The organism is Streptomyces sp. NPDC004134 (genome assembly GCF_042874195.1).
Taxonomy (GTDB): domain Bacteria; phylum Actinomycetota; class Actinomycetes; order Streptomycetales; family Streptomycetaceae; genus Streptomyces.
The window spans coordinates 1-56,632 of the sequence record NZ_JBIAMS010000023.1 but is presented as its reverse complement, the minus strand read 5'-3'; the positions used below and the strand labels follow the sequence as shown (position 1 = coordinate 56,632).

Here is a 56,632-nt window from a genome sequence, read left to right as displayed (position 1 = left end):
TTCGGCCATCTGGGATCTCCCGGCTCAGTCTTCGCTGCCGCGGTCGAGGCGTACGAACGCGGCCGAGAAGACGGCGAGCACCAGCATCAGGACGACCCCGAGGGCCGCGGCGCTGCCGTAGTTGTTGAAGGTGAAGGCGTACTGGTAGATGAGCTGGACGACGGTGAGCGTCGAGTTCTCCGGGCCGGCGCCGCCGGTGAGCAGGAACGGCTCCACGAAGACCTGCATCGTGGCGATGATCTGCATCAGCAGCATCAGCGAGAGGATGAGCCGGGTCTGCGGGATGGTGACGTGCCAGATCTTGCGGAAGAGCCCGGCGCCGTCCAGCTCCGCGGCCTCGTACAGCTCGCCCGGGATGCCCTGCAGCGCGGCCAGGTAGATCAGCGTGGCGGCGCCCATGTTCATCCAGGTGGCGGCGATGACGACGGAGATCATCGCGGTGTCGCCCGACTGCAGCCAGTCCTGCGCGGGCAGGCCGAAGGTCTCCAGGATGCGGTTGAAGAGCCCGTAGCCCGGGTCGTAGAAGTACTTGAAGAGCAGCACGGAGGCGACCGGCGGCAGCATCACCGGCAGGTACACCAGGACCCGCAGGTACGCGCGGCCGTGGCGGAACTCGTTCAGCACGATCGCGACCGCGAACGGCACGGCGAAGCCGAGGAGCAGCGCGAGTCCGGTGAAGGCGAAGGTGTTGCGCCACGCCTGCCAGAAGGCCGGGTCGTCGAAGATGTAGCTGAGGTTCGACCAGCCCGCCCAGACGGTCTCGCCGTCCTCGTTCTTCTGGAAGGCCAGGATGAACTCCCTGACCATCGGATACCAGGAGAAGAGCGTGAAGCAGAGCACGGCGCCGATGAGGAAGCCGTGCGCGGTCAGGTTGCGGCGCAGCGCGCGGCCGAAGTCCTCGCGGCCCGCGCGCCGCCGGCCGGCGGGCCGCCCCTCGGCGGGGGCGGCCGGCCGGGAGAGGGTGGGCGCCGCCATGGCTACTGGTTCGCGAGGACCTGGTTGACCTGGTCCTCGGCGGTGTCGAGCAGCCCGGCGGGGTCGGCGTCCTCGTTGGTGAGCACGCCCGACATCACCGTGTCGAGGACCTTGTAGATCTCCTGGGCCTTGGGCGGCTCGGCGCGGCCGGGGACCGGGTTGTCGCGGAACGGCTGGAAGTTCTCGACCGGCATGGTGGAGTGCTCGGCGCGCAGCTCGTCGTCCTGCTGCTTGCTGCCGCCCTTCCAGAAGTCCGGCTGGGGCAGCCCGACGGGCAGCTCGTCGGCCTTCGTACGCGCCCAGTCGAACTGGCCCTTGCCGGGGGTGAGGAACTTGAAGTTCAGCCAGGCGATGGCGGCCTTGATCTGGTCGGGCGAGCTGCCCTTCTTGATCAGGTAGTCGTTGCCGCCGAAGAGGGTCGCCTCGCCGCCGGGCATCGGGCCCATGCCGAAGTCGGCGTAGTCACCGCCCAGTTGCTGGACCATGTACGTGATGTCGTCGGGCGCGGCGAGGAACATGCCGAGCTTGCCCGACGCCATCTGCTTCTGCAGGTCGCCCCACTTGAGCAACTGGGTCTTGCCCATGCTGTCGTCCTCCCAGCGCATCGCGTGGAGGTTCTCGGCGTACTCGCGGCCGGTGTCGTCGTTGAACGCGGCCTTGGTGCCGTCCTCCGAGACGATGTCGCCGCCGAGGCCGTACATCGAGGCGGTGAAGTGCCAGCCGCCGTTGTTGCCCGCGCTGTACTCGCCGAAGCCGCTGATGCCGCCGCCGAGGCCGGATATCGCCTTGGCGGCGGTACGGACCTCGTCCCAGGACGTCGGCGGGTCGTCGGGGTCGAGGCCGGCCTCCTCGAAGAGCTTCCGGTTGATCAGCAGGCCCATGGTGTAGTTGCTGGTCGGCAGCCCGTAGAGCTTGCCGTCCTGCTTGAGCACGTCGAGGACCTGCGGGTCGATGTCCGCGAGCGCCGGGACCGTCTTCTCGTTGACGTACGCGGTGATGTCGGCGGCGCCGTCGTTGTCCAGCACCTGCTGCAGGTCGGTGAAGTACGTGTAGAAGGCGTCCGGCTGGGACTTGGCCTTGAGCATCGCCGTGAACCGCGGGGGCTCCAGGCAGGGGTCGGTCTGCTTCCCCTCGATCGTGACGTTCGGATACTCCTCGTTGAACGCCGCTACGTCCTCTTTCCACTCCTTCAGCTCGGCCTTCTCGGCCGCCGGGGGCATGCAGTCGATCGTGAGGGTGACCTTGGTCTCCGGGTCCAGCGGGGCGGCGGCGTCGGCCGGATCGGCCGCGTCGTCCCCGCCGCCCTCGTCGGAGCTGGAGGTGCCGCAGGCGGCGACGAGCGCCAGGGCGGCGCTGACGGCGAGGGCGGCGCTGGTACGGCGGAACCCGGTTTGTCTCATCTCGGTGACCCCTCTGGGCAGGAGCGGGAAGCCACGGCTGCACGCTGCCGTGGCGCGCACACTCAACCACCGTCGACAGGTCTTCGCAATATGTCGCGCGGGAGTTGCAAGAATAAGACTGGAAAATGAAGATCCCTCACCGAGCGGGGCCGGTGGAGCCGCGCACCACCAACTCCGGCTCGAACAGCAGCTCGTCCGCCGCCACCGGGGCGCCGCCGATCTGCGCCGACAGCAGCTCCACCGCCGCCCGGCCCATCGACTCGATCGGCTGCCGCACCGTCGTCAGCGGCGGCGACGTGCAGTTCATGAACGCCGAGTCGTCGTACCCCACCACCGACACGTCCCCCGGCACGTCCAGGCCGCGCCGCCGCACCGCCCTGATCACCCCGAGCGCGAGCGGGTCGCTGGCGCACACGAAGCCCGTGACGCCGTCCTCCAGCATCCGCGTCGCGGCCGCCTGCCCGCTCTCCAGCGAGTACTGCGCCCGCGCCACCCGCGACTCCGGCAGCTCCAGGCCGGTCTGCCGCGCCAGCTCCTCTGCGGCCGCGAGCTTGCGGGTCGAGGGCACGTGGTCCCCGGGGCCCAGCAGCATGCCGATGCGGCGGTGCCCGAGAGACGCCAGGTGGCGCCACGCCTGTTCCACGGCGACCGCGTCGTCGCAGGAGACGCGCGGGAAGCCCAGGTCCTCGATGGCGGCGTTGATCAGCACCACCGGGATGCGCCGCTCGGCCAGCCTGCGGTAGTGCTCGTGCGGCGCGGCGGACTGCGCGTACTGGCCGCCGGCGAACACCACGCCGGAGACCTGCTGTTGCAGCAGCAGGTCGACGTACGCGGCCTCGGAGACGCCGTTCTTGGTCTGGGTGCAGAGCACCGGGGTGAGGCCGAGCTGGGCCAGCGCGCCGCCGACCACCTCGCCGAGCGCGGGGAAGATCGGGTTCTGCAGCTCGGGCAGGACCAGGCCGACCAGCCGGGCGCGCTCGCCGCGCAGTTGGGTGGGCCGTTCGTAGCCGAGCACGTCGAGGGCCGACAGTACGGCCTGCCGGGTCGCCTCCGACACCCCGGGCTTTCCGTTCAGCACGCGGCTGACGGTGGCCTCGGAGACCCCCACCTTCTTGGCAACCTCAGCAAGTCGTCGAGTCATGCACGCAAGATTAGCGCAAGAAACGCAAGCTGCTTGCGGTCGGGGTGGGGTCGATCGCTTCCGCCCACGTCAGCGGCACGGCGGGGGTGTGGGCGTACGCGGCGGGCGGCGGCGGGTCCGCGGAACCCCCCGGGGCGCGCGGGGCGTCCGGGGTGCGGGGGGATCACCGGGACGGACGGGCCCCGCGGGACGGGGCGTTGAAGAACGGTTAGGCTCACCTTCGTGAGTACGTGCGCGACCGCCTCCGGAGAGCTGGCCGAACCGCTCGCCGGGACCGCGGCCGTCGCCGCGACCTGGCTGCTCGTCGAGCAGACCGGGCCGTGGGGGAAAGAGGCGCTGACCCAGAGCCACCTCGATCCCGAGATCGGCCGCGCGCTGGAGGAGCGTGCGGAGGGCACCGGCGTACGGGTCGCGCTCATCCGCCGCCCGGGCAGGCATGCCGACGTCCGCGGCTCCGTCGGGGCCGGCCGCCCGCCCGGCCGCCGCGTTCTCGCCGCCCACACCGCCCCCGGGGGCACCTGGATCCGGGCGACCGACGTCCGCGACCCCGCGGACCTCGTCGGCCTCGACTTCGCCGCGCTTGGCCGCGGCGAGCACGTCGGCTTCGACGCCGCCCTCGGCGCCGGCCCGTACCGCGGTGAACCGCCGGTCTTCGTCTGCACCAACGGGCGGCGCGACCGCTGCTGCGCGCTGCTCGGCCGCCCGCTCGCGGCCGACCTGCACGCCGCGGGGGGCACCGCGACCTGGGAGATCACCCACATCGGCGGCCACCGCTTCTCGCCCACGCTGCTCCTGCTGCCGCACGGGTACGCCTACGGCCGCATGACGCCGCACGCCGTCAAGGAGGTCGTCGAGTCGCTGGCCTCGGGGCTGGTCGTGCCGGAGGGTTGCCGCGGGCGCTCGACGTGGGAGCGGCAGGGGCAGGCGGCGGAGCTGGCGGTGCGGCGGCTGGCGGGTGCGTACGGGGCGGACGATCTGAGCGTGGTGCGTACGGAGGTCGTACGTGCGGGCGCCGTGCGTGCGGGCGCCGTGCGAGCGGAGAGTGACGGCGGGGACGGCTGGCTGGTGACCGTCGCGCACCGCGACGGACGCGCCTGGGACGTGCCCGTGGCGCCGCGCGCCGCTGCGGTGGCCACCCCGGCGAGCTGCGGCGTTACACCGGTGACGCAGACGCGGATGGCCGCGGGGCCGCCGAGGCTGCACTGAGCCCACCGCCGGTCCGCCACCGCATCGGATGACTACTCTGCGTAGTCGTATGTGGCTACCCTAGGGCGGGTGTGCGGGGGAGGGTGGGGCGCGCGAGGGCGGGGGGCGGGTGCACGCGGGCGTGGGTGTGCGCGACCTGGGTGTACGTGACGTGGGTGCACGTGACGTGGCAGCTATGCGGGGGCCGGGGCTCGCGAGGGGCGGGTGTGGGGTGACGGGCGGGGATGTGCGTCCGGGGGAGTGCCCGTAGCGTCCCGGTCGGTTACGGTTCGCCCTCATGGGCGCACCATCGACCGCACGCCGCGGCCGGCCCCGCGGCTCCGGCCGGCGGCTCGGCTGGCCGCGCCGTGTCTCCTCCCAGATCCTGCTCATGCAGCTCGCCCTTGCCACGGGCGTCACCATCCTCGCCGCCGCGCTGTTCCTCGCGCCGTACAGCGACGAGCTGGACCGGCAGGTGATGCGCCGCGCCATGGCCATCGCGCAGAGCACCGCCGTCGAACCCGGCCTCGCCGAGGCGCTGCTGACCACCCCCGCGGAACCGGACGGACCCGTGCAGCGCCGCGCCGAGCGGATCCGCAGGGCCACCGGCGCCGAGTACGTCGTCGTGCTGGACAACAGGGGCGTGCGCTGGTCCCACACCCAGCCCGAGCGCGTCGGCCACCGGGTCTCCACCGACCCCTCCGCCGCGCTCGCCGGCGAGGAGTGGATGGGCATCGACACCGGCACCATGGGGCGGAGCGCCCGCGGCAAGGTGCCGCTCTACGACCGCGAGGGGCGGATCGTCGGCGCGGTCTCGGTCGGCATCCCGTACGAGGGCGTACGCGACCGGGTCATCGCGGCGGTCCCCGGCGTGCTGGCGTACGCGGGGGGCGCGCTGGCCGTCGGCGCGCTCGTCGCCTTCGCGCACTCCCGCCGGCTCCAGCGCCGCACCCGCGACCTCGCGTTCTCCGACATAGCCGCGCTCCTCGACGAGCGCGAGGCGATGCTGCACGGCATCCGCGAGGGCGTCGTCGCGCTCGACGGCGCCGGCCGGCTGCGGCTGGTCAACGACGAGGCCGCCCGGCTCCTCGGCATCGACCCCGAGCACACCGGCCGGCCCCTCGACGACGTGCTGCGCCCGGGCCGTACCGCCGACGTGCTCGCCGGCCGGGTCGCCGGCTCCGACCTGCTGACCGTCAGCGACGGCCGGGTGCTCGTCGCCAACCGCATGCCGACCGCCGACGGCGGTGCCGTCGCCACCCTGCGCGACCGCACGGAGCTGGAGCAGCTCGGCCGCGAACTCGACTCCACCCGCGGCCTCATCGACGCCCTGCGCGCCCAGGACCACGAGCACGCCAACCACCTGCACACCCTCCTCGGGCTGCTGGAGCTGGGCATGACCGAGGAGGCCACCGAGTACATCGCCGAGGCCGCCGGCGGCCACCGCGCCACCGCGGAGCAGGTCACCGGCCGGATCCGCGACCCGCTGCTGGCCGCCCTGCTCGTCGGCAAGGCGACCGTCGCCGCGGAGCGGGGCGTGCCGCTGGTGCTGACGGGGGAACTGCCCGACCGGGCCGTCGACCCGCGCGGTCTGGTCACCGTCGTCGGCAACCTCGTCGACAACGCCCTGGACGCGGCGGTGGGTTCGCCGGCCCCGCTGGTCGAGGTCGACCTGCGGGCGGACGGCGAGACCGTACGGCTGCGGGTCGCCGACTCCGGGCCCGGTGTGCCGGCGGAGCGGCGCGAGCTGGTCTTCGCCGACGGCTGGACGACGAAGGAGCCGCCCGCGCACGGCAAGCGGGGCCTCGGGCTCGCGCTGGTGCGGCGGCTCGCGGAGCGGCACGGCGGCCACGCGGAGGTCGGCGAGCGGCCGGGCGGGGGCGCGGAGTTCACCGTCGTGCTCCCCGAGGCGCTGGCGCCGGTGGCCGGGAGCGTCCCCGGCAGCCGGCTGCCGGCCCCGTAGCCGAAGGGTCCGCCGCTACGCGGCCCCCGCCCCGGTCAGCGCCCGGACCTCCGTCTTCGCGTGCCGTACGGGATCGGCGGGCTCCGCGGACGTCACCGTGCCCAGCCAGCCCGCGAAGAAGCCCAGCGGCACGGAGACCAGACCCGGGTTCTGCAGCGGGAAGACGTGGAAGTCCACGCTCGGGAAGAGGGCGTCGGGGCTGCCCGAGACCACCGGCGAGAAGACCACCAGCAGCACCGCGGGGCCGAGCCCGCCGTACACCGCCCACAGCGCGCCGCGCGCGGTGAACCCGCGCCAGAACAGCGCGTAGAGCAGCACCGGCAGGTTCGCCGAGGCCGCCACCGCGAAGGCGAGCCCCACCAGGAACGCCACGTTCAGGTCCCGGGCCAGCAGCCCGAGGCCGATGGCGAGCGCACCGGTGACCGCCGCGGCCACCCGCGCCACGGCGACCTCGCCGGCGCCGGCGGACGCGCCGTCCGCGCCCCGTGGTGTACGGCCCGCGCGGCGGCGCGCGCGGGAGCGGCGCACCGTCGCGTACAGGTCGTGCGCCACCGACGCCGACGACGCCAGCGTGATCCCCGCGACCACCGCCAGGATCGTCGCGAACGCCACCGCCGCCACCACCGCGAAGAGAACCGTTCCGCCGGTGGAGGCCGCGCCGCCGCCGAGGTCGAGCGCCAGCAGCGGCACCGCCGTGTTGCCCGACGGGTCGTCCGCGCGCACCGCGTCGCCGCCGACGAGCGCCGCGGCGCCGAAGCCGAGCACGATCGTCATCAGGTAGAAGCCGCCGATCAGCCCGATCGACCAGACCACCGAGCGGCGCGCGGAGGTGGCCGTCGGCACGGTGTAGAAGCGGGCCAGGATGTGCGGCAGCCCCGCGGTGCCGAGGACCAGCGCGATGCCGAGGCTGAGGAAGTCCAGCCGGTCGGCGAGCCCGCCGCCGTAAGCCAGTCCCGGCGCGAGGAAGTCGGAGCCGTGGCCGCTGCGCCCGGCCGCGGCCTCCAGCAGCGCGCCGGGGTCGCCGTGGAAGCGCAGCAGCACCAGCACGGTGAGGGTGAGCGCCCCGGCGAGCAGCAGCACGGCCTTGACGATCTGGATCCAGGTCGTCGCGCGCATCCCGCCGAGCACGACGTACGTGACCATCAGCGCACCGACGCCCGCGACCGCCGCGGTGCGCGCGCCGGGGCCGGTGTGGCCGCCGGCCAGCAGCGCCACCAGGCTGCCCGCGCCGACCATCTGCGCGACGAGGTAGAGCACCGAGACCGTGACCGACGAGATGCCGACGGCGAACCGCACCCGCGGCCGGCGCAGCCGGGAGGCGACGACGTCGGCGAGGGTGAACCGGCCGCAGTTGCGGACGAGTTCCGCGACGAGCAGCAGCACGACGAGCCAGGCGACGAGGAAGCCGACGGAGTACAGCACCCCGTCGTAGCCGTAGAGCGCGATGAGGCCGGAGATGCCGAGGAAGGAGGCGGCCGACATGTAGTCCCCGGAGATGGCGAAACCGTTCTCCATGGGGGTGAAGAGCCGGCCGCCGGCGTAGAACTCCTCCGCTGAGCCGCGCCGCCGCCGGCCCGCCCACAGCGTGATGGCCAGCGTCAGCGTCACGAACGCGCAGAACAGCAGCAGCGCGAGCTTCTGGTGTTCCCCGGTCACCGGCCCGGCTCCTGCTCCGGCGCGGGGGCGGGGGTGGGGGCACCGTCCTGGCGGCGGGTCCGCATGGCGATGTCCCAGCGCAGGTCGAGCGCGGCGGGGTCGCGGCGCAGCCGGGCGTGCCTGGCGTACGCCCAGGTGAGCAGGAACGTCGTCGCGAACTGGCCGAGTCCGGCGAGCAGCGCGACGTTCAGCGGTCCCGCGACCCGGCGGCCCATCAGCTCGGGCGCGACGGTGGCGGCGACGACGTAGGCCAGGTACCAGGCGAGGAACGCGAGCGCGGCCGGCACGACGAAGCGCCGGTAACGGCTGCGTACACGCTGGAACTCGGGGGTGGCGTGGACGGCGAGGTACACGGCGTCGTCCGCTTCGCCGTCGCCGTCGCCGTCGCCGTCGCCGTCGCCGTCCCGCGCACCGGAGCCGGCGCGCTCCGCGGCCGGGGAAGGCGGCGGCGGGGCGGGTGCGGGCTCCGGCTCCCAGCCGTCCCAGCCCCAGCCGGGGGCCGGGGCGGCGGGCACGTAGAGCTGCTCGCGCCGGTCGGTCGGCGCGGTCCTGGTGGGCCAGGGCGACGCGTCCGGCCAGGGCTGTACGTCCGGGCAGGGCTGCACGTCCGGCCAGGGCTGGGCCTCCGGCCAGGGCGACAAGTCGGAACGGCCGGACCAGTCCGGCCGTTCCGACCACGGATCGCGGGGCGGGGCTGGCGGGGCCCCCTCGGGCCCCTGGGGGTTGTTCACCGGAGTGCTCTCCTCGCTCGGCGGGGTTGCCGACTGCCCAGAATGAGCAACGCGGGAAGATCACAGACGGGGCATTCCCGGCCCTTCACACCTTCAGGTGAAGGACCCTGGCAATCTCCTCTTCCTGGGCGTTCCCTCCCGTACACACGACGGCGACGCGCTGCCCGGTGAACGAGTCCGGGTGCGTGTACAGCGCCGCGAGCGCCGCGGCGCCCGCGCCCTCCGCCAGCGTGTGCGCGTCGCGCAGCAGGCTGCGCTGGGCGAGGGCGATCGCGTCGTCGTCGACGAGGAGGAAGTCGGCGAGCCCGGCGCGCATCAGCGCCTGCGGCAGCGCGAAGCCGGTGCCGGTGGCCAGCCCCTCGACCCGGGTGCGGTTGGGGTGTTCGACGAGGCGGCCGGCGCGCCAGGACTCGTACGCCGCCGGGGAGGCCGCCGACTGCACGGCCACCACCCGGCAGCCAGGGGCGACGGCCGCGGCCACCAGGCTCGCGGCGGCGGCGCCGCTGCCGCCGCCGACCGGGACGATCACCGTGTCCAGGTCCGGCGCCTGCTCGAACAGCTCCAGGTACGCGGTGGCCACGCCGGCGACGATCTCCGGCTCGTCCGCGGCGCTGACCAGCCGGGCGCCCCGCTCGGCGGCCAACCGCGCGGCGTACGGGCGGGCTTCGTCGAACGTCGCGCCGTGCTGGATCAGCTCGGCGCCCAGCGCGGTGACGGCGCGCACCTTGCCGGGGTTGGCGCGCTCCGGCATCACGATCGTGCACGGCGCGCCGTGCCGGGCGGCGGCGTAGGCGAGCGACTGGGCGTGGTTGCCGGTGGAGTAGCCGACGATGCCGCGGGCGCGCTCCTCCGCGGTCATCGAGGCGAGCAGGGTGAGGCCGCCGCGTACCTTGAACGCGCCTGTCGGCTGGGTGTTCTCGTGCTTGACGAACAGCGCCGCGGCCGGCCCGCGGTCCAGTGCGGCGTACGACCACAGCGGGGTGGGCGGCAGCACGTCGCGGACCAGCCGGCGGGCGAGCAGGGCGTCGGTGACGGTCGGAGTCCTCATGGCCCCACGCTTGCAGCCGCCGGGCCCCGGGTCCAGCACGAGGATCGGGCCGTACCGCAGAAGACCGCAGAAGACCGCCCAAGACGGCCGGGAAGCGCGGGATACCGCCGAAGACCGGCCCCGGCCCCGGCCCCGCGCCCGCCCACCACGGAACCGTGGACTACACCGGCCCCGCCACCGCCGTCACCTGCTTCGCCAGCGGCGTCCCCGAGCCGTCCCGGCGCGGGTCCGGCTCCGGCAGCTCCACCGGGCCGCCCGTACGCCCCGCCGCGCGGGCCGGCACCGGCCCCGCCCAGGCGAACGTCAGGCCGTCCTCGCCCTTCAGGAACCGCTGGCAGCGCACGCCGCCCGTCGCCCGCCCCTTCCGCGGGAACTGGTCGAACGGCGTCAGCTTCGCCGTCTGCACCCACGCACCGTCCAGCGCCCCCGTGGAGCCCGCGACCGTCAGCACCGCCGCGTCGGCCGCCGGGTCGACCACGTGGAACGCGACGACCTTCGCGCCGTCGGCCAGCTTCACCCCCGCCATGCCGCCCGCAGGACGGCCCTGCGGCCGCACCTGCCCCGCGGGATAGCGCAGCAACTGCGCGTCGCTGGTGACGAACACGAGGTCCTCCTCGCCCGTGCGCAGCTCCGCCGCGCCGACGATCCGGTCGCCGTCCTTGAGCGTGACGACCTCCAACTCCTCCTTGTTCGCCGGGTAGTCCGGCACCACCCGCTTCACCACGCCCTGCTCCGTGCCCAGCGCCAGGCCGGGCGAGGACTCGTCGAGCGTGGTGAGGCAGACGACCTTCTCGCCGTCCTGAAGCGTGAGGAACTCCGAGACCGCCGCGCCGCCGGCCAGGCTCGGCCGGGCCGCGGTCTCCGGCAGCACCGGCAGGTCGATCACCGACACCCGTAGCAGCCGCCCCTCCGAGGTCACCGCCCCGATGTGCGCCCGCGACGTCGTCGGCACGGCGGAGACGATCACGTCGTGCTTGACGCGCTTCGCCGGCGCCGGCTCGCCGAAGGGATCGCCGTTGGCGGTACGGGCGAGCAGCCCCGTGGACGACATCAGCACCCGGCACGGGTCGTCGGACATCTCCAGCGGCACCGCCGCGGCCGGCTCCCCGCCGGCCTCCAGCAGCACCGTGCGGCGCTCGCTGCCGTACTTCTTCGCCACCGAGGACAGCTCCCCGGACACCAGCTTGCGCAGCTCCGCGTCCGACTCCAGGATCCGCGTCAGCTCCTCGATCTCCGCCGTCAGCCGGTCCCGCTCGGCCTCCAGCTCCAGCCGGTCGAACTTCGTCAGCCGGCGCAGCGGGGTGTCCAGGATGTACTGCGTCTGGATCTCGGAGAGCGAGAAGTGGCGGATCAGCCGCTCCTTGGCCTGCGCGGCGTTCTCGCTGGCCCGGATGATGCGGATGACCTCGTCGATGTCGAGCAGTGCGACGAGCAGGCCCTCCACCAGGTGCAGCCGGTCGCGGCGCTTGGTGCGCCGGAACTCGCTGCGCCGCCGCACCACCGTGAAGCGGTGGTCGAGGAAGACCTCCAGCAGCTCCTTCAGGCCCAGCGTGAGCGGCTGGCCGTCGACGAGCGCCACGTTGTTGATGCCGAAGGTCTCCTCCATCGGCGTGAGCTTGTACAACTGCTCCAGCACGGCCTCGGGGTGGAAGCCGTTCTTGATCTCGAAGACCAGCCGCAGCCCGTGCTCGCGGTCGGTGAGGTCCTTCAGGTCGGCGATGCCCTGCAGCCGCTTCGCCCCGATGAGGTCCTTGACCTTGGCGCGGATCTTCTCCGGGCCCACGGTGAAGGGCAGCTCGGTGACGACGATGCCCTTGCGGCGCGCGGAGACCTGCTCCACCGTCGCGGTGGCGCGGATCTTGAAGCTGCCGCGGCCCGTCTCGTACGCGTCCCGGATGCCGTCGAGGCCGACGACCCGGCCGCCGGTGGGCAGATCGGGCCCCGGCACGTACCGCATCAGGGTCTCCAGGTCGGCGCCCGGGTGCCGGATCAGGTGCCGCGCGGCGGCGATGACCTCGCCCAGGTTGTGCGGCGGCATGTTGGTCGCCATCCCGACCGCGATCCCCGAGGCGCCGTTCACCAGCAGGTTCGGGAAGGCGGACGGCAGGGCGAGGGGCTCCTGCTCGCTGCCGTCGTAGTTGGGGGCGAAGTCGACGGTGTCCTCGTCGATCGACTCGACCATCAGCGTCGCGGCGGGCGCGGGGCGGCACTCGGTGTAGCGCATGGCCGCGGGCGGGTCGTCGTTGCCGAGGGAGCCGAAGTTGCCGTGGCCGTCGACCAGCGGCAGCCGCATCGAGAACGGCTGCGCCAGGCGCACCAGCGCGTCGTAGATGGCGGAGTCGCCGTGCGGGTGCAGCCGGCCCATCACCTCGCCGACGACGCGCGCACACTTCACGTACGACCGCTCTGGGCGCAGGCCCATCTCGTTCATCTGGTGCAGGATGCGGCGGTGTACGGGCTTCAGGCCGTCGCGGGCGTCGGGGAGCGCGCGGGAGTAGATGACCGAGTACGCGTACTCGAGGAAGGAGCCCTGCATCTCGTCCACGACGTCGACGTCGAGGATCCGCTCTTCGAACTCCTCTGGCGGCGGGGCACTGCTTCTGCGGCGGGCCATCTCGGCTGCTGCTCCTCATCGGCTCGTTCACGGGCGGTCGGCGTGCGCCCCCATTGTGGACCCACGCGCCGACATCGCCGACCACGACCCGGCGCACAGCCCCCGGCATACAGTGGGGGCGCGACACCGGACGTCCGGTGTCCCGCGAACAGCAGCGATCGAAGGGACTCCATGCCCATGGGTCAGACGGCCACCCCGCAGGCCAACTCAGGCGGACTGACACTGGAAGAACACCGCTTGGACAACGGGCTGCGGGTCATCCTCTCCGAGGACCATCTCACGCCCGTCGCCTCGGTGTGCATCTGGTACGACGTGGGCTCGCGCCACGAGGTGGCAGGACGCACCGGCCTCGCCCACCTCTTCGAGCACCTGATGTTCCAGGGCTCCGCGCAGGTCTCCGGCAACGGGCACTTCGAACTGGTGCAGTCCGCCGGCGGCTCGCTCAACGGCACCACCAGCTTCGAGCGCACCAACTACTTCGAGACCATGCCGGCCCACCAGCTCGAACTGGCCCTGTGGCTGGAGGCCGACCGGATGGGCTCGCTGCTCACCGCGCTCACCCAGGAGAGCCTGGACAACCAGCGCGACGTGGTGAAGAACGAGCGCCGGCAGCGGTACGACAACGTGCCGTACGGCACGGCGTTCGAGAAGCTCGCCGCGATGACGTACCCCGACGGGCACCCGTACCACCACACGCCGATCGGCTCGATGGCCGACCTGGACGCCACCTCGCTCGCGGACTGCCAGGAGTTCTTCCGCACGTACTACGCGCCGGGCAACGCGGTGCTCTCCGTCGTCGGCGACATCGACCCGGCGCAGACGCTGGCCTGGGTGGAGAGGTACTTCGGCTCCATCCCTGCGCACGACGGCAAGCAGCCCCCGCGCGACGGCTCGCTGCCCGACACCCTCGGCGGCGCGCAGCGCGTGCCGCTCGCCGAAGAGGTGCCGTCGCGGGCGCTGATGGCCTCGTACCGGCTGCCCGAGGACGGCACCCGCGAGGCCGACGCCGCGGACCTGGCCCTGACCGTGCTCGGCGGCGGCGAGTCGTCCCGCCTCTACAACCGCCTGGTGCGCCGCGACCGGCTCGCCGTCGCGGCCGGGTTCGGCATGCTGCGGCTCGCCGGCGCGCCGTCGCTCGGCTGGCTGGACGTCAAGGCGTCCGGCGGCGTCGAGGTGCCCGCCATCGAGACCGCCGTCGACGAGGAGCTGGCGCGGTTCGCGGAACAGGGGCCGACGCCCGAGGAGATGGAGCGGGCGCAGGCGCAGTTGGAGCGCGAGTGGCTGGACCGGCTCGCGACCGTCGGCGGCCGGGCGGACGAGTTCTGCCGCTACGCCGTGCTCTTCGGCGACCCGAAGCTCGCGCTCGGCGCGGTCGAGCGGATCCTCGGCGTCACCGCCGAGGAGGTGCAGGCCGTCGCCAAGGCGCGGCTCATCCCGGAGAACCGCGCGGCCCTCGTGTACGAGCCCACCGCCCCCGCCGCCGACGAGAACGACGGTGCCGCGGGCGCCGAGGAAGACGAGGTTCAGGCGTGACCGCCGAGACGACCAGCACGATGACCTTCCACCCCCGCCCGCAGGGCGGCGAGGCGCGGCCCTGGGCCTTCCCGGCCCCCGACCGCACCACCCTCGCCAACGGGCTGACGGTGCTCACCTGCCACCGGCCGGGACAGCAGGTCGTCGCCGTCGAGGTGTGCCTCGCCGCGCCGCTGGACGCCGAGCCCGCCGGTCTCGACGGCGTCGCCATGATCATGGCGCGGGCCTTCTCCGAGGGCACCGACACCCACACCGCCGAGGAGTTCGCCGCCGAGCTGGAGCGCTCCGGCGCCACCATCGATGCGCACGCCGACCACCCGGGCGTCCGCGTCTCGCTGGAGGTCCCCGCCTCCCGGCTGCGCCGCGGCCTCGGCCTGCTCGCCGACGCGCTGCGCGCGCCCGCCTTCCCGGACGACGAGATCGAGCGGCTGGTCGCCAACCGGCTGGACGAGATCCCGCACGAGCTGGCCAACCCCGGCCGGCGCGCCGCGATGGCGCTGTACGCGGAGCTGTTCGACGCCGGCGACCGGCTCTCCCGCCCCCGCTGGGGCACGGAGGAGTCCGTCGCGCGCGTCGACGCCGCGTCCGTACGGGCCTTCTACGACGCCCACGTCCGGCCCGCCACCGCGACCGTCGTGGTCGTCGGCGACCTGACCGGCGCCGACGTCGACGACGCGCTGGCCGGCACCCTCGGCGCCTGGACCGGCACCCCCGCCGAGGCCCGCCCGCTGCCGCCGGTGGCCGCGGACGACACCGGCCGGGTCGTCATCGTCGACCGGCCGGGCGCGGTGCAGACGCAGATGCTCGTCGGCCGGGTCGGCGCCGACCGGCACGACGCGGTCTGGCCCGCCCAGATCCTCGGCACGTACTGCCTGGGCGGCACCCTCACCTCGCGCCTGGACGTCGTGCTGCGCGAGGAGAAGGGCTACACCTACGGCGTCCGCGCCTCCGCCCAGTCGCTGCGCTCGCCGGCCGACGGCACCGGCGCCGCGCTGCTGGCCATCGGCGGCTCCGTGGAGACCGACGTGACCGGCCCCGCGCTGGCGGACACCTGGCAGGTGCTGCGCTCGCTGGCCGACGGGCTGACCGACGCGGAGCGGGACGCGGCCGCGGACTTCCTCGTCGGCGTGGCCCCGCTGCGGTACGAGACGTCCGCTGCCGTCGCCGGCACGCTGGCCGACCAGGTCGAGCAGCAGCTCCCGGACGACTACCAGGCCCGGCAGTACGCCAGGCTCGCCGACACCGGCACGGTGGAGGCGACGGCGGCGGTGCTGAGCGCGTTCCCCACGGACCGGCTCGTCACCGTGCTCGTCGGCGACGCGGAGAAGATCGCCGAGCCGGTGCGGGAGCTGGGCATCGGTGAGGTCAGGGTCGTGTCCGGCTGATTGCCGGCTTTTACCGCGGACCGCGGTGAACGGCCCGTAGCAGACCGGAAAGAGCCCGGCGGTGACGCCGGGCTCTTTCGCGTTCCTGCCGCAATTCGCATACCGCTGCCATACTGTTCACCCGGCGGCGCTAAGGGGCGTGGATGATGCGGTGTGCGCGGTGAACGGCGGTATTTCACAGGCGGTGTGCTCGGCGATCCGCGACGACATCGTCTCGGGATTCTTCGCCCAGGGCGCCCGGCTCGCCGAGGAGCACCTCGCGCGCCGGTACGGCGTCTCGCGGGTGCCCGTCCGCGAGGCGCTGCGGACGCTGGAGTCGGAGGGCTTCGTCACCACGAAGCGGCACGCAGGCGCCTGCGTCGCCGAGCCCACCGCGCAGGACGCCGCGGACGTGCTGGAGATACGCGCGCTGCTGGAGCCGCTGGGCGCCGCCCGCGCGGCGCAGCGGCGCACGGAGGCCCATCTCAAGGTGCTGCACGGGCTGGTGAGGCTGGGCAGGGAGCGGGCGCAGCGCGGGCATGTCGCCGAGCTTCCGTCGCTGAGCACGTGGTTCCACGAGACGCTGGCGCAGGCCACCGGCAGCCGGAACCTCACCGCGCTGCTGGTGCAGGTGCGCCGGAAGGTGGCCTGGCTCTACGGGGCCTCGCCCGCGGTCCGGACGGTGGAGGCGTGGGACGAGCACGGGGCGATCGCCGACGCCGTGGCGCGCGGGGACGCCGAGCGGGCGCGGAGCCTGGCCACGGTGCACGTGGAGCGTTCGGCGGGGGCGTACGAATTGCGCAGAACCGTGCGCGTGAGTTCCCGGAAACATGCCGTAAACACGGGAAGCGATCAGCCGTAACAATGACGTGCCCGCGGAAATCGTCGGGGGCAGCGGAATATGCGGGACACGGGAATTCGGGCGGCGGTAACCGGCCAATTCAGTCCCGCGGGGTGCGCGGATTTGCGCGTACGGGCGTCAGACGGTTTCCGGCAGTTCGTCCAGGCCCTCCCGGACCAGCTTCGCCAGCCGGTCGAGCGCGCGGTCCGAGGCGTCGTCCTCGGAGGCGAGGACGATCTCGTCGCCGCCCTTCGCGCCCAGGCCCAGCACGGCCAGCATGGAGGCGGCGTTGACGGCGTTCCCGTCGGCGGCCTTCGCGATCGTCACCGGGATGCCGGCGGCGGTGGCCGCCCGCACGAAGATGGACGCGGGACGGGCGTGCAGCCCCTCGGCCCAGCCGACGGTGACGCGGCGCTCAACCATGGTGTTGCCCTTCCCTCGTTCTAGTTGTCTAGACCATCCTTGCACGCGCGCCGAGCCGGCCTGACCGCGGCCGGACCGCGGCCGGCCTGTGCTTACGTCCCGGAGCGCGGCCTGCGCCGCCCGCCCCGCCCGCCCGCGGTGCCCGGCACGCCCCGCGGTCACCTCAGACTGCCCTGCCGCGCCCGCTCCCGCCAGCGTGCGCGGACCGTAACCTGGGCCCCATGGCCACTCCGTCGGCACACGAGTACCCCACCCACTGGGAAGCCGACGTCGTGCTGCGCGACGGCGGCACCGCACAGGTCAGGCCGATCGTCCCGGACGACGCCGACCGGCTCGTCGCGTTCTTCGACCGGGTCTCCGACGAGTCCAAGTACCTGCGCTTCTTCGCCCCCCACCCCCGGCTGTCCGCCCGGGACGTCCACCGCTTCACCCACCACGACTACGTCGACAGGGTGGGCCTGGCGGCCGTCGTCGGCGACGCCTTCATCGCCACCGTGCGCTACGACCGCATCGAACCCGCCGCGGACGGCGCCGCGCAGGCCGAAGTCGCCTTCCTGGTCCAGGACGACCAGCAGGGCCGCGGCGTCGCCTCCGTCCTGCTGGAGCACATCGCCGCGTGCGCCCGCGAGCGCGGCGTACGCCGCTTCGTCGCCGACGTGCTCCCCGCCAACAGCCGCATGATGAAGGTGTTCACGGACGCCGGCTACACCCAGAAGCGCAGCTTCGAGGACGGCGTCGTGCGGCTGGAGTTCGAGCTGGAGCCCACCGAGCGCTCGCTCGCCGTCATGCACGCCCGCGAGCAGCGCGCCGAGGCCCGCTCCGTCCAGCGGCTGCTCGCCCCGCGCTCCGTCGCCGTGATCGGCGTCGGCCGCCGCCCCGGCGGCGTCGGCCGCACCGTCCTCGCCAACCTCCTCGCCGCCGGCTTCACCGGCCGCCTCTACGCCGTCAACCACGCCTATCCGGAAGGCCAGGACCGGCTCCTGCCCGAGGACGTCCCCGCCCGCCGCTCCGTACGGGACATCGACGAGCCCGTCGACCTCGCCGTCGTCGCCGTGCCCGCCGCCCGCGTCCCCGGCGTCGTCGACGACTGCGGGGAACAGGGCGTCCAGGGACTCGTGGTGCTCTCCTCCGGCTACGCCGAGGCCGGCGCCGCCGGGCGCGCGCGCCAGCGCGACCTCGTCCGGCAGGCCCGCGGCCACGGCATGCGGGTCATCGGCCCGAACGCCTTCGGGGTCCTCAACACCGCCCCGCCCGTACGCCTGAACGCCACCCTGGCCCCCGAGCCCGCGGGCAGCGGCCGCGTCGGGGTCTTCACCCAGTCCGGCGCCATCGGCATCGCGCTGCTGTCCGGGCTGCACCGGCGGCCGGGCGCGGTGCTCACCGGGGTGTCCACGTTCGTCTCCGCGGGCAACCGCGCCGACGTCTCCGGCAACGACCTGCTGCAGTACTGGCACGACGACGGCGCCACCGACGTCGTCCTCATGTACCTCGAATCCCTCGGCAACCCGCGCAAGTTCACCCGCCTCGCCCGCCGCACGGCCGCCGTCAAGCCGGTCGTGGTCGTCAAGGGCGCCAGGCACAGCGCCAGTACGCCGCCGGGACACGCCGTGCCCGGCACGTCGGTGCCCGCCGAGACCGTCGGCGCGCTGCTGCGCCAGGCCGGCGTCGTCGCCGTCGACACCGTCACCGAACTCGTCGACACCGGGCTGCTGCTCGCCGCCCAGCCGCTGCCCGCCGGGCCGCGGGTCGCGATCGTCGGCAACTCCGACTCCCTCGGCCTCCTCGCGTACGACGCCTGCCGCGCCGCCGGACTGCGCCCGCTGCCCCCGCACGACCTGACCGCCGCCGCGGCGCCCGGGGACTTCCGGGCCGCGGTCGCCGGTGCGCTGGCCGACGAGGGCTGCGACGCGGTGCTGGTGACGGCCATCCCCTGGGGCATCCCCGGGCCCCTGGGGCCCAGGGGACGGGTCGCCGACCCCGACGTGCCCGCGCTCGCCGCGGTGCCGGGGCCGCAGGACGCCGGGGCGCTCGCGGACGCGCTGCGCGCGGCGGCGGCCGGGGCGACGAAGCCGGTGGCCGTCGTCCACCTGGAGATCGAGGGCCTGCCCGGCGCCCTGGCGGCCCCGCCGGACGGCATCCCGACGTACCCGGCGGGGGAGCGGGCCGCGCGGGCGCTGGCGCAGGCGGTGCGGTACGCCCAGTGGCGCCGGCGGGCGGCGGACCCGGGGCGGGTGCCGGAGTACGACGACCTGGACCCGGCCGGGGCGGCCGCGGACATCGCCGGGCTGCTGGGGGAGCGGGGGCGGGCCGCCGGGGACGAGGGCGGGGTCCCCCCGGACTGGGCGCCGGACGCTGCCCGGCGGGAGTCTGCCGCCGGTGCGGGGCGGGCCGCGGCCGGTACGGCGGGGCGGTCGGGTGCGGCGGAGGCCGGAGCGGGCGGCACCGTCACGGGCGGCGGGCAGGCGGGTGCCGCCGGCGAGGCGGCGGCCCGTACGCCCGGGTACGCCTCCGCGGCCTCCGCGGCGCCCCCGGCCGACGTGGAGGGTGTGCCCGTCGACGTCCCCGAGCGGGCCGCCGCGCGCGTGCTCGGCCGCTACGGGATCAACGTGCTGCCGGCGCTGCCCGCCCCCGACCCGGACGCCGCCGCGGCCGCCGCCGCCCGGCTCGGCTACCCCGTGGCGCTCAAGACCACCGCCGTCCACCTGCGGCACCGCCCCGACCTCGGCGGCGTACGCCTCGACCTCGCCGGCGAGGACCAGTTGCGCCTCGCCCACGCCGAGCTGACCGGCACCCTCGGCGCCGCCGCCGAGGTGCAGCCCGTGGTGCAGGCCATGGCCCCGCGCGGCGTCGACACCGTGGTACGGGCCACCGTCGACCCCGGCGTCGGCGCGGTGCTCTCCTTCGGCCTGGCCGGCGCCCCCTCCGAACTGCTCGGCGACCTCGCGCACCGGCTCGTGCCCGCCACCGACCGCGACGCCGCCGAGCTGATCCGCGCCATCCGCGGCGCCCCGCTGCTCTTCGGCTGGCGCGGCGCCCAGCCCGTGGACACCGCGGCGCTGGAGGAACTGCTGCTGCGGCTGTCGATCTTCGTCGACGAACACCCCGAGGTGGTCTCCGCCGAGTTGTCCCCCGTCGTGGTGGCCCCGCGGGGTGTCAGCGTGCTCTCCGCCGCCCTGCGGCTGGCCCCGCCGCCGCCCCGCATCGACCTCGGCGCCCGCCGCATGCCGCGCTACTGACCCGCGGCACCCTGGCGCCGGGCGGACCCGGGCGGGGCACCGGCCGGCGTCCGGCGCCCCGACCGGCCCGGATGCCGGCCCGCGCCCGCGCGGCGGCCGGTGCGCGCGCCAACCCGGGTGCCCCGTCGGCCCCCCGAGCCTCGCGACAGCGGACCGGGGCGGCCCTTCCGGGCCGTAGGATGGGCGCATGGCTAAGACCGGGACCGCGACCAAGGGGCTGCGCGCGGCGATCGAGCGCAGCGGCTACTACCCCGCCCTCGTGGCGGAGGCGGTGGAGGCCGCCGTCGGCGGGGAGCCCGTGTCCGCGTACCTGGTCCACCAGGAGACGACGTTCGACGCCAACGAGGTCCGGCGGCACGTCACCGTGCTCGTGCTCACCGACAGCCGCTTCATCGTCAGCCACACCGACGAGCAGGCCGCGGACACCACCTCCCCGACGCCGTACGCCACCACCTCCACCGAGTCCGTCAAGCTCGCCCGGATCTCCTCCGTCGTCCTCAGCCGCGTCGTCGGCAACCCCGAGGCGTACACCCCGGGCACCCTGCCCCGCGAGGTCGTCCTGACCGTCGGCTGGGGCGCCGTCAGCCGCCTCGACATGGAGCCGGCCACCTGCGGCGACCCCAACTGCGACGCCGACCACGGCTACACCGGCTCGGCCACCGCCGACGACCTGAGCCTGCGCGTCAGCGAGGCCGGCGACGGTCCCGAGACCGTACGGCAGGCCCTGACCTTCGCCCAGGCGCTCTCCGAGGCCACCGCCGCCGGCCCCGAAGCCTGATGGCCGCCACGGGGGGGACACCGGGCAGCGGCACGCAGGACGGTACGCCACCGGGCGCCGGTGACTGGCCCGCGCCGCTCGACCCGGCCGCCGCGCCCGCCCCCCGTTACGGCACCCGCTCGCTGGCCGACCTGCTGCCCAGTGCCGCCGCGGGACTCGGCGTCCCCGGCTTCGCCCCGGCCCTCGCCGGGGTCGAACCGGCCGACCGCGTCTGCGTGTTCCTCATCGACGGCCTGGGCTGGGAGCAGTTGCTCGCCCATCCCGAGGACGCCCCGTTCCTGCACGGCCTCGCCACCGGCGAGCCGCTGACCGCCGGCTTCCCCGCCACCACCGCCACCTCCCTCGCCTCCGTCGGCACCGGGCTGCCGCCCGGCGCCCACGGCCTGCCGGGCTACACGGTGCGCGACCCGGAGACCGGCGAGCTGATGAACCAGTTGCGCTGGCACCCTTGGACGGCGCCGCGCGCGTGGCAGCCGTACCCCACGGTCTTCCAACTGGCCCACGACGCCGGCGTGCACACCGCGCAGGTCTCCTCGCCCGTGTTCGAGACCACTCCGCTGACGACGATCGCGCTCAGCGGCGGCACCTTCCACGGCCGGCTGTCGGGGGAGGAGCGGATGGACGTCGCCGCGGAGCAGCTCGCCGCCGCGGACCGCACGCTTGTCTACACGTACTACAGCGAGGTCGACGGCAACGGCCACCGGCACGGCGTCGACTCCGACGCCTGGCGCGGCCAGCTCGGCTACGCCGACCGCCTCGCCCGCCGGCTCGCCGAGCAACTGCCGCCGCGCGCGGCGCTCTACGTCACCGCCGACCACGGCATGGTCGACATCCCCTTCACCGCCGACGCCCGCTTCGACGTCGACGAGGACTGGGAGCTGCGCGCCGGCGTGCGCCTCCTCGGCGGCGAGGGCCGCGCGCGGCACGTGTACGCCGCCCCGGGCGCCGCCGCCGACGTGCTCACCGTCTGGCGCGAGGTGCTGGGCGAGCGCGCCTGGGTGGCGAGCCGCGAAGAGGCCGTCGCGCTGGGGTGGTTCGGGCCGAAGGTCGACGAGCGGGTACGGGACCGGCTCGGGGACGTCATCGTCGCCGCGGCCGACGACATCGCGATCGTCGCCACCCGCACCGAGCCGAAGGAGTCGGCGCTCGCCGGCATGCACGGCTCGCTGACCCCGGCGGAGCAGTTGGTCCCACTGCTGACCGTACGCTCCTGACCCGCGCCGCCGGCCGCGGCCGGGCAAACCGGCGGCGCCGTACGGCTAGTGCGGCGTGCGCACCAGCGTGAACCGCGCGCCCTCGACGTCCGCGACCTCCGCCATCCGCCCCGCGGCCGTCTCGTGCGGCTCGCGCACCAGCCGCCCGCCCAGCTCCACCGCCCGCCCCACGGACGCGTCCACGTCGGTGACTTCGAAGTGCGTCGTCCAGCGCGGCCCCGTCTCGCGCAGCGTCTCCTCGCCGGCGGCGCAGACCGACGCCACGGGCCGGTCCTGGACGTAGAGCGTCGCGGTGTCGCCCTCCGAACGCACGTCGTAGCCGAAGACCAGCTCGTAGAACTTCGCGACCATCGTCGGCTCGGCCACCAGCAGGTCGTTCCAGACCGGCGTGCCGGGCCGCGCCCGCCGCTCCACCTCCGGGGGCTGCCGCGGCTGCCACACCCCGAACACCGCGCCCGCCGGGTCGGAGCAGATCGCCTTGCGGCCGGCCGCGTCGGCGTCGAGCGGGCCCACCCCCACCGTCCCGCCGCAGCAGCGCACCAGCTCGGTGGCGGCGTCGGCGTCGTCGGTCGCGAGGTACGGGGTCCAGGCCACCGGCAGCCTGCGCTCCGGCGCCATCGCGCCGATCCCGGCGACCTGGCCGCCGTCGAGGTGCGCCAGCCGGTACGCGCCGAGCGTGCGCGGGCCCTCCTCGAAGGCCCAGCCGAACAGGCCCCGGTAGAACTCCTCGGTCGTGTCCAGCCCGTGCACCATCAGGCTCACCCAGCACGGTGTGCCCGGCGCGCTGAGGATCGCTCCCTCGGACATGGCAGCCCTCTCTGACCATCGGAAGGTGGCGGTGGGTGACGTTCCGGTGACGCCTCTGCAGATATTTCCATCACCCGTGCCGCAGTGCGCCCCCTCTGCGCCGATCGATCTGAAGAATTGTCCGTCTCGCCAGGAGATGTTCGCTTTCGGGCAGGGCGGGGGCGGGGCGGGAGACGCGGCGCGACTCTGCGCCAGGATGGCCTCCATGGATGCCATCATCTCCGGAACCGATCTCGCGAGCGACCTGGCGGGCCCGCGGCCGCCGGCCGTGCTCGACGTCCGCTACACGCTCGGCGGCCCGCCCGGCCGCCCCGCGTACGACGCGGGGCACATCCCGGGTGCCGTCTACGTCGACCTGGACGCCGAGCTGGCCGCCCCGCCGGGACCCGCCGGCCGCCATCCGCTCCCCGGCTTCGACGTCTTCGGCGCGGCCATGCGGCGCGCGGGCGTCTCCCGGGACCGGCCCGTGGTCGTGTACGACGGCGGGCAGGGCTGGTCGGCCGCGCGCTGCTGGTGGCTGCTGCGCTACACCGGCCACCCCGACGTCCGCGTCCTCGACGGCGGCCTCGCCGCCTGGCCCGGCGAACTCTCCCGGGAGACGCCCGCGGACGGCGCGGGGGACTTCACGCCGGAGCCGGGCGCGCTGCCGGTGCTCACCGCGGCGGAGGCCGGCGTACTCGCCCGCCGCGGCGTGCTGTTCGACGCCCGCGCGGGGGAGCGGTACCGCGGCGAGACGGAGCCCATCGACCCGGTCGCGGGCCACATCCCCGGCGCGGTCTCGGCGCCGACGACGGAGAACCTGGACGCCGACCGGACCTTCCTGCCCGCGGCGGAGCTGGCGGCGCGCTTCCGGGCGCTCGGCGCCGCGCCGGGCACGGAGGTCGGGGTCTACTGCGGCTCGGGGGTGTCCGCCGCCCAGGAGGTGCTGGCCCTGGCGATCGCGGGCATCCCCGCGGCGCTGTACCCGGGTTCGTGGTCGGAGTGGGTGGCGGACCCGGCGCGGCCGGTGGCGACGGGCGCGGAGCCGGGCTGACGCAGGCGGGTGGCGCCGCCCGCGTACCCGAGCAACGCCGGGGCGGGCGGCGTCCCTTGCGAGGGCGCGACGGAAGGCGAGGGCGCGGCCCGCGGGGCGAACCCCTGCGAACCGCGCCCGGCCGTACGACTACTCCGGCTTCTTGCGCCTGCTTCCGAACACGATCTCGTCCCAGCTCGGCACCGCGGCCCGCCGGCCGGGCCGCACGCCGTCGGCCTCTGCCTGCCGGTCGGTCTGCCCGGTCAGCCGCTCCCGGTGCGCCGAGACGCTCCGCGGCATCAGCACGTCCGCGTACGCGGAACCCGCGCTCGCCGCGGGCGCCGGAGGCTCCTCCTCCACCGCGGGCGGCTCGGGCTCCTCCTCGGGCGGCCCCGGCACGGGACCCGGCTTGGTCGCGGAACCCGCCGAACCCGCCGTGGCGGCGGGCCCGTCGGCGGCGGCCGCGGGCGCGGACTGGTCCGGCACCACCAGGTCGCCCCGGAAGCTCGGCACCGCCTCCAGCAGGCTGGTCAGCGAGTCGCGGTCCTCACCGGCGCCGTCCCGGTCCCCGCGCCCGTCGGACGGCCGCTCCGGACTCCGGGGCAGCCGCGCGATCTTGGGCACGAACGGCAGGCTCGGCTCGGGCGAGGCATCGGTCTCGCCGATCAGCGCGCGCGCCTCGTCGTCGACGGGCTGCACGAGCCGCCGCGGCGGGTCGTACGTCCAGCCGGCGCTGTGCGGCTCACCCGCGACGCGGTAGACGAGCAGCACCTCCCAGGTGCCGTCGTCCCGGCGCCAGGAGTCCCACCGCGCGGAATCCTTCTCCGCACCGCGCATCATCAGCCGCTCGGCGACCGCCTCGCCCAGCGCGGGCCCTGCGCTCTCGCCGGGCCGCCGCAGGGGCGTCTTGCGGGCGCGCTCGGCCATGAACGCCCGCTCCGCGAGCACGGGGCCCTCGAAGCGGCGGACGCGGTCGACGGGGATCCCGGCGAGCGCGGCGACCTCCTCCGCGGACGCTCCGGCTCGTATCCGGGCCTGGATGTCCCGCGGGCGCAGATGGTTCTCGACCTCGATCTCGATCTGGCCGAGCCGCGCACGGTCGTTGCGCACCGCGGCGCGCAGACGCTCGTCAATCGGAAGGGTGTACTCCGTACTGTCCGCAGCCTTCAGCACCAGCCGTGTGCCGTCGTTACTGACCGCCACGACACGCAGTTCGGGCATGGGAACCTCCCGGTGGTGCCTGCCGACGTTCGGTGCGTCGCTGCTCTTCCCGCTAGTCGAGTGTGGCCTGCCCGGGTGCAGCCTGCCACAACATTGCTGAGTTGCCCGGCGTGTCGGGTCTTGGAACCCGATGCGCCGTTATGACACGGTTACGCATTTGCAACGCAGCGGCCGTGATCGCCGCCGTCGGACGGACACCGGAGCACTGGCTCGCCCACAGTACTCCATTCGAGCCATGCGGGTGGACCGGCGCGCCACCGAACGCGGAACGGTGCACGGCAGTTGAGTCTGCCTGTTGCGCCCCGGTTCGATCAAGAGGTGCGTTGCATCACAGAATCCCCGGAATCGGAACTAACGGGTCCGTCCGCGCGCTCGTCCATGAGGGCAGGAGGCCATCGGAGCGATCTTGGGATGGAGATGCAAGGCACGGCGGACAGGACGGCGGACGACGAGCGCGGGGAGAAGCGCAAGGGGAAGATCGAACTCAGCGGCGCCCAGGTCGCGGGCGGTGCGTCGGCCACGATGGTGGCCGCGTTCCTCGCCTCCAGCATGGGCGTGTACGGCACGATCATCGGCGCCGGCGTCGTCAGCGTGGGCGCCACCGCGGGCGGCGCGCTCTTCCAGCACGTCTTCCGGCGTACGGGCCAGCAGTTGAAGGACGCGGCGGTCGCGGCGCCGAAGGCGCTGCACAAGCAGACGGCGCCGCTGCACACGCCCGTACGCAACCGGGCCGACGACGAGACGCGCCTGCTCAGGACCGTGGAGCCGGCGGCCGGGGACGAGACGCGACTCCTCCCGGGCGCGCCCGCCGCGGCGGACGACGCGACGCAACTGCTGCCCGTCGCACGCCCCGCGGCCGACGACGCGACCCAACTCCTGCCCGCCGCCCGCCCGGAGCCCGGCGATCCCGCCGCCGTGCCCGGCGCACCCGCCCCCACCGGCGGTTTCGGCGCCGCCCGCACCCACGGCACGCGCGCCCGCGGCTGGCGGCGCCCCGCGCTGATCGCCGCCGGGACGTTCGCCGCCGTGATGATCGTGGTCTTCGGCATCGAGAAGCTCACCGGCGGACCGCTCTCCAACGCCTGGGGCGACGACCGCACCGGCACGTCTTTCAGCCCCGGCGAACGAAAGTCCGACTCCCCGCCGGCGCCGGAAGAGGAAGGCCGCACCACCGACGGCACCCACGAGCCCGGCACCGGGGAGACCGACGGCACCGGCGGCACCCCGGGCACCGGCTCCGCCGAACCCGGCGACGGCGGCACCGGCTCCCCGGACGAGGGCACCGGCGAACACACGAACCCCGGCGGCACGCCCACCCCGCGGCCCGGCGGCGGCGACCCCTCCGCGCCCGGCACCACCGACGGCGGCACGCCCCCGGCCCCCACGCCCACCCCGACGGCGCCTGGCACCGGCGAGGAACCCGCGGAGCCCGGCACGGGGGAGACCCCGGCGACCCCGCAGCCGGACGGCGCCACGGCACCGGGGGCGGCGCAGTAGCCGCCCCCGGGCGGGCGCTCAGTCCCCCAACACCCGCCGCACGTAGTCGTTCCCGAACACCCGGCCGGGGTCCAGCCGGTCCCGTACCGCGGTGAACTCCCCGAACCGCGGGTACACGCCCGCCAGATACTCCGCGTCCCGGCTGTGCAGCTTCCCCCAGTGCGGCCGCCCGCCGTGCGCCGTCATGATCCGCTCCACCGCCGTGAAGTACGCCTGGTGCGGTGTCCCCCGGTACAGGTGCACCGCGACGTAGGCCGTGTCCCGCCCCGACGCCGTTGACAGCGGGATGTCGTCCGCGGGCGCGACCCGTACCTCCACCGGGAAGCTGATCCGCAGCCCCGACCGGTCGACCATCGCCTTCAGCTCCCGGATCGCGGCGACGGCCGCCGCCCGCGGCAGCGCGTACTCCATCTCCACGAACCGCACCCGCCGCGGGCTGGTGAAGACCTTGTACGGGATGTCCGTGTACGTCCGCGCCGACAGCGCGCGGCTGGAGACCGCCGCGATGCCCGGAATGGCCGCGGGCACCGCCCGGCCCACCGCGCAGGCCGCCCGGAAGACGCCGTTGGAGAGCAGCTCGTCGTCGATCCACCCGCCGATCCGGCCGAGCGGCTCGGCAGGACCCTCGCTGCGGTTGTTGCGCTTGGTGTTGCAGCGGCCGGTGTGCGGGAACCAGTAGAACTCGAAGTGCTCGTTCTCCTCGGCCAGTTCGCCGAAGGACGCGAGGACGTCCGTGAGCGCCATCGGCTCCTCCCGCGCGGTGAGCAGGAAGACCGGCTCCACCGCGAAGGTCAGCGAGGTGACGACGCCCAGCGCGCCGATGCCTAGCCGGGCGGCGGCGAAGACCGCCGCGTCCCCGCCGGTGTCGGCCGCCGTGTACGTACGCGCCCGGCCGTCGGCCGTCACCAGTTCCAGCGCCGTGATCTGGGCGGCCAGCGAGGCGGAGGAGCGGCCGGTGCCGTGGGTCCCGGTGGCGGTGGCGCCGGACACGGTCTGCGCCATGATGTCGCCCATGTTGGTCAGCGAGAGGCCGGCGGCGGCGAGGGCGTGGTTGAGCTGGTGCAGCGGGGTGCCCGCGGCGACGGTGACGGTGCCGGCCTCACGGTCGATCTCGTGGATGCCGACCAGCCGCTCCGGGCGGATCATGAGCCCGCCGGTGGCCGCGGCGGCGGTGAAGGAGTGGCCCGTACCGACGGCCTTGACCTTCAGTCCCTCCTCGGCGGCGGCCCGTACGGCGTCGGCGACCTCGGCGGTGGTGGCGGGGCTGACGGTGCGCGCGGGGCGGGCGGCGACGGTGCCCGCCCAGTTGCGCCAGGCGCCCGCGGCGCCGGCGCTCCTCACCCGATGCATCCGCCGTCCACCCCCTGAACGGGCCGGTCCCACGGCCCTCGTCACCGGCTCTCGGCCCCCAGTTGGACAGGGATGATACTCGCGCGTACGGACGGTCCCGACGCCGGTGCCCGGCTCGGGCCCGGGGCCGGCTCATGGCAGGATCGAAGACATGCCAGACGTGCCGTCCCCCCAGCCGTACGACGCCCTTCTGCTGCTGTCCTTCGGCGGCCCCGAGGGCCCGGACGATGTCGTTCCGTTCCTGGCGAACGTGACCCGGGGACGCGGCATCCCGCGCGAGCGGCTGGAGGAGGTGGGCAAGCACTACTACCTCTTCGACGGCGTGAGCCCCATCAACGGCCAGAACCGCGTGCTGCTCGAAGCCCTGCGCAAGGACTTCGCCGAGGTGGGCCTCGACCTCCCGGTCTACTGGGGCAACCGCAACTGGGCCCCGTACCTCACCGACACCCTGCGGGAGATGACGGAGGCCGGGCACCGGCGGGTGCTGGCGCTGGTCACCAGCGCCTACGCCTCGTACTCGGGCTGCCGGCAGTACCGCGAGAACCTGGCCGAGTCGCTGGCCGAGCTGACCGCGGAGGGCCTGGAGCCGCCCCGCGTCGACAAGCTGCGGCACTACTTCAACGCCCCCGGCTTCGTCCGCGACATGGTCGTCGGCGTGCAGGACGCGCTGGCGCGGCTGCCCGAGGACGTCCGCGACGGCGCCCACCTGGCGTTCACCACCCACTCCATCCCCACCGCCGCGGCCGACACCTCGGGCCCCCCGGAGGACCACGGCGACGGCGGCGCGTACGTGGCGCAGCACAGGGACGTCGCCAAGCTGGTCGCGGACACCGTGGCCGTGCTCACCGGGGTGCAGCGGCCCTGGCGGCTCGTCTACCAGTCGCGCAGCGGTGCCCCGCACATCCCGTGGCTGGAGCCGGACGTCTGCGACCACCTGGAGGAGCTGCACGCCGCCGGGGCGCCCGCGGTCGTGATGGTGCCGATCGGCTTCGTCTCGGACCACATGGAGGTCCTGTACGACCTCGACACCGAGGCCGCGGCGAAGGCGGCCGAGCTGGGCCTGCCCGCCGTGCGGTCCGCGACCGTCGGGGCGCAGCCGGCGTTCGTCGAGACGCTGCGCAAGCTGATCCTGGAGCGGGCCTCGGCCGAGCGCGGGGAGCCGGTCGAGCGGCTCGCGCTGGGCGGGCTGGGGCCGAGCCACGACGTCTGCCCGGCGGGCTGCTGCCCGGCCCGCAACCCCCGGCCCGCGACCGCGGGCGCCGACTGACGCCACCGCGGGCGCCGCCGGACCGGCCGGCCACCTGCGCCCGGCAGCCGTCCTCCAGCCGCCCGCGGCACCCACCCCCGCACCCGAGGAGCACCGTGACCGACGAGCCCCGCCCCGAGCCCGCCGCCGCACCCCACGACGAGCTGCTGGCCCTGGCGCTGGAGGCCGCGCGCCGCGCGGGCGAGCTGCTGCGCGACCGCCGGCCCGCCGACCTCGGCGTGGCCGCGACGAAGTCCAGCGCCATCGACGTCGTCACCGAGATGGACTTCGCCGCCGAGAAGCTGATCACCGGCTTCCTGACCGAGCACAGGCCCGCCGACGGGATCCTCGGCGAGGAGGGCGCGAGCCGGCCCGGCACCAGCGGGGTGCGCTGGGTCGTCGACCCGATCGACGGCACCGTGAACTACCTCTACGGCCGTCCCGACTGGTCGGTGAGCATCGCCGCCGAGTACGCGGGCGAGGCCGTCGCCGGCGTCGTGGCGGCGCCGATGCGCGGCGAGACGTACCACGCCGTACGCGGCGGCGGCGCCTTCGTCAACGGCGCACCGGCGCACTGCCGACCCACCCCGCCGATGGACCAGGCGCTGGTCTCCACCGGCTTCAACTACGTCCTCGACGTCCGCGCCCACCAGGCCGAGGTGGCCCGCCGGCTCATACCCCGGGTGCGCGACATCCGCCGCGGCGGCTCGGCGGCGATCGACCTGTGTGACGTGGCCTGCGGCCGGCTCGACGGCTACTACGAGCGCGGCCTGAACCCGTGGGACCTGGCCGCCGGCGACCTCATCGCCCGCGAGGGCGGCGCGCTGACCGGCTCCCGGCCCGGCGGGCGGCCCGACGGGGACCTGACCGTAGCCGCGGTGCCGGGGCTCTTCGAGCCGCTTCAGCGGCTGCTGGACGAGCTGGGCGCCTGGCACGACTGACCCCCCGGCCCCGCCGCCGCACCGCCCTCTCAGGCCGTTCTACGGGCCCTCGCGCCGGTCCCGCGGCCCGCACCCCGGCCGCTCCGCGCGTACGCCCCGCCGGAGCCCCGCCACCTTCCCGCCCGTACCCCGCAACGCCCGCGCCACCGCGCCGACGCCTCCCGGACACCTGCGGACAATGCGGCGCCCCGGCACCGTCGGGGTGCCGGGGCGGTGTGGGCGTCGGGCGGGTCAGACTCCGGAGCCGGCGCCGACCTCGACGCCGTGGTCGGCGGCGAGCCGGCGCAGATCGTCCAGCTCCTCCTGCTCGACCTCGACACCGAACTCGTCGCCTTCCTCGCGGGCGCGGTCCAGCTCGTTCTCGGCCTTCTTGATGCGCTGCAGAATGCCAGCGGTGAAAGCGTCCATTGTGTGCGCCCCCTCGTCGTCGGGTCGAGGCACTTGGGGGTGTGCCGACGGTTCAGATCACGGAGACCGTCCTTCCGGCTACAGCCTGTGTGCCGTGCCGGGAATGGAGGCTGGGAAACGTGATCGGCGGGTGTGGAATCGTCCTCCCCGCAGTACCGGGGGTGGAAACATCGGATCCGCAGAATCTTTGGGTGCCCGGCTGCTTACCACCGGTTTACGCCCATTGCAGGCAGGATGGAGCTGGTCATCAGCACCGTTCCGTGCCCCCACGCACCACGTAGAGAGGACCCAGCCGTGCGCGTACTCGTCGTCGAGGACGAGCAACTGCTCGCCGACGCGGTGGCCACCGGCCTGCGCCGGGAGGCGATGGCCGTGGACGTCGTCTACGACGGCGCGGCCGCCATCGACCGCATCGAGCTCAACGACTACGACGTGGTCGTGCTCGACCGCGACCTGCCGCTGGTCCACGGCGACGACGTGTGCAGCAAGGTCGTCGAGCTGGGGCTGCCCACCCGCGTGCTGATGCTGACCGCGGCGGGCGATGTCCGCGACCGCGTCGAGGGTCTGGAGCTGGGCGCGGACGACTACCTGCCCAAGCCGTTCGCCTTCAGCGAACTCACGGCGCGCGTGCGCGCCCTCGGCCGCCGCAGCACCCAGGCGCTGCCCCCGGTGCTGGAGCGGTCCGGGATCAAGCTCGACCCGGGCCGCCGGGAGGTCTACCGGGACGGGCGGCTCGTGCAGCTCGCGCCGAAGGAGTTCGCGGTGCTGGAGGTGCTGATGCGGGCCGAGGGCGGCGTGGTCTCCGCGGAGCAGTTGCTGGAGAAGGCGTGGGACGAGAACACCGACCCGTTCACCAACGTCGTACGCGTCACCGTCATGACGCTGCGCCGCAAGCTCGGCGAGCCCCCCGTGATCATCACGGTGCCCGGCTCGGGCTACCGGATCTGACGCCCCCGACGCACCCCCACGCACCCGACGGATGGCCTCATGGACGACAACAGACGCTCCGCGTCGGACGAGCTGCCCGCCGGCACCCCGCCCAAGCCCACCTGGGATCCCCGGGAGGGCGCGGCGCCGTACTGGCTGCGCCCGACCATCCGGATACGCCTCACGCTGATCTACGGCGGCATGTTCCTGATGGCCGGCATGGTGCTGCTGGCCATCATCTATCTGCTGGCCGCCACCGCCCTGGACAGCTTCGCCACCCCCTTCAAGCTGCTGGAGAGCAGCGGCACCGTGCAGGTGGCCAGCGGGCCCTGTCCCGAGGTCTCGGACGCCAAGACGTACGACCAGTTCAACGGGATCCTGGAGGCGTGCATCGAGCGGCGCCGCCAGCTCGCCCTCGACTCCCTGCTGCGCAAGTCGCTCCTCGCGCTGCTGGGCATGACGGTCCTGGCCTTCGCCTTCGGCTACGTCGTCGCCGGCCGGGTGCTCTCGCCGCTCGGCCGGATCACCCGCACCGCGCGCAGCGTGGCCGGCTCCGACCTGCACAAGCGGATCGAGCTCGACGGGCCCGACGACGAGCTGAAGGAGCTGGCGGACACCTTCGACGACATGCTCGACAGACTCGACCGGGCGTTCAACGCCCAGCAGCGCTTCGTCGCCAACGCCTCGCACGAGCTGCGCACGCCGCTGGCGATCAACCGCACCCTGCTGGAGGTCCAGCTCTCCGACCCCCAGGCGTCGCCGGAGCTGCAGCAGCTCGGCAAGACCCTGCTGGCCACCAACGAGCGCAGCGAGCTGCTGGTGGAGGGCCTGCTGCTGCTCGCCCGCAGCGAGAACGAGATCGTCGACAGGAAGCCCGTCGACCTCGCCGAGGTGGCCTCCCAGGCGCTGGACCAGACCCGCGGCGAGGCGCAGGGCAAGGGGGTCGAGCTGCGCGGGGTGCGCAAGCCCGCGTACGTCCAGGGCAACGGGGTGCTGCTGGAGCGGGTGGGGCTGAACCTGGTGCAGAACGCCGTGCGGTACAACGTCCCCGAGGGGGGCTGGGTCGAGGTGGGGACGGAGGCACAGCCCGGCGTCGCCGTGCTGACGGTCGCCAACACCGGACCGGTCGTCCCGGCGTACGAGGTGGACAACCTTTTCGAGCCGTTCCGGCGTCTTCGCACGGAGCGTACGGGCAGTGACAAGGGGGTAGGACTGGGGCTGTCCATTGTGAGATCCGTCATTCGCGCGCACGGCGGGACGGTGACCGCACAGCCGCGCGAAGGCGGGGGCCTGGTGATTCGCGTCGCCTTGCCCATGCAGACTGTGTGATACGTCACATTCCGTACATCCCGGTCGTGTGCGCTGCGTCATCGCCGCATTCCGGGAAAAGCCCGTAAGATCCGCGTTTCCGCAGGATGCGGTCACGGGAAGTACACGGGGTGGCGTGCACGAGAAGGGCCCGGGACCGCGTATGGTCCCTTTCGCCATCCGGCCGCGATCACCCCTGCGGGGGGCGGCTGGGTGTCGATTGCGTAACAGACCTTGATGTGAGGCAAAATCTCCGCTTCGGGTCGGGCACAAGACCGGCCTCTCATGCGTTACGTGCGCTGGAGACTCACTGACCACCCGGAGGGGGAGAGCGAAGAATGGCAACGGACTACGACACCCCACGCAAGACAGACGACGACGTCAACGAAGACAGCATCGAAGAGCTGAAGGCGCGGCGCAGCGACAAGTCGGCCGCCGCCGTCGACGTCGACGAATTCGAGCAGAACGAGGGGCTGGAGCTGCCCGGTGCGGACCTCTCCAACGAGGAGCTGTCCGTGCGGGTCCTGCCCCGCCAGGAGGACGAGTTCACCTGCATGAGCTGCTTCCTGGTGCACCACCGCAGCCAGTTGGCCGCCGAGAAGAACGGCCAGCCGATCTGCCGCGACTGCGCGGCCTGAGGCCGGCCGTGGCCCCCACGGCCGGCTCCGGTCCCGCCGGACCGAAGACCGGGATCCTGCAGCGGACGCGCCCCGACCGGCGCGTCCGGGCGGCGCTGGAGCGGGTGGCGGACGCCATCGTGCAGACGGCGCCGCGCGTCCCGGTCCGCGATCTGGCGACCCTGCGCCGGCAGTTCCCCGGGCTGGGCCCGGAGGAGATCGCCGACCGGCTGATCGCCGGTGCGGTGAAGGGGAGCGCCACGGTCGGCGCGGGCATCGGAGCGGCGGCGATGATGCCCGCGCCGCCAGCCATGCCCGCCGAGCTCGCCGCCGAGATCGTGGCGGTGGCCTCGATAGAGCTGAAGCTGATCGCCGAGCTGCACGAGGTGTACGGGGTACGGGCGGCAGGCCCGGCGCGGCAGCGGGCCATGGCGTACCTCGGCGCCTGGACCGACGAGCGCGGCATCGACGCCGCGTCGGTACTCAAGGGCAGCGTCAGCTTCGACGCCGTACTCGGCGGCCCCATGCGCCGCCGGCTGCGGCAGCAGATCCTCAAGCGCACCGTGCGGAACCTGCCGAGCCTCGCCCCGTTCCTCATGGGCGCGGCCGCCGGTGCGCTGATGAACCGCAGGGACACTAGCAAGCTCGCCGAGCGCATCCGCGACGACCTGCGCACCCGCCAGGTCCCGTGGGACCCGCTCCCGCCCGCGGGCGGGGAGCTTGCGGCGCCCGGGGACCCCGGCGGCCGTACCGGCGCCGGGGGCACGGGCACGGGACTGCCGAAGGGCGACCCGCCGGCGCTGCCGCCGGCCGGGCGCTGAGGCGCGCGCCCGCGTCCCCTCAGCCCGCGTCCCGCCTCAGCCCGCGTCCCGCCTCAGCCCGCGGCGGACCGCAGCGCCGCGACCAGCCGCTCCGGCTGCCGCGTCGACAGGTAGAGATACGGCGTCGGGTCCTCCGGATCCGTGACCTCCACCCGCACCGCCGTCGGGATGTACCCCCGCAGCAGCATGTACGCGCGCGTGTCCGCCTTGTGCGTACGCCAGGCCCGGGCCTCCTCCGCGTCCAGCGCCTGCGCCTCGCCCAGTGCCGTCAGCGGGACCCGGGCGTCGTCGGTGACGAGCTTCCCGGCGACGATGCGGATCCGCGCCGAGCCGTACGAGCTGACGCCGACCGCCGCCAGCGCCGTCCCGCCGGCGAGCCCGGCAAGCAGCGGCAGGGTCCCGAAGGGCGTCAGCACCAGCGCCAGGCACACCCCCGTGCCCACCGCCAGAGCCCACCAGGACCGCGGTGCGCTCAGCCGCTCGTCGTAGCTCTGCGTCGTCTCCATGGCACCCAGCCTCCCACGGCCCCCGACCGCGGCTCGGCCGCGGGTCGTGGGCGCAGGTAGGCTCTGGCCGCGTGACTGCAAGTGACAAGCTGACCCCGCCGCCCGGCGCCGCGGAACCCGTGCGGCACCCGGACGCCCCGGCGCCGGGCCAGCTCCTCGGCTCCCACTACGACCAGTGCTTCGGCTGCGGCGCCGAGCAGGAGCACGGCCTGCACCTGGCCGCGCGGGCGGGCGAGGGCGTGAGCGTGACCGCGGAGTTCACCGTCAAGGCCGCCCACCAGGGCGCTCCGGGCCTCGCCCACGGCGGGGTGCTCACCTCCGCGCTCGACGAGACGCTGGGCGCGCTGAGCTGGCTGCTGCGCACCATCACGGTGACCGGCCGGCTGGAGACCGACTTCCTGCGCCCGGTGCCGGTGGGCACCACGCTGCACCTGGCCGCGCACGCCCGCGCCGTCGCCGGCCGCAAGATCTACTCCACCGCCGCCGGCCGCCTCGACGCCCCGGACGGACCGGTGGCCGTACGGGCGGACGCGCTGTTCGTGGAGGTGAACGTGGACCACTTCGTCGAGCACGGCCGGGACCGCGAGATCCGGGCCGCGATGGCCGACCCCGACCAGGTCCGGCGGGCCCGTGCGTTCGAGGTGAACCCGTGACGGCCGGGCGGGAGCCGGTGGACGTGCTGATCCGCCGCGTCGACCCCGAGGTACCGCTCCCGGCGTACGCGCACCCGGGCGACGCCGGGGTCGACCTCGTCACCACCCGGCCCGCGGAGCTGCCCCCCGGCGAGCGCGTCATCCTGCCCACCGGCATCGCCATCGCGCTGCCCGACGGCTACGCGGCGTTCGTCCACCCGCGTTCCGGGCTCGCCGCCCGCTGCGGCGTGACGCTCGTCAACGCCCCGGGGACGGTGGATGCCGGGTACCGTGGGGAGATCAAGGTGAACGTGGTCAACCTCGACCCGCGCCGCCCGGTGCGTTTCGAGCGTTTCGACCGGATCGCCCAGCTCGTGATCCAGCAGGTGGAGAAGGCCCGCTTCCACGAGGTATCCGAGCTCCCCGGTTCCGCCAGGGGCGAGGGTGGGCACGGTTCGACCGGAGGGCACGCCTCCCTCGGGGACCGTAAGGCCGTTCATGGATACGCTTCGGTCATTGCCGACCGGGAAGGACAGTGACGTGTTCGGACGTCGTCGCAAGGGGCAGGAGGAGCCCGCCGACAAGCTCGCCGACGGCGTGGCCGCGGAGGACGCCGAGGAGTCGGCGGACGAGCCGGAGGACGGGGAGGAGCGCCGCTACGCGCTGCCCCCCGAGGAGCGCCCCGACGGACCGTGGGACATCGGCGAGGTCGAGGACGCCAGCCGCGGCCGGGTGGACCTCGGCGGCCTGCTCGTGCCCGGGGTCGAGGGCATGGAGCTGCGCGTCGAGGTGGCGGGCGACTCGATCGTCGCCGCGACCGTGGTACTGCGGGACAGCGCGATCCAGTTGCAGGGCTTCGCCGCCCCCAAGAACGAGGGCATCTGGGGCGAGGTCCGCACCGAGATCGCCAACGGCATCACCAAGCAGGGCGGCATCATCGACGAGCGCAAGGACACCCTCGGCTGGGAGCTGCGCGCGCAGGTGCCGGTCAAGCTGCCGGACGGCAAGAGCGGCATGCAGGTCGTGCGGTTCGTCGGCTGCGACGGCCCGCGGTGGTTCCTGCGCGGGGTGATCTCCGGCCACGCCGCGGTGCAGCCGCAGGCGGCGGGGGTGCTGGAGAAGATCTTCCGCGAGACCGTGGTCATCCGCGGTGACGGGCCGATGGCGCCGCGGGACCCGATCGTGCTGCAGTTGCCGACGGACGCCCAGATGGTGCCGGACGGGGTGCAGCAGGACGAGGCGAGCGAGGGCTCGCGCTTCGCGGGCGGCATCGACTCGCTGGCGCGGGGCCCGGAGATCACCGAGGTGCGCTGAGCGCGGAGCGCTCCGCGCGGAAGCGGCAGTACGGCGGCGGGCCGGGTCACGACGACCCGGCCCGCCGCCGTGGTGTGCGGGGGCCGCGCGGCGGGGAGCCGGGCGGGTGGGGCCCCCGCGCGGCGGCGGGTGCCGTGAGGCAGCACGGGGGTGTCCGGCCCCGCCCGTGTCGGGCATGCGGTCGCGGCTGCGCCCCTCCTCGGCACGCGCCCGCGGCGTGGCGGGTCTCGGCGCCGTCCCCGAGCGCGCCGGCCGCTGCGTGCCCCTGCCGGCCAGGCCCGCCGGGGCACTTCCGCGTAACGAAGCGGTGACGGCGGGTTCCGGGGCTGCCCGGGGCGTTGCGGCTCGCTTATTCTCCCGGCATCCGGGACATGGGGGGACCGTTGACGGCGACCGCCGTGCGGCCTCGGCGTCGGCTACCGCCGGTGCTGCGGCAGAGCGCGCACCACGGCCTCGTGCTGGCCGCCGCCGCGCTCGCCCTCCTTCTGGCCGTCACCGTCCTCGCCGCGCTCGTCGCGGTCGCCGAGCAGGCCGCGGAGACCGGGGCCAGGGAGCGGCTCGCGGCGGATCCGGACGCGGCGGTGCGGATCAGCGGGGCGTACGACCCGGACGCCGTGGCGCGCGCGGACCGGCCCGTGCGGGGCGCGCTGGCGCGTACGTACGGCGAGGTGGCGCACCGGACGACGCGGCTGGTGCGGGCACCGGCCGCGCGGGAGCAGCAGTTGGCCGTGGCCGGGAGCGGCGTCGGCGGGCGGGGCGCGGTCGGGCTTTCGCTGCTGTGGGCCGAGGACGCGGGACGGCAGGCGCGGCTGACGGAGGGGGAGTGGCCGCGGGCCGGCGGCGGGGCGGCGGCCGGAGGGCCGGTGGAGGTCGTCCTCGACGAGGGCTACGCGGCGCGGCTGGGCCTGGCGGCGGGCGACGGCTTCGCCCTGGGCGGCGACGAGGACGCCGTGCTGGAGGGCGAGGACGCGGGCTCCGGCTCCGGCGGCGATGCCGCGGTGCGGCCGCTGGCCATGCGGGTCTCCGGGCTCTACGTGCCGCGCGACCCCCGCGCGCCTCTCTGGCAGGACCTCACCGGGACCTTCGGCACCCCCGACAGCATCGGCCTCGTCGACCGGCGCGTCTTCGCCGCGCAGCCCCTGCTCCGGCAGGACGCCACCGCCGGGTGGCTCGCCGTGCCCGACGCCCGGCAGTTGCACCTCGGCCAGGTCGAGCCGCTCCGGGAGCGCGTCGTCGCGCTGGCCGCCGGGGACGCCGAGCGGGTCGTCTTCGGCCGGGGCGGCGGCGGGCTCGCCGACGTGGAGGCGGACACCGACCTGCCGTACGCGCTGCGGCAGTTGGACGTGCCCGTCGCCGTCGCGCGGGCCGGTACGTACCTGCCGGTGGCCCTGCTCGCCTCGCTGGCCCTCGCCGCGCTCGTGCTGACCGCCCGTCAGCTCGCCCGGCACCGCGCCGCCGAGCAGGTGCTGCTCGGCAGCCGCGGTGCCGGGCCGCTGCGGCTCGTCGGCGGGGCCGCGGCGCAGTGGGCGGCGGTGGCGCTGCCCGCCGCGCTGGCCGCGCCGTATCTGGCGGGCCCGCTGCTGCGGGGCCTGGCCGGGGCGGGGCTGCTCGACGGGCCGGTGCCGGGGAGCGCCGCGACCGGCGCGGGGTGGACGGTCGCCGCGCTGGCGCTGGCGGTGCACGCCGCCGCGGCGCTCACCCCCGTCGCCCGGGCCGCCCGGGACCGGCGCGCGGTGGCCCGGCTGCGGCGCCGGGTGCCGCGTCTTGCCGCGTACCAGCGGGCGGGTGCGGACCTGGCGCTGGCCGGGATCGCGGCGGTCGGCTGGCTGCAACTGGTCACGTACCGCACCCCGGTCGCCGACTCCGGCGCCGTCGACCCCGTCGTCGTGCTCGCGCCCGTCGCCCTCACCGCCGCGACCGTGCTCCTGGCGCTGCGCCTGCTGCCGCTCGCCGCCCGCGCCGCCGACCGGCTCGGGCGCCGCTCCGCGGGCCTCGTCCTGCCGCTGGGCGGCTGGCACCTGGGCCGCAGGGCGGCCGGGCACGCGGGCCCCGCGCTGCTCGTCGCGCTCGCGCTGGCCATCGCCGCGCTCGGCGCCACAGCCCTCGCCGTGCTCGACCGCGGCGACCGCGACCAGGCCGCGTTCGCGGTCGGCGCCGACCTGAGCGTCGAGGCCGGGCAGGAGGGCGCGGGCTTCGCGCCGCGCGCGGAGCGCCACGCGCGGTACGGCCGGCTGCCGGGCGTCGCCGCGGCCACGCCGGTGGTGGACTGGGACGTCACCGTCGGCACCTCCTTCGCGGGGCTGACCGCGCTGGACTCGGCGGAGGTGCTGCCGACGCTCCGTACCGGCGCCGCCGCGGGCCCCGCGCCCGCCGTACGGGACGGGGCGGGACTGCCGTACGACGTGCTCGCCGCGCTCGGCGGCACGGAACCGGCGCAGTCCCACGGGCTGCCGCTGCCCGGCCGCCCCGGCGCCCTGGGCATGCGCGTACGGCTCGACGCGGACGGCCCCGGCACCGCCGAGCCGTTCACGCTCACCGCCACCCTGGAGGACGCCGACGGCCTCGCGCACACCGTGTCCGGCACCCTGCCGCCCGCCGACGGCCGGGCGCACCGGATGAGCCTGCCGCTCGGCGGGTACCAGTACCCGCTGCGGCTCACCGGGCTCCAGTTGCGCACGGAGGAGGAGGCCGCGCAGCGCACGTACCGGCTGACGATCGACGAGTTCGCGGGCGCCGAGCGCGGCGCCGGTTGGAAGGACCTCGTCGGCGGCGAGCGGCCCGACCGCGGGCTCGCCGGCTGCCCGGGCCGCAAGCCGGCGCCGACGCGCGGCATGCCGCCGCGCCGCGCCACCGGGTTCGTCCTCTGCGAGCTGCGCACGGCTCCCGGCGCGCTCTTCGACGGCGTGCTGCGCGGCCCGGACACCTCGCTGCCCGACGAGTTGCTGAGCTGGCAGGTCCAGCTCGGCCTCACCGGCCAGGGCAAGCCGCGGCCCGTGCCCGTGCTCGCCACCGGCGCGCTGCTCGCCGCGGGCCAGGCGGAGGTCGGCGAGACCCTGCGCGCCGGGCTGCCGGGCGGCACGGAGCTGCGGGCGCGGGTCGTCGGCAGCGTCGACGCCGTCCCCGGCACCGACCCGCGGCGGGGACGGCTGCTGGTCGACTCCCGGGTGCTGGCCGCGTATCTCGTACGGGCCGGGCTCGACCCGCCGGTGGAGTCGCACTGGTGGCTGGCCGCCCGCGGCGGCGACGCCGGTGCCGCGCGCGCGGCGATCGAGCGGCGGCCGGAGCTGGGCACGGCGCGGGACGTGCCGCAGGAGCGCGCGCGACTGGCGGCGTCGCCGCTGCGCGAGGGCACGGACGGGGCGCTGCGGCTGTGCCTGGTGCTGGCGCCGGCGTTCGCCGTCGTCGGCTTCGCGCTGCACAGCGTGCTGGCGGTACGGGCGCGGGCGCGGGAGTTCGCGCTGCTGCGGGCGCTGGGCGTACGGACGCGGCAGTTGACGGCACTGCTGTGGACGGAGCAGCTCTGCGTCGCGGCGTTCGCCGCCGCGGTGGGCACGGCGACGGGGGTGGCGCTCGCGGCCGCGGTGGTGCCGGCGGTGACGGTCACGGAGACCGGCGCGCCCGTGCACCCCGAGCTGGCGGTGGCCGTCCCGTGGGTGCGGGTGGCGGTGGTCGCGGCGGCGGTGACGGCCCTGATCTGCCTCGCGGTCACGGCGACGGCGCGGGCGCTGGCGCGCACGGACCTGGCGCGGGTGCTGAGGGCGGGGGACGAATGAGGGGGTGGCGGCGGTGGCGTACGGAACGGGCGGGCGGCCCGGTTCGTACGGGAAACGCGGCGGGCGCGGCCGCTGAGGACCGGCCCTCCGGGGCGCGCGGCGCGAACGGGCGGTCAGGCGCGGGCGATACGGGCCGGAAGGCCGCCGCCGGCCGGCAGCCCCGCGCCGCCCGCGGCCCCCGCACCTGGCGCGAGGCCCGCGCCGACCTGCCCGCCTTCGCCTGCCTCGGCGTGCTCGTCGCGGTCCTCGCCGCCGTCGCCACCGCCGCGCCCCCGCTCCTCGACCGGGCCGCGGGCCGCGCCCTCGTCGACCGGATCGCCGCGGCGCAGGACGAACGCGCCCTGCTCACCCGCACCGTGACGTTCGGTCAGCCGGTCACCGGACCGGCCGGGGAGGGCGGGACCCGTATCGCCGACGACCTGGAGCAGGCCGGGCAGGACGTGACCACCGGCTCCCCCGACGCGCTCGACGGCCTCCTCGGCAAGCCCCACCACCAGGTCCGCATCCCCGCCGCCACCCTCGACGCGCCCCGCGCCACCGCCGCCCTCTCCCTGCTCCACACCACCGAGGCTCCCGGACCCGCCGGCTACGCCGCGGGCCGCCCGCCGCGCGGCACCGGCCCCGACGGGCCCGTCGAGATCGCCGTCTCCACCCGCACCCGCGACGCGCTGGGCCTGCGCCTCGGCCAGGAGCTGGCGCTCACCCCGGGCGTCGCCGAGCTGGACACCCCCGTCGTCGTCACCGGCGTCCTGCGCCCCGACCCGGCCGCCCCCCTCTGGCGCGGCAACCCGCTCCTCGCCGTTCCCCTCCCCGGCGAGCGCGGGCCCGCCGAGGCCCAGGCGCTCGTCGCCCCCGGCGCGCTCGACGCCCTCCTCGCCCGCGGGCTGCCCCAGCTCACCGTCGAATGGCGGCTCCGGCTGGAGGTGGCCGATGCGGACGAGGAGCGCGGCGAGGCCGCCGCCCGCTTCGCCGGCGACGACGGCCGCGCCGCGCTGATCCGCGCCCTCGCCGCGTACGACCGCGCCTCCGCAGACAACTTCTGCGCCACCACCGGCAACCCCCTGTGCATCTACGGCTCCCACCCCGCCGAGCGCCCGACCCGTGCCGACGAAGTCCAGCCGGTCGTCCGCGACTTCGACGCCGAGTGGGACCAGGCCGCCACGGTCGTCTCCTTCGCCCTCGCCTCCGTCGTCGGCGTCGGCCTCGCCGCCGCCCTGGTCACCGCCCGGCTCGCGGTGCGGCGGCGGCTCGGGGAGCACCGGCTGCGGCGCGCCCGCGGCGCCTCCGCCATCGGCGTCGCGCTGTCCCGCGCCGCACAGTACGCGCCCGTGGCGGGCGCGGCGCTGGCGGCGGGGTACGCCGGGGCGCGGCTGGCGCACCCCGCCGGCCCGGCGCCGCCGGTGTGGCCGGCGGTCGCGGTCGCGGGTGCGGCCTGGCTGGCGCTGCCCGCGCTGACCTGGGCGGCGGTACGGGACCGGCGGCCGGGCCCGCGCCGCCGCCGGGGGCGTGCGGGGCGCCGGCTGACCGCGGAGGCCGCCGTGCTGCTGCTCGCCGCCGCGGGCGTGTGGGCGCTGCGGGTGCGCGGCACGGCCGGCAGCGGCGCGTCGGACCCGCTGGTCGCGGCGGTGCCGCTGCTGTGCGGTCTGGCGGTCGTGGTGCTGCTGATACGGGCCTACCCGCCGCCGCTGCGCCTGCTGGCCCGGCTCGCGGCCCGCCGCCGCGGCCCGCTCGGCCTGCTGGCGCTCTCCCGCGCCGCCCGGGACGCGCCCGCCGCCGTGCTCGCGCTGCTCGTGCTCGTCGCCACCCTGGGCGCCGCGGTCTTCGGCGGCCTGGTCACGGGCACCGTCGAGGAGGGCCGCCGCGACGCGCTCGCATGGCGGACCGGCGGCGCCGCCGCGGTGCTCACCGACGCCGCGAGCCCCGCCGCCGACGAGGCCCTGCGCCGGGCGCCGGGGGTGGCGCAGGCGGTGCGGGTCCGGCTCGTCCGTACCGACCTGACCAGCGCCGCCACCGGCCTCGGGCAGCGCGGCGCCGACGTGCTCGCCGTCGACGGGGCGGCGCTGCGCCGGGCCGACCCCGGTTCGGCCGCGGCGGCGAAGGTCGCGGGGCTGGGGGCGCCGCGGCGGGACGGCGCGGGGCGGCTGGTGCTGCCGGTGCTGGCCGGCGGGGCGCGGGGGGAGGCCCGTACCGGCGAGACGTACGAGACGGAGTGGCCCGGCGTGCGGGTGCGGGTCGCGGGGCGGCTGGCGGGGGGCGCGGCGCGGGACGCGGTCTTCGGCCCGCTGTACGGGGCGGGCGGCGCGGCACCGGGCGCGGACCGGCCGCTGCTGCTCGCCGACACCGCGGCGCTGGCCGCCGCGGACCGGGAGCGCGCCGCGGACACCCCCCGCGGCACGGCCGCGGTGCTGTACTACGGGACCGCCACCCCCGCCGCCCTGCGCGCCGCCGCGCCCGGCACCGGCTACGGCAGCCCGTACGGGGAACTGCTGATCGCCGCCGAGGAGCGGGCCGGGGACCGCGACGACGGCGTGCTCGGCGCGATCCGCGGCGCGCACGCCCTGTGCGCGGCGCTGGCCGCCGCGCTGGCGCTGCTCACGCTGCTCGTGGAGCTGCTGCTCTCCGCCCCCGAGCGCGCCCGCACCACGGCGTATCTGCGCCTCCTCGGCCTCGGCCGGCGCGGCGCCACCGCCCTCGGCGTCCTGCAACTCGCCCCGCTCGCGCTCGCCGCCGCGGCCGGCGGCCTCGCCCTGGGCCTCGCGCTGCCCGCGGCGCTGGGCCCGGCCCTGGACCTCCAGGCCCTCACCGGCGGCCCCACCGCCCCCTCACGCCACCCCGACCACCTCCTGACCGCGGCCCTGACCGTCGGCCTGTTCGCCCTCGTCGCCGCGGCGGCCGCCGCCGACGCGGCGACCACCCGCCGCAGCCGCCGGCTGACGGCCCTGCGCCTCGGGGAGGACCGATGACCGCCGCCGCACCCGTACGACCGCGGGCCCCGCGCGCCGCGTCCCCCGCCCGTACCGCACACCCCCGCCCGCCCCGGACCCGTCCCAGGAGGTCCGCGTGACCGCACCCCGCACCCCGGCCCAGGACCCGCCCCCCGGCCTCGCCGAGCTGGAGGCCGCCGCCCGGGCCGCGCCCGCCGCCGAGGGCGGCGGGGACGGGGGACCCGTCGTCGACTGCGACAACCTCGTCCGCATCTTCCACACCGAAGGCGTCGAGGTGCAGGCACTCCAGGGCCTCGATCTCGCCGTCGCAGAAGGCGAGATGACCGCCCTCGTCGGCGCCTCGGGATCCGGCAAGTCCACCCTCCTCGGCATCCTCTCCGGCCTCGACGTGCCCACCGCGGGCCGCGCCCGCGTCGCCGGGCACGACCTGCTCGCCATGGGCCGCCGCGAGCGGCTGGCGTACCGGCGCCGCACCGTCGGCTTCGTCTGGCAGCAGACCGCCCGCAACCTGCTGCCGTACCTGACCGCCCAGGAGAACGTCGCGCTCCCGATGGCGTACGCCCGCGTCCCCCGCCGCGAGCGCCCCGCCAGGGCCGCCGCGCTCCTCGACGCCCTCGGCGTCGCCGACTGCGCGCACCGCCGCCCCGGCGAGCTGTCCGGCGGCGAGCAGCAGCGCGTCGCCGTGGCCGTCGCCGCCGCCAACCGGCCGCGGGTGCTGCTGGCGGACGAGCCGACCGGGGAGCTGGACACCGCGAGCGGCGAGCAGGTCTTCGCCGCGCTGCGCCGCGCCAACGAGGAGCTGGCCACCACCGTCCTCGTCGTCACGCACGACCCGCTGGTCTCCAGCCAGGTCCGCCGCACGGTGCAGATCCGCGACGGCCGCACCGCCGCCGAGACGCTGCGGGACGAGGAGCTGACGGCCGCGGAGTACGCCGTGCTCGACCGCGTCGGCAGGCTGCAGCTCCCGCGCGAGTACGTCGAGCGGTACGGTCTGCGACGACGGGTCCGGCTGACCGCGGAGCGGGACCACGTCGGGGTGTGGCGGGCCGGTGGGGAGCCGGCCGCGCCGGAAGGACAGGGCGAGCCGCCCGGCGGGCGGCGCGACGAGGGGGAGGACGCATGAGCGAGGACACCGGCAGAGAAGGCACGGCGGTACGGGAACGGGCGGCGGCCGGCGCGGAGGCGATGGTCCTCGTCGAGGACCTGCACCGCACGTACGGCAGCGGCGCCACCGCCGTGCACGCCCTGCGCGGGGTGTCGCTGCGGGTGCCGCGCGGCGAGCTGGTCGCGCTGAAGGGCCGCTCGGGCTCCGGCAAGACGACGCTGCTGAACCTCGTCGCCGGGCTCGACGTCGCCGACTCCGGCCGGATCGAGCTGGACGGCGTGGCGCTGTCCGGGCTCGGCGAGGCGGAGCTGCTGGAGCTGCGGCGGGACCGCATCGGGCTGGTCTTCCAGTCGTTCGGGCTGATCCCGATCCTGTCCGCGGCGGAGAACGTCGGGGTGCCGATGCGGCTGCGCAAGGTGCCGCCGCGGGAGCGCGAGGAACGGGTGGAGCTGCTGCTCGCGCTGGTCGGGCTCGCGGACCACGCCGCGCAGCGGCCGGGGGAGCTGTCCGGCGGGCAGCAGCAGCGGGTGGCGATCGCCCGGGCGCTGGCGAACCGGCCGGCGCTGATCATCGCGGACGAGCCGACCGGGCAGTTGGACGCCGAGACGGGGCACGCGGTGATGGAGCTGCTGCGGGCGGTGGTGCGCAGCGAGGACGTCACGGCGCTGGTGGCCACGCACGACGCGGCGCTGCTTGACCTGGCGGACCGGGTCCTGGAGCTGCGCGACGGGACGATCACGGACCACTCGGAGGCGGGCACGGCCGAGGAGCCGCCGGCCCCCTGACCCGTACGAGCGCGGCAGCCGCCACCCGTACGCCCCACAGCCCCCGCGGAGCCCCCGGCCCCCGTCAGAGATGCGTCAAGGTCAGGCCCCCGGCCCTCGCCGGGCGCGCCGGACCGCCCGCGCGGTCGTACGCTCGACGGTGCGACACGCACGAAAGCGGACGGACAATCGACTCATGACACGGGGCAAGCTGCGGATCTACCTGGGCGCGGCGCCGGGCGTCGGCAAGACCTACGCGATGCTCTCCGAGGCGCACCGCCGGCTGGAGCGCGGCACCGACGTGGTCGTGGGCTTCGTCGAGCACCACGACCGGCCGCGCACCGAGGTGCTGCTGCACGGCCTGGAGCAGATACCGCGCCGCGAGCTGGACTACCGCGGGACGCGGTTCACCGAGATGGACGTGGACGCCGTCCTCGCCCGCCGGCCCGCCGTGGCGCTCGTCGACGAGATGGCGCACACCAACGTCCCCGGCTCCCGCAACGACAAGCGCTGGCAGGACATCAAGGAACTGCTGAGCGCCGGCATCGACGTCATATCGACCGTCAACATCCAGCACCTGGAGTCGCTGGGGGACGTCGTGGAGAACATCACCGGCGTACGGCAGCGGGAGACCGTGCCGGACGCCGTGGTCCGCAAGGCCGACCAGATCGAGCTTGTCGACATGTCGCCCGAGGCCCTCCGTCGCCGCATGGCCCACGGCAACATCTACGACCCCGGCAAGATCGACGCCGCGCTGTCCAACTACTTCCGCCCCGGCAACCTCACCGCCCTGCGCGAGCTGGCGCTGCTCTGGGTCGCCGACCGCGTCGACGACTACCTGCGCGAGTACCGCAGCGAGCACCACATCCGCGACACCTGGCAAGCCCGCGAGCGCATCGTCGTCGGCCTCACCGGCGGCCCCGAGGGCCGCACCCTCATCCGCCGCGGCGCCCGGCTGGCGACCAAGGGCGCGGGCGGCGAGATCATGGCCGTCTACATCTCCCACAGCGACGGCCTGACCCCCCTGAACACCGCCCCACCCGAGGAGCTGGCCGTCCAGCGCACCCTCGTCGAGGACCTGGGCGGTACGTTCCACCACGTCATCGGCGACGACGTGCCGGACGCCCTGCTGGAGTTCGCCCGCGGCGTCAACGCCACCCAGATCGTGCTGGGCTCCAGCCGCCGCAAGGCGTGGCAGTACGCCTTCGGCCCCGGCGTCGGCGCCACCGTCGCCCGCGAGTCCGGGCCCGACCTCGACGTGCACATCGTCACCCACGGCGAGGTCGCCAAGGGCCGCGGGCTGCCGATGGCCCGCGGCGCCGGCCTCGGCCGCGGCCGTATCGTCGCCGGCTGGCTCGTCGGATTGGTCGGGCCCGTGCTGCTCACGGCGGTGATGCTCAGGCTCGACCGGACCCTGGGGCTGGCCAACGAGGTGCTGCTGTTCCTCTTCGCCACCGTGCTGGCGGCCCTCCTCGGCGGCACGCTGCCGGCGCTGGCATCCGCCGGGGCCGGCTCGCTGCTGCTGAACTACTACTTCACCCCGCCCGTGGAGACCTTCACCATCGCCGACGCGCGCAACATCGTCGCCCTCGTCGTCTTCTTCGCGGTCGCCGTCGCGGTGGCGTCCGTCGTCGACCTCGCCGCGCGCCGCACCTCCCAGGCCGCCCGGCTGCGTGCCGAGTCGGAGGTGATGTCGCTGCTCGCGGGCAGCGTGCTGCGCGGCGAGGGGTCGCTCGAATCGCTCCTCGACCGGGTGCGCGAGACGTTCGGCATGGAGTCCGTGTCGCTCTTCGAGCGGCAGCGCGGCGAGGACGGCTGGACCTGCGTCGGCCGCGTCGGCGCCAGCGCCGGCGCCCCCGCGGGCCCGGACGACGCCGACGCCGACATGCCCGTGGGCGACGACATGGCGCTGGCGCTCACCGGCCGCAAGCTGCCCGCCGCCGACCGCCGGGTGCTCGGCGCGTTCGCCGCCCAGGCGGCCGTCGTACTGGAGCGGCAGCGGCTGGCCGCCGAGGCCGTGGAGGCCCGCAAGCTGGCCGAGGGCAACCGCATCCGCACCGCGCTGCTCGCCGCCGTCAGCCACGACCTGCGCACCCCGCTCGCCGCCATCAAGGCCGCCGTCACCTCGCTGCGCTCCGACGACGTCGCCTGGTCCGAGGAGGACGAGGCCGAGCTGCTGGCGGCCATCGAGGAGGGCGCCGACCGGCTCGACGCCCTCGTCGGCAACCTGCTCGACATGTCCCGCCTGCAGACCGGCACCGTCACCCCGCTGCTGCGCGAGGTCGACCTCGACGAGGTGGTGCCCAAGGCGCTGGCCGGGGTGCCCGAGGGGAGCGTCACGCTGGGGATCCCCGAGACCCTGCCGATGGTCGCCGTCGACGCCGGGCTGCTGGAGCGCTCGGTGGCGAACGTGGTCGAGAACGCGGTCAAGTACAGCCCGGCCGGCACCCCCGTCCTGGTCCAGGCGAGCGCGCTGGGCGACCGGGTCGAGCTGCGCGTGGTCGACCGCGGCCCCGGGGTCCCCGACAGCGGCAAGGACCGGATCTTCGAGCCCTTCCAGCGCTACGGGGACGCCCCCCGCGGCGCCGGCGTGGGCCTCGGGCTCGCGGTCGCCCGCGGCTTCGCCGAGGCGCTGGGCGGCACCCTCGTCGCCGAGGACACCCCCGGCGGCGGGCTGACGATGGTGCTCACGCTGCGGGCGGCCCCCGGCCGCGGCGCCCCCGCCCCCGCCGAGCTGCCGGCCCAGGCGACGACGTGACGCCCGCCGCCCCGTACGCGCCCACAGCCCCGTACGCGTCCGCCGCCACCCCGGCGGCGCCGGTGCGCGTCCCGTCTCCGTATCCGTATCCGCATCCTCCGAATGGACGAAAGGCAGCCGCCATGCACCGGGTGCTCGTGGTCGACGACGAGCCGCAGATCGTGCGCGCGCTCGTCATCAACCTCAAGGCGCGCAAGTACGAGGTCGACGCCGCCCAGGACGGCGCCACCGCCCTCAAGCTCGCCGCCGACCGCCACCCCGACGTGATCGTCCTGGACCTCGGCCTGCCCGACATGGACGGCGTCGACGTCATCCGCGGCATCCGCGGCTGGACCCGGGTGCCGATCCTGGTGCTCTCCGCCCGGCACAGCTCGGACGAGAAGGTCGAGGCCCTCGACGCGGGCGCGGACGACTACGTGACCAAGCCCTTCGGCATGGACGAGCTGCTGGCCCGGCTGCGCGCCGCCGTCCGCCGCGCCGAGCCGTCGGCGCCCGCCGGGGACCAGGCCGTCGTCACCACGGACGCCTTCACCGTCGACCTCGCGGCCAAGAAGGTCCACCGCGACGGCGCCGACGTCCGCCTCACGCCCACCGAGTGGCACCTGCTCGAAGTGCTGGTACGCAACGCCGGCCGGCTGGTCAGCCAGAAGCAGCTCCTCAAGGAGGTCTGGGGGCCCTCGTACGGCACGGAGACCAACTACCTGCGGGTCTACATGGCCCAGCTCCGCCGCAAGCTGGAGGCCGACCCGGCGCACCCGCGCCACTTCGTCACCGAGCCGGGCATGGGCTACCGCTTCGAGCAGTGAAACGGACCGCCCCGTGCGGGTACCCTGCGGGCATGGACCCCGCCCGCAGCGCCGACCGACCCGCCGGCCCGTTCCGCCGGCTGCTGGGCCGTATCACCGGCGCCGCGGAGCCCCCGGCGGAGGACGTCCTGCCGCCCGACGAGGAGCCCGCCGACGTCACGCCGATCCGGCAGTGCCACGACCGCGCCGTCGTCACCGTCACCGGCAGTCTCCGTACCGTCACGCTCCAGCCGCGCGCCGGCGTCCCCGCGCTGCAGGCGGAGCTCTTCGACGGCACGGACTCGCTCGACCTGGTCTGGCTCGGCCGCCGCGCCATCACCGGCATCGAGCCGGGCCGCAGCCTGACCGCCACGGGCCGGATCGCCATGAGCCGCGGGCGGCGGGTGCTCTTCAACCCCAAGTACGAACTGCGACCCCTCGGACAGGAGCAGCGGTGACGTCATTCCAGAAGCCGGCCGACGAGCGCGCCGGCGGCACCGGCGCGACCGGCGGCCCGCCCGGGACCGCACCCGCACCGGCGCCCTCCGCCGAGGACGGCGCCGCCCGCACCGCCTCCGACGTACCGGAGGGCGACTCGCACGCCGTCACCCAGGCCGCCATGGCCGAGGCGTTCGGCGGCATCCGCGGCATGGTGGAGACCACGGTCCCCGGGCTCGTCTTCGTGCTCGTCTACACCATCGGCTCGGACATCAAGCCCTCCGCGATCGCCGCGCTCGGCGTCTCGGTGCTGCTCGGCCTCTCCCGGCTGATCACCGGCGGCACCTTCAAGCACGCCTTCAGCGGCGTCTTCGGCGTGGCCATCGGCGTCGCCTTCGCGAACATGACGGGCAACGCCAAGGACTTCTACCTCCCGGGACTGCTCTACGGCCTCGGGCTGGCGCTCGCGTACATCCTCAGCACCCTCGCGGGCCTGCCGCTGATCGGCGTGATCCTGGGCCCGCTGTTCCGCGAGAACCTGTCGTGGCGCACCCGCAACCCCGGCCGCAAGAAGGCGTACGCCAAGGCGAGCTGGGCCTGGGGCCTGATCTTCCTCGCCAAGTCCGCGATCCTCTTCCCGCTCTACTTCTGGGCCGACCCCAAGGAGTTCGGCTGGGTGATCGTGGCGCTGAAGATCCCGCCGCTGCTGCTCGCGGTCACGCTCACCTACATCTTCCTCAAGCAGGCGCCGCCGCCGATCGACGTGATCGCGGAGGCGGAAGCGGAGGAGAAGGCGCAGGCGGAACGGGAGAAGAGCGACCGGCCGGCGGCCGAGCGCGACTAGCGCGCCGCCGCCGGGTCAGCCTTCGCGGCGACCGCCGGGTCAGCCTTCGCGGCGACCGCCGGGTCAGCCTTCGCGGCGTACCGAAAGCAGCTCCTCCAACTGCTCCTCGCGCGCCTGCGCGGCCACGAACAGCAGTTCGTCGCCCGCCTCCAGGGTGTCGTCGGGCTTCGGGGTGAGGACCGTGCTGCCGCGGATGATCGTCACCAGCGTGGTGTCCGCGGGCCAGTCGACGTCGCCGACGGAGGTGCCCGTGAGGGCCGACTCCTCCGGCAGGGTCAGCTCGACGAGGTTCGCGTCGCCGTGGCTGAAGCGCAGCAGCCGCACCAGGTCGCCGACGCTGACGGCCTCCTCCACCAGGGCGGACATCAGCCGCGGCGTGGAGACGGCGACGTCCACGCCCCATGCCTCGGTGAAGAGCCACTCGTTGCGCGGGTTGTTGACCCGGGCGACCACGCGCGGCACGCCGTACTCGGTCTTGGCGAGCAGCGAGACGACGAGGTTGACCTTGTCGTCGCCGGTGGCGGCGATCACCACGTGGCAGCGCTGGAGCGCGGCCTCGTCCAGCGAGGCGATCTCGCAGGCGTCGGCGAGCAGCCACTCCGCCCGCGGCACCCGCTCGACCGCGATGGCGGTGGGGGTCTTGTCGATGAGCAGGACCTCGTGCCCGTTGTCCAGCAGCTCGCCCGCGATGGAGCGGCCCACCGCACCGGCACCTGCGATCGCGACTCTCACAGCGCTGCTCCGTTCACTTCCCCGCGCGCCTCAGCGTGCGGCCGGGCGGCCGCGAGTGCGTCGCTCACCGTCGGTCCTCCGTCTCCGGGCCCTTCGCGCAGGCCGCCTCGACCTGCTCCACCTCGTCGGTACGCATGATCACATGCACCAGGTCCCCGTCCTGCAGCACCGTCTTCGCGGTGGGCAGCACGGCCTCGCCCTGCCGGGTGAGGAAGGCGACCCGTACGCCCGTCTCCTCCTGCAACTCCGCCACCCGGCGCCCGATCCACGACGCCGAGGTGTGCACCTCCGCCAGCTCCACCCGGCCGCTCGGGTCCCGCCACAGCGGCTCCGCGCCCGAGGGCAGCAGCCGGCGCAGCATCTGGTCCGCGGTCCAGCGGACGGTGGCGACGGTGGGGATGCCGAGCCGCTGGTAGACCTCGGCGCGGCGGGGGTCGTAGATCCGCGCGGCGACGTTCTCGACGCCGAACATCTCGCGGGCGACGCGGGCGGCGATGATGTTCGAGTTGTCGCCGGAGCTGACCGCGGCGAAGGCCCCGGCCTCCTCGATGCCGGCGTCCTTCAGGGTGTCCTGGTCGAAGCCGATGCCGGTGATGCGGCGCCCGCCGAAGCCGGGGCCGAGGCGGCGGAAGGCGGTGGGGTCGCGGTCGATCACCGACACCGTGTGCCCCTGCTGCTCCAGCGTGCGCGCCAGGGTGGAGCCCACCCGGCCGCACCCCATGATCACGATGTGCACGCGGCGTCCCTTCGCCCTGTCTGGCTTTTCTGTTCAAGCTACACACCCTCTGGGCCGGGGAGCACCCCGGGTGGCGCCGGTAGACGGGTGGGGCTGGTGGGACTGCGGGTGGGGCGCGGTCCCGCGGGCCGCCTAGACTGGCGCGCGCCCCGTCCGCCCGTACCACCGCCCCGTTCCCCAGGAGTCCGCCCCGTGCCCGAAGAAGAGCAGGCCCACGCCACGTCCCCGAGCATGGTGGGGGAGGAGTACGAGGTCGAGGTCGGCCCGGTGGCGCACGGCGGGCACTGCGTGGCCCGTACGGCCGAGGGCCAGGTGCTCTTCGTACGCCACACGCTGCCCGGCGAACGGGTCGTGGCCCGGGTCACCGAGGGACGCGCCGGCGCACGCTTCCTGCGCGCGGACGCGGTCCGGGTGCTGGAGCCGGCGAAGGACCGCATCGAGGCGCCGTGCCCCTACGCCGGCCCGGGCAAGTGCGGCGGCTGCGACTTCCAGCACGTCGCCCCGGGCGCGCAGCGCCGGCTGAAGGCCGACGTACTCGCCGAGCAACTGACCCGGCTCGCGGGGCTCACCGCCGAGGACGCGGGCTGGGACGGCACGGTGGAGCCGGTGCCGGGCGACAAGGTGCCGAAGGGCGAGGTGCCGGCCTGGCGTACCCGGGTGCAGTACGCGATCGACCCCGGCGGCCGCGCGGGCCTGCGCAAGCACCGCTCGCACGAGGTACAGCCCGTCGACCGCTGCCTGATCGCCGCTCCCGAGGTGGAGGAACTGGGCGTGGAGAGCCGCGAGTGGCCGCAACTGGCGACGGTCGAGGCCATCGCCGCGACCGGCTCCGGCGACCGCCAGGTCGTCCTCACCCCCCGCCCGGGCGGCCGGCTCCCCCTGGTCGAACTGGACCGCCCCGTCTCCGTACTCCGCGCGGAAGACCCCCGCACCCCGGGCACCCCCGCCGCGATCCACCGCGTCCACGGCCGCGACTTCGTCCGCGAACGCGCCGCGGGGCGCACCTGGCGCGTCGGCGCGGGCGGCTTCTGGCAGGTCCACCCGCGGGCCGCGGACCTGCTCGTCGAGACGGTGATGACGGGCCTGATGCCGAAGAAGGGCGACATGGCCCTCGACCTCTACTGCGGGGTCGGCCTCTTCGCCGGCGCCCTCGCCGAACGCGTCGGCCCGAAGGGCGCGGTCCTCGGCATCGAGTCCGGCAAACGCGCCGCCGCGGACGCCCGCCACAACCTGGCCGACCTCGACCGCGTCCGCATCGAACAGGGCAAGGTCGACCGCGTCCTCCCCCGCACGGGCATCACGGAAGCGGACCTCGTGGTCCTGGACCCGCCCCGCACCGGCGCCGGCCGCCAGGTGATCACCCAGATCACCGCCCTCCACCCCCGCCGCATCGCCTACGTCGCCTGCGACCCGGCAGCCCTGGCCCGAGACCTCTCCTACTTCACCGCCGCGGGCTACACCCCAAAATGGACCCGGGCTTTCGACCTCTTCCCCGTGACCCACCACATGGAGTGCGTGGCAGTGCTGGTGAGGGCCGAGAAGGCTGTCTGACCTGCGGTTTTCGTGATGTGCATGATGTGCGTTGTGTGCGGTATGGGCGATATCTTGACGCTGAAATGACGCTCTCCGAGGTATCTTGACGCTCATTTGACGCTCGTTGATCTTGCTCCGAATGCACCGATGAACTGGGCAGACAGCGTTCCCGGCGCCCCGTCAGCCTGTCCATTGCTGTGCTGTCGAGCGCTTAGTGGTCGGCTCCGGAAGTCCTTCGGGGTTGACTTCGAGGCCGGGGTCGTGGCCGGCATCCGGTATCAGGTGTCCGGGGCGGCGAGGCGGAGGCTGCAGGCACAGTCGAGGGTCTCTGCGGGGCTGCCGACGAGTGAGCCGGTGGGCAGGACGGTGTTCTCGTAGGTGTCGCTGCTGGTGAGGTAGAGGGCGAAGCCCCACGTGGCGGCGGTGCCGGTGTAGCGCAGCCGCACCAGGTTGATCTGTTCGCCGTCGGCGAGCTGGCCCGCTACGTATGCGAAGGCGCCGTGATGGCGGACGTGGAGCCGGGCCAGAGCTGCGGCCAGGCGGTGCGGGCGTGGTCGCCCAGACGCTGGTCGAGCGAGAGCCTGGTGTGTTCCGAGGGCGTGGTGGGCGTCCCGGCCCGCCTGATCGCCCTGACCGCCTCCGAGCGTGAGCGGCTCAAGAATGTGGCCTACGGCCACAAGACCGAGTACCGGCTGCGGGCTCGGGCACAGGTGGTCCTGCACGCGGCCGGGGGACGCTCCAACGCGCGTATTGCCCGGGAGACCGGCCTGCATCTGGACACGGTGCGCAGGTGGCGGGGCCGGTTCGCCGAGCAGCGCATGGCCGGGCTCGCCGACCGTCGACGCTCCGGCCGGCCGCCGGCCTTCACCGCGCTGCAGATAGCCGAAGTCAAGGCGCTGGCCTGCCGGTTACCCGCCGAGACCGGGGTTCCGCTGTCGCGCTGGTCGTGCCCGGAACTGGCCCGCGAGACGGTGGCCCGGGGCATCGCCACCTTCGTGTCGGCCTCCACCGTGCGCCGCTGGCTGGACCGGGATGCGCTCAAGCCCTGGCAGCACCGCTCCCGGATCTTCATCACCGACCCCGACTTCCGCGTCAAGCCCAGTGCGTGCTGGACCTGTACGCCCGCACCTGGCTGGGTCAGCCACTCGGCGAGGACGAGTACGTGATCGGCGCGGACGAGAAGACCTCCATCCAGGCCCGCTGCCGCTGCCACCCCACCCTCGCCCCCGGCCCGGCCAGAGCGATGCGCGTGAACCACACCTACGAGCGCGGCGGCGCCCTGGCCTACCTGGCCGCCTACGACGTCCACACCGCCAGGGTGTCCGGCCGCACCGAGCCATGCACCGGCATCGAGCCGTTCATGAGCCTGGTCGCCCAGGTCATGACCCAGGAGCCCTACGCCAGCGCCAGACGGGTGTTCTGGATCGTCGACAACGGCTCCTCCCACCGCGGCAAGAGGGCCGCCGACCGGCTGGCCGCCGCGTTCCCGAACGCCGTCATGGTCCACACCCCTATTCACGCCTCCTGGCTGAACCAGGTGGAGATCTACTTCTCCGTCGTCCAGCGCAAGGTCGTCTCACCCAACGACTTCACCGACCTCACCGAGGTCGGGAACCGGCTCCGAGCCTTCGAAGACCGCTACAACGCCACGGCAGGACCGTTCCGGTGGAAGTTCACCACCTCCGACCTGGACGATCTGGTGGCCAGGCTCGACCGGCACACCACCGATCACCCAGAAGAATCCTGGCTCCGCCTCGCCGCGTGATCAACCCCCGAACGACTTCCGGAGCCGCCGCTCAGAGCCAGGGCCGGCGGCCCGGTCCGGTCGGGTGCGTGCCTGTGACACCCATGACCACCGAGTAGAGGCTGGTCTCTGCGGCAATGAAGAGACGGTTGCGCTTGGCGCCGCCCCAGGAGATGTTGGCAACCGCCTCGGGGACGTTGAGACGCCCGATCAGCGTGCCGTCGGGGTCGTAGCAGTGCACTCCGTCGCCCATCGCGGCGGCCCAGAGCCGACCGGCGTCGTCGAAGCGGAGATTGTCGAAGCGGGCGGCCTTGCGGGCCTCCGCTTCAGCGAAGACTCTGCCCTCGGACAGTATGCCGTCCTCGTGTACGTCGAAGACCCGGATGAAGCCTGCTCGGGTGTCGGAGACGAACAGTTGCTGCTCATCGTGTGAGAAGACCAGGCCGTTCGGGGCGCCGAAGCAGTCGGCGACCAGCCGCACTTCGCCGGTGGCCGGATCGATGCGGTAGACGTTGTTGGAGCCGATCTCACTCAGCGCACGATAGCCCTCGTAGTCGCTGGTGATGCCGAAGTCCGGGTCGGAGAACCAGATCGAACCGTCGGACTTGACGGCCGCGTCGTTCGGACTGTTCAGGCGCTTGCCCTTCCACCGATCCGCCAACACGGTGATGGTGCCGTCGTGTTCGGTTCGGGTCACTCGACGGTTGCCCTGCTCGCAGGTGATCAGCCGGCCCTGACGGTCGAGGGTGTTGCCGTTCGTGTGCCCGGCGGAACGGCGGAAGACGCTGACGGCGCCGGTCTCTTCGTCCCAGCGCAGCATCCGGTCGTTGGGGATGTCGCTCCAGACCACTTGCCGCCAGGCAGGCAGGTAGATCGGCCCCTCGGCCCAGCGGCAGCCGGTGTACAGGACCTCCAATGCCTCGTCGCCGTTCGTGCACCGTCCGGTACGGAACCGGTCGTCGAGCATCTCGTACAGCTCGGGGCGCTCGCTGGTCATGATGCCTTCCCCTCCCGTAGGCGTCACTTGCTGAACCAGATTTGCCTCACAGCTAAGATTGCAGGATGAGGTATTGCCAACACAAGGATATTCCGAATGGAGAGTTATGGATCACATCGATCGTGTCCTGCTGACGCAGCTCCAGCAGGACGCCACCCAGTCCTACGCTGCGCTGGGACAGGCCGCCGGCCTCTCGGCCGGCGCCGCCCACGAACGTGTGCGCAAGTTGCGAGAGCGCGGCGTAATCCGGCGCACCACCGTCGAGACGGACCCGGCCGCGCTGGGCGGCGCCGTCCTGGCCTATGTGATGGTCGACTCGACTTCCTGGATGGGTGATGCGGCACAGGACTTCGCCGAGCTCCCCGAAATCCTGGAGGCGCACATCATCGCTGGCAGCGCCTCGGTGCTGGTGAAGGTCAGGACCGCATCCACCGAGCAACTGCAGGATGTGTTGCGCCGGATCTACGCCATCGACGGGGTCAGCGGGACGCAGGCCACGGTGGTCCTCGAGACCTTCTTCGAGCGGCCGCTCTCCCCGCGGACTCCCGAGCAGACGTGATCGAGCACTTCATCGGACGCTCTCCTGTCCCGCGACCCCCAACATCTGACGCAGCGACATGCACGGTCGCCTCTTCGGCGTCAACCCCCGAGGGACTTCCGGCCCCGACCACTACTGAGATTCAAAGCGTGGTGTCGTGCGGGCTGACGTCTCGTGATCCCTGCGGTATGCCGGATGTGTGAGGTATCCACAGGGTGGCGGGCTTACCGA

The 56,632-nt window shown here is 74.9% G+C and carries 49 protein-coding genes (1 of these 49 cut by a window edge); 31 read left to right on the top strand and 18 right to left on the bottom strand.

Going from position 1 to position 56,632, the window contains the following annotated elements:
• The 4 genes from ACFYVJ_RS25860 to ACFYVJ_RS25845 form a co-directional block, all read right to left on the bottom strand.
• Positions 1 to 9 carry the 5' end (the start) of a carbohydrate ABC transporter permease gene (locus ACFYVJ_RS25860; protein WP_388895892.1) on the bottom strand. The gene continues 873 nt to the left of window position 1, outside the view, so 9 of the gene's 882 nt are visible here — the first part of the coding sequence; it begins with the start codon at positions 7 to 9; its stop codon lies off the left edge, out of view.
• A gap of 15 nt (positions 10 to 24) precedes the next feature.
• Positions 25 to 975 (bottom strand): carbohydrate ABC transporter permease, encoded by a 951-nt coding sequence (locus ACFYVJ_RS25855; RefSeq protein ID WP_388895888.1) that lies wholly within the window; start codon positions 973 to 975, stop codon positions 25 to 27.
• 2 nt (positions 976 to 977) lie between these two features.
• Positions 978 to 2,375, bottom strand: coding sequence for an ABC transporter substrate-binding protein (locus tag ACFYVJ_RS25850; protein ID WP_388895885.1), 1,398 nt, complete (start codon positions 2,373 to 2,375; stop codon positions 978 to 980).
• A gap of 136 nt (positions 2,376 to 2,511) precedes the next feature.
• Positions 2,512 to 3,516: a LacI family DNA-binding transcriptional regulator gene (locus tag ACFYVJ_RS25845; RefSeq protein ID WP_388895882.1), complete on the bottom strand. Its 1,005-nt coding sequence runs from the start codon at positions 3,514 to 3,516 to the stop codon at positions 2,512 to 2,514.
• Positions 3,517 to 3,738: 222 nt separating this feature from the next.
• On the opposite strand from ACFYVJ_RS25845, the gene ACFYVJ_RS25840 reads away from it, so the two are divergent.
• On the top strand, positions 3,739 to 4,722 hold the full coding sequence (locus tag ACFYVJ_RS25840; RefSeq protein WP_388895879.1) for a sucrase ferredoxin: 984 nt from the start codon (positions 3,739 to 3,741) through the stop codon (positions 4,720 to 4,722).
• A 277-nt stretch (positions 4,723 to 4,999) separates the two neighbouring features.
• Positions 5,000 to 6,664: an ATP-binding protein gene (locus ACFYVJ_RS25835; protein ID WP_388895876.1), complete on the top strand. Its 1,665-nt coding sequence runs from the start codon at positions 5,000 to 5,002 to the stop codon at positions 6,662 to 6,664.
• Positions 6,665 to 6,679: 15 nt separating this feature from the next.
• Here the strand turns inward: ACFYVJ_RS25835 and ACFYVJ_RS25830 are convergent, their stop codons facing one another.
• The 4 genes from ACFYVJ_RS25830 to ACFYVJ_RS25815 form a co-directional block, all read right to left on the bottom strand.
• The gene (locus tag ACFYVJ_RS25830) at positions 6,680 to 8,320 is read right to left on the bottom strand and encodes a cation acetate symporter (protein ID WP_388895873.1); all 1,641 of its coding nucleotides are present in this window, start codon (positions 8,318 to 8,320) and stop codon (positions 6,680 to 6,682) included.
• Positions 8,317 to 8,835, bottom strand: coding sequence for a DUF485 domain-containing protein (locus tag ACFYVJ_RS25825; RefSeq protein WP_388896059.1), 519 nt, complete (start codon positions 8,833 to 8,835; stop codon positions 8,317 to 8,319). The genes ACFYVJ_RS25830 and ACFYVJ_RS25825 overlap by 4 nt, the downstream gene beginning before the upstream one ends.
• A gap of 301 nt (positions 8,836 to 9,136) precedes the next feature.
• Entirely contained in the window at positions 9,137 to 10,099 is a 963-nt protein-coding gene (locus tag ACFYVJ_RS25820; RefSeq protein ID WP_388895870.1) for a threonine/serine dehydratase, read from the bottom strand.
• Positions 10,100 to 10,259: 160 nt separating this feature from the next.
• Positions 10,260 to 12,713, bottom strand: a complete 2,454-nt coding sequence (locus tag ACFYVJ_RS25815; protein ID WP_388895868.1) for a DNA topoisomerase (ATP-hydrolyzing) subunit A — start codon at positions 12,711 to 12,713, stop codon at positions 10,260 to 10,262.
• A gap of 177 nt (positions 12,714 to 12,890) precedes the next feature.
• On the opposite strand from ACFYVJ_RS25815, the gene ACFYVJ_RS25810 reads away from it, so the two are divergent.
• The 3 genes from ACFYVJ_RS25810 (at position 12,891) to ACFYVJ_RS25800 (ending at position 16,472) form a co-directional block, all read left to right on the top strand.
• Positions 12,891 to 14,246 (top strand): M16 family metallopeptidase, encoded by a 1,356-nt coding sequence (locus ACFYVJ_RS25810; RefSeq protein ID WP_388895865.1) that lies wholly within the window; start codon positions 12,891 to 12,893, stop codon positions 14,244 to 14,246.
• Positions 14,247 to 14,266: 20 nt separating this feature from the next.
• A complete protein-coding gene (locus ACFYVJ_RS25805) occupies positions 14,267 to 15,631 on the top strand; it encodes a M16 family metallopeptidase (protein ID WP_388896057.1) in 1,365 nt (454 codons plus the stop codon).
• Between the two features lie 151 nt (positions 15,632 to 15,782).
• A complete protein-coding gene (locus tag ACFYVJ_RS25800; protein WP_326800397.1) occupies positions 15,783 to 16,472 on the top strand; it encodes a GntR family transcriptional regulator in 690 nt (229 codons plus the stop codon).
• Between the two features lie 117 nt (positions 16,473 to 16,589).
• On the opposite strand, the gene ACFYVJ_RS25795 is transcribed toward ACFYVJ_RS25800, so the two are convergent.
• Positions 16,590 to 16,874 carry an HPr family phosphocarrier protein gene (locus ACFYVJ_RS25795; protein ID WP_388895863.1) on the bottom strand — a complete coding sequence of 95 codons (285 nt, stop codon included), beginning with the start codon at positions 16,872 to 16,874 and terminating at the stop codon, positions 16,590 to 16,592.
• 221 nt (positions 16,875 to 17,095) lie between these two features.
• Between ACFYVJ_RS25795 and ACFYVJ_RS25790 the strand changes: the two genes are divergently transcribed.
• From ACFYVJ_RS25790 to ACFYVJ_RS25780, 3 genes are all read left to right on the top strand, one after another.
• A complete protein-coding gene (locus ACFYVJ_RS25790; RefSeq protein ID WP_388895860.1) occupies positions 17,096 to 20,110 on the top strand; it encodes a GNAT family N-acetyltransferase in 3,015 nt (1,004 codons plus the stop codon).
• Between the two features lie 187 nt (positions 20,111 to 20,297).
• Complete coding sequence (locus ACFYVJ_RS25785; RefSeq protein ID WP_047018498.1) at positions 20,298 to 20,888, top strand: DUF5998 family protein; 591 nt, start codon at positions 20,298 to 20,300, stop codon at positions 20,886 to 20,888.
• Entirely contained in the window at positions 20,888 to 22,102 is a 1,215-nt protein-coding gene (locus ACFYVJ_RS25780) for an alkaline phosphatase family protein (RefSeq protein WP_388895857.1), read from the top strand. The genes ACFYVJ_RS25785 and ACFYVJ_RS25780 overlap by 1 nt, the downstream gene beginning before the upstream one ends.
• 45 nt (positions 22,103 to 22,147) lie before the next feature.
• Here the strand turns inward: ACFYVJ_RS25780 and ACFYVJ_RS25775 are convergent, their stop codons facing one another.
• On the bottom strand, positions 22,148 to 22,864 hold the full coding sequence (locus tag ACFYVJ_RS25775; protein ID WP_388896054.1) for a VOC family protein: 717 nt from the start codon (positions 22,862 to 22,864) through the stop codon (positions 22,148 to 22,150).
• A gap of 250 nt (positions 22,865 to 23,114) precedes the next feature.
• Between ACFYVJ_RS25775 and ACFYVJ_RS25770 the strand changes: the two genes are divergently transcribed.
• A complete protein-coding gene (locus ACFYVJ_RS25770) occupies positions 23,115 to 23,942 on the top strand; it encodes a sulfurtransferase (RefSeq protein WP_388895854.1) in 828 nt (275 codons plus the stop codon).
• 129 nt (positions 23,943 to 24,071) lie between these two features.
• On the opposite strand, the gene sepH is transcribed toward ACFYVJ_RS25770, so the two are convergent.
• A complete protein-coding gene (gene sepH / locus ACFYVJ_RS25765) occupies positions 24,072 to 25,142 on the bottom strand; it encodes a septation protein SepH (RefSeq protein ID WP_388895851.1) in 1,071 nt (356 codons plus the stop codon).
• 411 nt (positions 25,143 to 25,553) lie between these two features.
• On the opposite strand from sepH, the gene ACFYVJ_RS25760 reads away from it, so the two are divergent.
• Positions 25,554 to 26,639 carry a hypothetical protein gene (locus ACFYVJ_RS25760; protein WP_388895847.1) on the top strand — a complete coding sequence of 362 codons (1,086 nt, stop codon included), beginning with the start codon at positions 25,554 to 25,556 and terminating at the stop codon, positions 26,637 to 26,639.
• An 18-nt stretch (positions 26,640 to 26,657) separates the two neighbouring features.
• On the opposite strand, the gene ACFYVJ_RS25755 is transcribed toward ACFYVJ_RS25760, so the two are convergent.
• Entirely contained in the window at positions 26,658 to 27,989 is a 1,332-nt protein-coding gene (locus ACFYVJ_RS25755) for a D-arabinono-1,4-lactone oxidase (RefSeq protein WP_388895844.1), read from the bottom strand.
• A 151-nt stretch (positions 27,990 to 28,140) separates the two neighbouring features.
• Between ACFYVJ_RS25755 and ACFYVJ_RS25750 the strand changes: the two genes are divergently transcribed.
• Entirely contained in the window at positions 28,141 to 29,256 is a 1,116-nt protein-coding gene (locus ACFYVJ_RS25750; RefSeq protein WP_388895841.1) for a ferrochelatase, read from the top strand.
• A 95-nt stretch (positions 29,257 to 29,351) separates the two neighbouring features.
• On the top strand, positions 29,352 to 30,176 hold the full coding sequence (locus ACFYVJ_RS25745) for an inositol monophosphatase family protein (protein WP_388895838.1): 825 nt from the start codon (positions 29,352 to 29,354) through the stop codon (positions 30,174 to 30,176).
• Positions 30,177 to 30,407: 231 nt separating this feature from the next.
• On the opposite strand, the gene ACFYVJ_RS25740 is transcribed toward ACFYVJ_RS25745, so the two are convergent.
• On the bottom strand, positions 30,408 to 30,584 hold the full coding sequence (locus ACFYVJ_RS25740; RefSeq protein WP_164492590.1) for a hypothetical protein: 177 nt from the start codon (positions 30,582 to 30,584) through the stop codon (positions 30,408 to 30,410).
• 294 nt (positions 30,585 to 30,878) lie between these two features.
• Here ACFYVJ_RS25740 and ACFYVJ_RS25735 point away from each other — a divergent pair, with 294 nt between their 5' ends.
• From ACFYVJ_RS25735 to ACFYVJ_RS25720, 4 genes are all read left to right on the top strand, one after another.
• Positions 30,879 to 31,532, top strand: a complete 654-nt coding sequence (locus ACFYVJ_RS25735) for a response regulator transcription factor (protein ID WP_101421051.1) — start codon at positions 30,879 to 30,881, stop codon at positions 31,530 to 31,532.
• Positions 31,533 to 31,571: 39 nt separating this feature from the next.
• Positions 31,572 to 32,840: a sensor histidine kinase gene (locus tag ACFYVJ_RS25730; protein WP_388895833.1), complete on the top strand. Its 1,269-nt coding sequence runs from the start codon at positions 31,572 to 31,574 to the stop codon at positions 32,838 to 32,840.
• Positions 32,841 to 33,157: 317 nt separating this feature from the next.
• Positions 33,158 to 33,457 (top strand): DUF4193 domain-containing protein, encoded by a 300-nt coding sequence (locus tag ACFYVJ_RS25725; protein WP_018838171.1) that lies wholly within the window; start codon positions 33,158 to 33,160, stop codon positions 33,455 to 33,457.
• Positions 33,458 to 33,465: 8 nt separating this feature from the next.
• Positions 33,466 to 34,257, top strand: a complete 792-nt coding sequence (locus tag ACFYVJ_RS25720) for a hypothetical protein (protein WP_388895830.1) — start codon at positions 33,466 to 33,468, stop codon at positions 34,255 to 34,257.
• 53 nt (positions 34,258 to 34,310) lie between these two features.
• On the opposite strand, the gene ACFYVJ_RS25715 is transcribed toward ACFYVJ_RS25720, so the two are convergent.
• The gene (locus ACFYVJ_RS25715; RefSeq protein WP_388895827.1) at positions 34,311 to 34,763 is read right to left on the bottom strand and encodes a DUF3093 domain-containing protein; all 453 of its coding nucleotides are present in this window, start codon (positions 34,761 to 34,763) and stop codon (positions 34,311 to 34,313) included.
• A gap of 71 nt (positions 34,764 to 34,834) precedes the next feature.
• Here ACFYVJ_RS25715 and ACFYVJ_RS25710 point away from each other — a divergent pair, with 71 nt between their 5' ends.
• From ACFYVJ_RS25710 to ACFYVJ_RS25660, 11 genes are all read left to right on the top strand, one after another.
• Entirely contained in the window at positions 34,835 to 35,416 is a 582-nt protein-coding gene (locus ACFYVJ_RS25710; protein WP_388895824.1) for a PaaI family thioesterase, read from the top strand.
• Positions 35,413 to 35,934 (top strand): dUTP diphosphatase, encoded by a 522-nt coding sequence (dut, locus tag ACFYVJ_RS25705; protein WP_101421047.1) that lies wholly within the window; start codon positions 35,413 to 35,415, stop codon positions 35,932 to 35,934. The genes ACFYVJ_RS25710 and dut overlap by 4 nt, the downstream gene beginning before the upstream one ends.
• A gap of 1 nt (position 35,935) precedes the next feature.
• Positions 35,936 to 36,709: a DUF3710 domain-containing protein gene (locus ACFYVJ_RS25700; RefSeq protein ID WP_388895822.1), complete on the top strand. Its 774-nt coding sequence runs from the start codon at positions 35,936 to 35,938 to the stop codon at positions 36,707 to 36,709.
• A gap of 425 nt (positions 36,710 to 37,134) precedes the next feature.
• Positions 37,135 to 40,482: an FtsX-like permease family protein gene (locus ACFYVJ_RS25695; RefSeq protein ID WP_388895820.1), complete on the top strand. Its 3,348-nt coding sequence runs from the start codon at positions 37,135 to 37,137 to the stop codon at positions 40,480 to 40,482.
• A complete protein-coding gene (locus tag ACFYVJ_RS25690) occupies positions 40,479 to 43,445 on the top strand; it encodes a hypothetical protein (protein WP_388895817.1) in 2,967 nt (988 codons plus the stop codon). Before ACFYVJ_RS25695 ends, ACFYVJ_RS25690 begins: the two co-directional genes overlap by 4 nt.
• Before the next feature lie 97 nt (positions 43,446 to 43,542).
• Positions 43,543 to 44,550 carry an ABC transporter ATP-binding protein gene (locus ACFYVJ_RS25685; protein ID WP_388895815.1) on the top strand — a complete coding sequence of 336 codons (1,008 nt, stop codon included), beginning with the start codon at positions 43,543 to 43,545 and terminating at the stop codon, positions 44,548 to 44,550.
• Complete coding sequence (locus ACFYVJ_RS25680) at positions 44,547 to 45,317, top strand: ABC transporter ATP-binding protein (protein ID WP_388895810.1); 771 nt, start codon at positions 44,547 to 44,549, stop codon at positions 45,315 to 45,317. Before ACFYVJ_RS25685 ends, ACFYVJ_RS25680 begins: the two co-directional genes overlap by 4 nt.
• A 175-nt stretch (positions 45,318 to 45,492) precedes the next feature.
• A complete protein-coding gene (locus ACFYVJ_RS25675) occupies positions 45,493 to 48,054 on the top strand; it encodes a DUF4118 domain-containing protein (RefSeq protein WP_388895807.1) in 2,562 nt (853 codons plus the stop codon).
• A 122-nt stretch (positions 48,055 to 48,176) separates the two neighbouring features.
• Entirely contained in the window at positions 48,177 to 48,860 is a 684-nt protein-coding gene (locus ACFYVJ_RS25670) for a response regulator (RefSeq protein WP_125937538.1), read from the top strand.
• A gap of 32 nt (positions 48,861 to 48,892) precedes the next feature.
• Positions 48,893 to 49,297 carry an OB-fold nucleic acid binding domain-containing protein gene (locus ACFYVJ_RS25665; RefSeq protein WP_388895804.1) on the top strand — a complete coding sequence of 135 codons (405 nt, stop codon included), beginning with the start codon at positions 48,893 to 48,895 and terminating at the stop codon, positions 49,295 to 49,297.
• Complete coding sequence (locus ACFYVJ_RS25660; protein ID WP_388895801.1) at positions 49,294 to 50,121, top strand: DUF3159 domain-containing protein; 828 nt, start codon at positions 49,294 to 49,296, stop codon at positions 50,119 to 50,121. The genes ACFYVJ_RS25665 and ACFYVJ_RS25660 overlap by 4 nt, the downstream gene beginning before the upstream one ends.
• Positions 50,122 to 50,184: 63 nt before the next feature.
• Here the strand turns inward: ACFYVJ_RS25660 and ACFYVJ_RS25655 are convergent, their stop codons facing one another.
• Both ACFYVJ_RS25655 and ACFYVJ_RS25650 read right to left on the bottom strand, forming a co-directional pair.
• A complete protein-coding gene (locus ACFYVJ_RS25655) occupies positions 50,185 to 50,853 on the bottom strand; it encodes a TrkA family potassium uptake protein (RefSeq protein WP_101421037.1) in 669 nt (222 codons plus the stop codon).
• A gap of 64 nt (positions 50,854 to 50,917) precedes the next feature.
• Complete coding sequence (locus ACFYVJ_RS25650) at positions 50,918 to 51,589, bottom strand: TrkA family potassium uptake protein (protein ID WP_101421036.1); 672 nt, start codon at positions 51,587 to 51,589, stop codon at positions 50,918 to 50,920.
• Between the two features lie 192 nt (positions 51,590 to 51,781).
• Between ACFYVJ_RS25650 and ACFYVJ_RS25645 the strand changes: the two genes are divergently transcribed.
• The gene (locus ACFYVJ_RS25645) at positions 51,782 to 53,140 is read left to right on the top strand and encodes a class I SAM-dependent RNA methyltransferase (RefSeq protein ID WP_388895797.1); all 1,359 of its coding nucleotides are present in this window, start codon (positions 51,782 to 51,784) and stop codon (positions 53,138 to 53,140) included.
• A gap of 260 nt (positions 53,141 to 53,400) precedes the next feature.
• On the opposite strand, the gene ACFYVJ_RS25640 is transcribed toward ACFYVJ_RS25645, so the two are convergent.
• Positions 53,401 to 53,568, bottom strand: coding sequence for a hypothetical protein (locus ACFYVJ_RS25640; RefSeq protein ID WP_388895794.1), 168 nt, complete (start codon positions 53,566 to 53,568; stop codon positions 53,401 to 53,403).
• A gap of 57 nt (positions 53,569 to 53,625) precedes the next feature.
• On the opposite strand from ACFYVJ_RS25640, the gene ACFYVJ_RS25635 reads away from it, so the two are divergent.
• Both ACFYVJ_RS25635 and ACFYVJ_RS25630 read left to right on the top strand, forming a co-directional pair.
• Positions 53,626 to 54,288: a helix-turn-helix domain-containing protein gene (locus tag ACFYVJ_RS25635; protein ID WP_388895791.1), complete on the top strand. Its 663-nt coding sequence runs from the start codon at positions 53,626 to 53,628 to the stop codon at positions 54,286 to 54,288.
• A complete protein-coding gene (locus tag ACFYVJ_RS25630) occupies positions 54,228 to 54,887 on the top strand; it encodes a transposase (protein ID WP_388895788.1) in 660 nt (219 codons plus the stop codon). Before ACFYVJ_RS25635 ends, ACFYVJ_RS25630 begins: the two co-directional genes overlap by 61 nt.
• 31 nt (positions 54,888 to 54,918) lie before the next feature.
• Here the strand turns inward: ACFYVJ_RS25630 and ACFYVJ_RS25625 are convergent, their stop codons facing one another.
• Entirely contained in the window at positions 54,919 to 55,863 is a 945-nt protein-coding gene (locus ACFYVJ_RS25625; protein ID WP_388895785.1) for an SMP-30/gluconolactonase/LRE family protein, read from the bottom strand.
• 106 nt (positions 55,864 to 55,969) lie between these two features.
• Between ACFYVJ_RS25625 and ACFYVJ_RS25620 the strand changes: the two genes are divergently transcribed.
• Entirely contained in the window at positions 55,970 to 56,422 is a 453-nt protein-coding gene (locus ACFYVJ_RS25620; protein ID WP_388895782.1) for an Lrp/AsnC family transcriptional regulator, read from the top strand.
• The last annotated feature ends 210 nt before the right edge of the window (positions 56,423 to 56,632 follow it).

What these genes read in the sequence shown, in the direction of transcription:
- ACFYVJ_RS25855 (WP_388895888.1), bottom strand. Translation starts at nt 975, where the DNA reads ATGGCGGCGCCCACCCTCTCCCGGCCGGCCGCCCCCGCCGAGGGGCGG.
- ACFYVJ_RS25850 (WP_388895885.1), bottom strand. Translation starts at nt 2,375, where the DNA reads ATGAGACAAACCGGGTTCCGCCGTACCAGCGCCGCCCTCGCCGTCAGC.
- ACFYVJ_RS25845 (WP_388895882.1), bottom strand. Translation starts at nt 3,516, where the DNA reads ATGACTCGACGACTTGCTGAGGTTGCCAAGAAGGTGGGGGTCTCCGAG.
- ACFYVJ_RS25835 (WP_388895876.1), top strand. Translation starts at nt 5,000, where the DNA reads ATGGGCGCACCATCGACCGCACGCCGCGGCCGGCCCCGCGGCTCCGGC.
- ACFYVJ_RS25820 (WP_388895870.1), bottom strand. Translation starts at nt 10,099, where the DNA reads ATGAGGACTCCGACCGTCACCGACGCCCTGCTCGCCCGCCGGCTGGTC.
- ACFYVJ_RS25815 (WP_388895868.1), bottom strand. Translation starts at nt 12,713, where the DNA reads ATGGCCCGCCGCAGAAGCAGTGCCCCGCCGCCAGAGGAGTTCGAAGAG.
- ACFYVJ_RS25810 (WP_388895865.1), top strand. Translation starts at nt 12,891, where the DNA reads ATGGGTCAGACGGCCACCCCGCAGGCCAACTCAGGCGGACTGACACTG.
- ACFYVJ_RS25805 (WP_388896057.1), top strand. Translation starts at nt 14,267, where the DNA reads ATGACCTTCCACCCCCGCCCGCAGGGCGGCGAGGCGCGGCCCTGGGCC.
- ACFYVJ_RS25795 (WP_388895863.1), bottom strand. Translation starts at nt 16,874, where the DNA reads ATGGTTGAGCGCCGCGTCACCGTCGGCTGGGCCGAGGGGCTGCACGCC.
- ACFYVJ_RS25790 (WP_388895860.1), top strand. Translation starts at nt 17,096, where the DNA reads ATGGCCACTCCGTCGGCACACGAGTACCCCACCCACTGGGAAGCCGAC.
- ACFYVJ_RS25785 (WP_047018498.1), top strand. Translation starts at nt 20,298, where the DNA reads ATGGCTAAGACCGGGACCGCGACCAAGGGGCTGCGCGCGGCGATCGAG.
- ACFYVJ_RS25780 (WP_388895857.1), top strand. Translation starts at nt 20,888, where the DNA reads ATGGCCGCCACGGGGGGGACACCGGGCAGCGGCACGCAGGACGGTACG.
- ACFYVJ_RS25770 (WP_388895854.1), top strand. Translation starts at nt 23,115, where the DNA reads ATGGATGCCATCATCTCCGGAACCGATCTCGCGAGCGACCTGGCGGGC.
- sepH (WP_388895851.1), bottom strand. Translation starts at nt 25,142, where the DNA reads ATGCCCGAACTGCGTGTCGTGGCGGTCAGTAACGACGGCACACGGCTG.
- ACFYVJ_RS25760 (WP_388895847.1), top strand. Translation starts at nt 25,554, where the DNA reads ATGGAGATGCAAGGCACGGCGGACAGGACGGCGGACGACGAGCGCGGG.
- ACFYVJ_RS25755 (WP_388895844.1), bottom strand. Translation starts at nt 27,989, where the DNA reads ATGCATCGGGTGAGGAGCGCCGGCGCCGCGGGCGCCTGGCGCAACTGG.
- ACFYVJ_RS25750 (WP_388895841.1), top strand. Translation starts at nt 28,141, where the DNA reads ATGCCAGACGTGCCGTCCCCCCAGCCGTACGACGCCCTTCTGCTGCTG.
- ACFYVJ_RS25740 (WP_164492590.1), bottom strand. Translation starts at nt 30,584, where the DNA reads ATGGACGCTTTCACCGCTGGCATTCTGCAGCGCATCAAGAAGGCCGAG.
- ACFYVJ_RS25730 (WP_388895833.1), top strand. Translation starts at nt 31,572, where the DNA reads ATGGACGACAACAGACGCTCCGCGTCGGACGAGCTGCCCGCCGGCACC.
- ACFYVJ_RS25725 (WP_018838171.1), top strand. Translation starts at nt 33,158, where the DNA reads ATGGCAACGGACTACGACACCCCACGCAAGACAGACGACGACGTCAAC.
- ACFYVJ_RS25715 (WP_388895827.1), bottom strand. Translation starts at nt 34,763, where the DNA reads ATGGAGACGACGCAGAGCTACGACGAGCGGCTGAGCGCACCGCGGTCC.
- ACFYVJ_RS25690 (WP_388895817.1), top strand. Translation starts at nt 40,479, where the DNA reads ATGAGGGGGTGGCGGCGGTGGCGTACGGAACGGGCGGGCGGCCCGGTT.
- ACFYVJ_RS25680 (WP_388895810.1), top strand. Translation starts at nt 44,547, where the DNA reads ATGAGCGAGGACACCGGCAGAGAAGGCACGGCGGTACGGGAACGGGCG.
- ACFYVJ_RS25675 (WP_388895807.1), top strand. Translation starts at nt 45,493, where the DNA reads ATGACACGGGGCAAGCTGCGGATCTACCTGGGCGCGGCGCCGGGCGTC.
- ACFYVJ_RS25670 (WP_125937538.1), top strand. Translation starts at nt 48,177, where the DNA reads ATGCACCGGGTGCTCGTGGTCGACGACGAGCCGCAGATCGTGCGCGCG.
- ACFYVJ_RS25665 (WP_388895804.1), top strand. Translation starts at nt 48,893, where the DNA reads ATGGACCCCGCCCGCAGCGCCGACCGACCCGCCGGCCCGTTCCGCCGG.
- ACFYVJ_RS25635 (WP_388895791.1), top strand. Translation starts at nt 53,626, where the DNA reads ATGGCGGACGTGGAGCCGGGCCAGAGCTGCGGCCAGGCGGTGCGGGCG.
- ACFYVJ_RS25625 (WP_388895785.1), bottom strand. Translation starts at nt 55,863, where the DNA reads ATGACCAGCGAGCGCCCCGAGCTGTACGAGATGCTCGACGACCGGTTC.
- ACFYVJ_RS25620 (WP_388895782.1), top strand. Translation starts at nt 55,970, where the DNA reads ATGGATCACATCGATCGTGTCCTGCTGACGCAGCTCCAGCAGGACGCC.